Source organism: Mesobacillus persicus (genome assembly GCF_900109925.1).
Taxonomy (GTDB): domain Bacteria; phylum Bacillota; class Bacilli; order Bacillales; family Cytobacillaceae; genus Mesobacillus_B; species Mesobacillus_B persicus.
This window is the reverse complement of the sequence record NZ_FOBW01000006.1, coordinates 173,015-230,685: the sequence shown is the minus strand read 5'-3', so window position 1 is coordinate 230,685 and position 57,671 is coordinate 173,015. Positions and strand designations below refer to the sequence as shown.

General features: G+C 41.3%; 56 protein-coding genes (2 of these 56 running past the window's edge). 47 read left to right on the top strand and 9 right to left on the bottom strand.

The window, feature by feature from the left end; all coding sequences use genetic code 11:
* From folD to BMX30_RS10685, 11 genes are all read left to right on the top strand, one after another.
* Positions 1-524 carry the 3' portion of a bifunctional methylenetetrahydrofolate dehydrogenase/methenyltetrahydrofolate cyclohydrolase FolD gene (gene folD, locus BMX30_RS10735; protein WP_090744890.1) on the top strand. 349 nt of this gene lie to the left of the window's left edge, so the window shows 524 of its 873 coding nt (coding positions 350-873); the start codon falls outside the window, past its left edge; the stop codon is at positions 522-524.
* 249 nt (positions 525-773) lie between these two features.
* Positions 774-2,132, top strand: a complete 1,359-nt coding sequence (gene xseA / locus BMX30_RS10730) for an exodeoxyribonuclease VII large subunit (RefSeq protein WP_090744887.1) — start codon at positions 774-776, stop codon at positions 2,130-2,132.
* Complete coding sequence (locus tag BMX30_RS10725) at positions 2,122-2,355, top strand: exodeoxyribonuclease VII small subunit (protein WP_090744884.1); 234 nt, start codon at positions 2,122-2,124, stop codon at positions 2,353-2,355. Before xseA ends, BMX30_RS10725 begins: the two co-directional genes overlap by 11 nt.
* A gap of 8 nt (positions 2,356-2,363) precedes the next feature.
* Positions 2,364-3,251: a polyprenyl synthetase family protein gene (locus tag BMX30_RS10720; RefSeq protein ID WP_090744880.1), complete on the top strand. Its 888-nt coding sequence runs from the start codon at positions 2,364-2,366 to the stop codon at positions 3,249-3,251.
* Between the two features lie 103 nt (positions 3,252-3,354).
* Entirely contained in the window at positions 3,355-5,247 is a 1,893-nt protein-coding gene (gene dxs / locus BMX30_RS10715) for a 1-deoxy-D-xylulose-5-phosphate synthase (protein WP_090744877.1), read from the top strand.
* A 3-nt stretch (positions 5,248-5,250) separates the two neighbouring features.
* Entirely contained in the window at positions 5,251-6,090 is an 840-nt protein-coding gene (locus BMX30_RS10710) for a TlyA family RNA methyltransferase (RefSeq protein ID WP_090744873.1), read from the top strand.
* A gap of 156 nt (positions 6,091-6,246) precedes the next feature.
* On the top strand, positions 6,247-6,696 hold the full coding sequence (gene ahrC / locus BMX30_RS10705; RefSeq protein WP_090744870.1) for a transcriptional regulator AhrC/ArgR: 450 nt from the start codon (positions 6,247-6,249) through the stop codon (positions 6,694-6,696).
* A gap of 16 nt (positions 6,697-6,712) precedes the next feature.
* On the top strand, positions 6,713-8,404 hold the full coding sequence (gene recN / locus BMX30_RS10700; protein WP_090744867.1) for a DNA repair protein RecN: 1,692 nt from the start codon (positions 6,713-6,715) through the stop codon (positions 8,402-8,404).
* A gap of 115 nt (positions 8,405-8,519) precedes the next feature.
* Complete coding sequence (gene spoIVB, locus BMX30_RS10695) at positions 8,520-9,818, top strand: SpoIVB peptidase (protein ID WP_425283752.1); 1,299 nt, start codon at positions 8,520-8,522, stop codon at positions 9,816-9,818.
* A 316-nt stretch (positions 9,819-10,134) separates the two neighbouring features.
* Positions 10,135-10,923 carry a sporulation transcription factor Spo0A gene (gene spo0A, locus BMX30_RS10690; RefSeq protein WP_090744862.1) on the top strand — a complete coding sequence of 263 codons (789 nt, stop codon included), beginning with the start codon at positions 10,135-10,137 and terminating at the stop codon, positions 10,921-10,923.
* 117 nt (positions 10,924-11,040) lie between these two features.
* Positions 11,041-11,757, top strand: coding sequence for a glycerophosphodiester phosphodiesterase (locus BMX30_RS10685; protein WP_090744859.1), 717 nt, complete (start codon positions 11,041-11,043; stop codon positions 11,755-11,757).
* Here the strand turns inward: BMX30_RS10685 and BMX30_RS10680 are convergent, their stop codons facing one another.
* Positions 11,758-12,024 carry a DUF2627 domain-containing protein gene (locus tag BMX30_RS10680; protein WP_090744856.1) on the bottom strand — a complete coding sequence of 89 codons (267 nt, stop codon included), beginning with the start codon at positions 12,022-12,024 and terminating at the stop codon, positions 11,758-11,760. It lies immediately after the preceding gene.
* Between the two features lie 151 nt (positions 12,025-12,175).
* Here BMX30_RS10680 and BMX30_RS10675 point away from each other — a divergent pair, with 151 nt between their 5' ends.
* The 14 genes from BMX30_RS10675 to BMX30_RS10610 all read left to right on the top strand — a co-directional run bounded on the left by BMX30_RS10675 (position 12,176) and on the right by BMX30_RS10610 (position 31,036).
* Entirely contained in the window at positions 12,176-14,236 is a 2,061-nt protein-coding gene (locus BMX30_RS10675) for a sigma 54-interacting transcriptional regulator (RefSeq protein WP_090744853.1), read from the top strand.
* A gap of 147 nt (positions 14,237-14,383) precedes the next feature.
* Entirely contained in the window at positions 14,384-15,289 is a 906-nt protein-coding gene (gene yqiS, locus BMX30_RS10670; protein ID WP_090744851.1) for a phosphate butyryltransferase, read from the top strand.
* A 326-nt stretch (positions 15,290-15,615) separates the two neighbouring features.
* The gene (gene bcd, locus BMX30_RS10665) at positions 15,616-16,710 is read left to right on the top strand and encodes a branched-chain amino acid dehydrogenase (RefSeq protein ID WP_090744848.1); all 1,095 of its coding nucleotides are present in this window, start codon (positions 15,616-15,618) and stop codon (positions 16,708-16,710) included.
* Between the two features lie 181 nt (positions 16,711-16,891).
* A complete protein-coding gene (gene buk, locus BMX30_RS10660; protein WP_090744979.1) occupies positions 16,892-17,965 on the top strand; it encodes a butyrate kinase in 1,074 nt (357 codons plus the stop codon).
* A 196-nt stretch (positions 17,966-18,161) separates the two neighbouring features.
* Positions 18,162-19,583 carry a dihydrolipoyl dehydrogenase gene (gene lpdA, locus BMX30_RS10655; RefSeq protein ID WP_090744845.1) on the top strand — a complete coding sequence of 474 codons (1,422 nt, stop codon included), beginning with the start codon at positions 18,162-18,164 and terminating at the stop codon, positions 19,581-19,583.
* Between the two features lie 88 nt (positions 19,584-19,671).
* On the top strand, positions 19,672-20,667 hold the full coding sequence (locus BMX30_RS10650; RefSeq protein ID WP_090744842.1) for a thiamine pyrophosphate-dependent dehydrogenase E1 component subunit alpha: 996 nt from the start codon (positions 19,672-19,674) through the stop codon (positions 20,665-20,667).
* A 12-nt stretch (positions 20,668-20,679) separates the two neighbouring features.
* Positions 20,680-21,663, top strand: a complete 984-nt coding sequence (locus tag BMX30_RS10645; protein WP_090744839.1) for an alpha-ketoacid dehydrogenase subunit beta — start codon at positions 20,680-20,682, stop codon at positions 21,661-21,663.
* A 20-nt stretch (positions 21,664-21,683) separates the two neighbouring features.
* Positions 21,684-22,997, top strand: a complete 1,314-nt coding sequence (locus tag BMX30_RS10640; protein ID WP_090744836.1) for a dihydrolipoamide acetyltransferase family protein — start codon at positions 21,684-21,686, stop codon at positions 22,995-22,997.
* Positions 22,998-23,609: 612 nt separating this feature from the next.
* The gene (locus BMX30_RS10635) at positions 23,610-25,478 is read left to right on the top strand and encodes a methylmalonyl-CoA mutase family protein (RefSeq protein WP_244532555.1); all 1,869 of its coding nucleotides are present in this window, start codon (positions 23,610-23,612) and stop codon (positions 25,476-25,478) included.
* On the top strand, positions 25,475-27,670 hold the full coding sequence (gene scpA, locus BMX30_RS10630) for a methylmalonyl-CoA mutase (protein WP_090744833.1): 2,196 nt from the start codon (positions 25,475-25,477) through the stop codon (positions 27,668-27,670). The genes BMX30_RS10635 and scpA overlap by 4 nt, the downstream gene beginning before the upstream one ends.
* Positions 27,671-28,681: a methylmalonyl Co-A mutase-associated GTPase MeaB gene (meaB, locus tag BMX30_RS10625; RefSeq protein ID WP_090744830.1), complete on the top strand. Its 1,011-nt coding sequence runs from the start codon at positions 27,671-27,673 to the stop codon at positions 28,679-28,681. It begins immediately after the preceding gene.
* A gap of 303 nt (positions 28,682-28,984) precedes the next feature.
* Positions 28,985-29,422, top strand: a complete 438-nt coding sequence (locus tag BMX30_RS10620) for a BrxA/BrxB family bacilliredoxin (protein WP_090744973.1) — start codon at positions 28,985-28,987, stop codon at positions 29,420-29,422.
* Positions 29,423-29,509: 87 nt separating this feature from the next.
* Positions 29,510-30,502, top strand: coding sequence for an aromatic acid exporter family protein (locus BMX30_RS10615; RefSeq protein WP_090744828.1), 993 nt, complete (start codon positions 29,510-29,512; stop codon positions 30,500-30,502).
* Positions 30,503-30,541: 39 nt separating this feature from the next.
* On the top strand, positions 30,542-31,036 hold the full coding sequence (locus BMX30_RS10610; protein ID WP_090744971.1) for a L,D-transpeptidase: 495 nt from the start codon (positions 30,542-30,544) through the stop codon (positions 31,034-31,036).
* 48 nt (positions 31,037-31,084) lie between these two features.
* On the opposite strand, the gene prli42 is transcribed toward BMX30_RS10610, so the two are convergent.
* On the bottom strand, positions 31,085-31,180 hold the full coding sequence (prli42, locus tag BMX30_RS23520; protein WP_170843842.1) for a stressosome-associated protein Prli42: 96 nt from the start codon (positions 31,178-31,180) through the stop codon (positions 31,085-31,087).
* Positions 31,181-31,336: 156 nt separating this feature from the next.
* On the opposite strand from prli42, the gene mce reads away from it, so the two are divergent.
* The 6 genes from mce (at position 31,337) to gndA (ending at position 38,401) form a co-directional block, all read left to right on the top strand.
* On the top strand, positions 31,337-31,750 hold the full coding sequence (gene mce / locus BMX30_RS10605) for a methylmalonyl-CoA epimerase (RefSeq protein WP_090744825.1): 414 nt from the start codon (positions 31,337-31,339) through the stop codon (positions 31,748-31,750).
* Positions 31,750-33,300 carry an acyl-CoA carboxylase subunit beta gene (locus tag BMX30_RS10600; protein ID WP_090744823.1) on the top strand — a complete coding sequence of 517 codons (1,551 nt, stop codon included), beginning with the start codon at positions 31,750-31,752 and terminating at the stop codon, positions 33,298-33,300. The genes mce and BMX30_RS10600 overlap by 1 nt, the downstream gene beginning before the upstream one ends.
* A gap of 142 nt (positions 33,301-33,442) precedes the next feature.
* On the top strand, positions 33,443-34,564 hold the full coding sequence (locus BMX30_RS10595) for a tripeptidase T (protein WP_090744820.1): 1,122 nt from the start codon (positions 33,443-33,445) through the stop codon (positions 34,562-34,564).
* A 257-nt stretch (positions 34,565-34,821) separates the two neighbouring features.
* Positions 34,822-35,487, top strand: a complete 666-nt coding sequence (locus BMX30_RS10590) for an FMN-dependent NADH-azoreductase (RefSeq protein WP_090744818.1) — start codon at positions 34,822-34,824, stop codon at positions 35,485-35,487.
* Between the two features lie 82 nt (positions 35,488-35,569).
* Positions 35,570-36,859: a DNA polymerase IV gene (locus tag BMX30_RS10585; protein ID WP_090744815.1), complete on the top strand. Its 1,290-nt coding sequence runs from the start codon at positions 35,570-35,572 to the stop codon at positions 36,857-36,859.
* Positions 36,860-36,991: 132 nt separating this feature from the next.
* Entirely contained in the window at positions 36,992-38,401 is a 1,410-nt protein-coding gene (gndA, locus tag BMX30_RS10580) for an NADP-dependent phosphogluconate dehydrogenase (RefSeq protein ID WP_090744812.1), read from the top strand.
* 48 nt (positions 38,402-38,449) lie between these two features.
* On the opposite strand, the gene zwf is transcribed toward gndA, so the two are convergent.
* On the bottom strand, positions 38,450-39,916 hold the full coding sequence (gene zwf, locus BMX30_RS10575; RefSeq protein WP_425283753.1) for a glucose-6-phosphate dehydrogenase: 1,467 nt from the start codon (positions 39,914-39,916) through the stop codon (positions 38,450-38,452).
* Between the two features lie 235 nt (positions 39,917-40,151).
* On the opposite strand from zwf, the gene rnz reads away from it, so the two are divergent.
* Positions 40,152-41,087, top strand: a complete 936-nt coding sequence (rnz, locus tag BMX30_RS10570; RefSeq protein ID WP_090744806.1) for a ribonuclease Z — start codon at positions 40,152-40,154, stop codon at positions 41,085-41,087.
* A gap of 649 nt (positions 41,088-41,736) precedes the next feature.
* On the opposite strand, the gene namA is transcribed toward rnz, so the two are convergent.
* Positions 41,737-42,759 carry an NADPH dehydrogenase NamA gene (gene namA / locus BMX30_RS10565; RefSeq protein WP_090744803.1) on the bottom strand — a complete coding sequence of 341 codons (1,023 nt, stop codon included), beginning with the start codon at positions 42,757-42,759 and terminating at the stop codon, positions 41,737-41,739.
* Between the two features lie 265 nt (positions 42,760-43,024).
* Between namA and BMX30_RS10560 the strand changes: the two genes are divergently transcribed.
* The 4 genes from BMX30_RS10560 to BMX30_RS10545 all read left to right on the top strand — a co-directional run bounded on the left by BMX30_RS10560 (position 43,025) and on the right by BMX30_RS10545 (position 46,595).
* Complete coding sequence (locus BMX30_RS10560) at positions 43,025-43,996, top strand: MBL fold metallo-hydrolase (RefSeq protein WP_090744799.1); 972 nt, start codon at positions 43,025-43,027, stop codon at positions 43,994-43,996.
* Positions 43,997-44,000: 4 nt separating this feature from the next.
* A complete protein-coding gene (locus BMX30_RS10555) occupies positions 44,001-44,798 on the top strand; it encodes an SDR family NAD(P)-dependent oxidoreductase (protein ID WP_090744796.1) in 798 nt (265 codons plus the stop codon).
* 150 nt (positions 44,799-44,948) lie between these two features.
* Positions 44,949-46,208, top strand: coding sequence for a Y-family DNA polymerase (locus BMX30_RS10550; RefSeq protein ID WP_090744793.1), 1,260 nt, complete (start codon positions 44,949-44,951; stop codon positions 46,206-46,208).
* A 48-nt stretch (positions 46,209-46,256) separates the two neighbouring features.
* The gene (locus tag BMX30_RS10545; protein WP_090744790.1) at positions 46,257-46,595 is read left to right on the top strand and encodes a YolD-like family protein; all 339 of its coding nucleotides are present in this window, start codon (positions 46,257-46,259) and stop codon (positions 46,593-46,595) included.
* A 100-nt stretch (positions 46,596-46,695) separates the two neighbouring features.
* Here the strand turns inward: BMX30_RS10545 and BMX30_RS10540 are convergent, their stop codons facing one another.
* Entirely contained in the window at positions 46,696-46,896 is a 201-nt protein-coding gene (locus tag BMX30_RS10540; protein ID WP_090744787.1) for a CDGSH iron-sulfur domain-containing protein, read from the bottom strand.
* Positions 46,897-47,029: 133 nt separating this feature from the next.
* On the opposite strand from BMX30_RS10540, the gene BMX30_RS10535 reads away from it, so the two are divergent.
* Positions 47,030-47,359 carry an iron-sulfur cluster biosynthesis family protein gene (locus BMX30_RS10535; RefSeq protein WP_090744785.1) on the top strand — a complete coding sequence of 110 codons (330 nt, stop codon included), beginning with the start codon at positions 47,030-47,032 and terminating at the stop codon, positions 47,357-47,359.
* A gap of 75 nt (positions 47,360-47,434) precedes the next feature.
* On the opposite strand, the gene BMX30_RS10530 is transcribed toward BMX30_RS10535, so the two are convergent.
* Both BMX30_RS10530 and BMX30_RS24085 read right to left on the bottom strand, forming a co-directional pair.
* The gene (locus tag BMX30_RS10530) at positions 47,435-48,343 is read right to left on the bottom strand and encodes an alpha/beta hydrolase (protein ID WP_090744782.1); all 909 of its coding nucleotides are present in this window, start codon (positions 48,341-48,343) and stop codon (positions 47,435-47,437) included.
* 109 nt (positions 48,344-48,452) lie between these two features.
* Positions 48,453-48,587, bottom strand: a complete 135-nt coding sequence (locus BMX30_RS24085; RefSeq protein WP_280139955.1) for a hypothetical protein — start codon at positions 48,585-48,587, stop codon at positions 48,453-48,455.
* Between the two features lie 220 nt (positions 48,588-48,807).
* Between BMX30_RS24085 and BMX30_RS10525 the strand changes: the two genes are divergently transcribed.
* From BMX30_RS10525 to BMX30_RS10515, 3 genes are all read left to right on the top strand, one after another.
* Positions 48,808-49,995 carry an acetyl-CoA C-acetyltransferase gene (locus BMX30_RS10525; protein WP_090744780.1) on the top strand — a complete coding sequence of 396 codons (1,188 nt, stop codon included), beginning with the start codon at positions 48,808-48,810 and terminating at the stop codon, positions 49,993-49,995.
* Between the two features lie 97 nt (positions 49,996-50,092).
* On the top strand, positions 50,093-50,353 hold the full coding sequence (locus BMX30_RS10520; RefSeq protein ID WP_090744777.1) for a YqkE family protein: 261 nt from the start codon (positions 50,093-50,095) through the stop codon (positions 50,351-50,353).
* A complete protein-coding gene (locus BMX30_RS10515; protein ID WP_090744774.1) occupies positions 50,350-50,877 on the top strand; it encodes a GrpB family protein in 528 nt (175 codons plus the stop codon). The genes BMX30_RS10520 and BMX30_RS10515 overlap by 4 nt, the downstream gene beginning before the upstream one ends.
* 35 nt (positions 50,878-50,912) lie before the next feature.
* Here the strand turns inward: BMX30_RS10515 and BMX30_RS10510 are convergent, their stop codons facing one another.
* Together BMX30_RS10510 and mciZ are read right to left on the bottom strand one after the other, a co-directional pair.
* Positions 50,913-51,824, bottom strand: coding sequence for an aldo/keto reductase (locus BMX30_RS10510; RefSeq protein ID WP_090744769.1), 912 nt, complete (start codon positions 51,822-51,824; stop codon positions 50,913-50,915).
* A 60-nt stretch (positions 51,825-51,884) separates the two neighbouring features.
* Entirely contained in the window at positions 51,885-52,031 is a 147-nt protein-coding gene (mciZ, locus tag BMX30_RS10505; protein ID WP_090744766.1) for a Z-ring formation inhibitor MciZ, read from the bottom strand.
* A gap of 74 nt (positions 52,032-52,105) precedes the next feature.
* Between mciZ and BMX30_RS10500 the strand changes: the two genes are divergently transcribed.
* The 7 genes from BMX30_RS10500 to deoB form a co-directional block, all read left to right on the top strand.
* Entirely contained in the window at positions 52,106-52,660 is a 555-nt protein-coding gene (locus tag BMX30_RS10500; RefSeq protein ID WP_090744764.1) for an NUDIX hydrolase, read from the top strand.
* Positions 52,657-53,820, top strand: coding sequence for a TIGR00375 family protein (locus BMX30_RS10495; RefSeq protein ID WP_090744761.1), 1,164 nt, complete (start codon positions 52,657-52,659; stop codon positions 53,818-53,820). Before BMX30_RS10500 ends, BMX30_RS10495 begins: the two co-directional genes overlap by 4 nt.
* Before the next feature lie 136 nt (positions 53,821-53,956).
* Complete coding sequence (gene spoIIM / locus BMX30_RS10490) at positions 53,957-54,598, top strand: stage II sporulation protein M (RefSeq protein ID WP_090744759.1); 642 nt, start codon at positions 53,957-53,959, stop codon at positions 54,596-54,598.
* Between the two features lie 119 nt (positions 54,599-54,717).
* Positions 54,718-55,203, top strand: coding sequence for a ferric iron uptake transcriptional regulator (gene fur, locus BMX30_RS10485; RefSeq protein WP_090744757.1), 486 nt, complete (start codon positions 54,718-54,720; stop codon positions 55,201-55,203).
* Positions 55,204-55,601: 398 nt separating this feature from the next.
* Positions 55,602-55,826 carry a YqzK family protein gene (locus BMX30_RS10480; protein WP_090744754.1) on the top strand — a complete coding sequence of 75 codons (225 nt, stop codon included), beginning with the start codon at positions 55,602-55,604 and terminating at the stop codon, positions 55,824-55,826.
* A gap of 4 nt (positions 55,827-55,830) precedes the next feature.
* Positions 55,831-56,724, top strand: coding sequence for a site-specific tyrosine recombinase XerD (gene xerD, locus BMX30_RS10475; RefSeq protein ID WP_090744968.1), 894 nt, complete (start codon positions 55,831-55,833; stop codon positions 56,722-56,724).
* Between the two features lie 234 nt (positions 56,725-56,958).
* Positions 56,959-57,671, top strand: partial view of a phosphopentomutase gene (gene deoB / locus BMX30_RS10470; protein WP_090744751.1) — the 5' portion only. The gene runs 469 nt beyond the window's last position; the window shows 713 of its 1,182 coding nt (coding positions 1-713); its start codon is at positions 56,959-56,961; the stop codon falls past the right edge of the window.

Sequence of the window (57,671 nt, the reverse complement as noted above, 5' to 3'; positions counted from 1 at the left end):
AGGATGTTGATGGCTTTCATCCAGTGAATATCGGCAGGATGATGATTGGACAAGAAGCTTTTCTATCTTGTACCCCCTTTGGAATTCTCGTTATGCTGAAGGAGTCTGGAGTAGCTTTAGAAGGTAAGCATGTGGTGGTCGTTGGTCGGAGCAATATTGTCGGAAAACCGGTTGGCCAGCTTTTACTTAATGAGAATGCTACTGTTACATATTGTCATTCGAAAACGAAAGAGCTTGTGAAACATACTCAGTCAGCCGATATCATCATTGCAGCTGTCGGTCGGACAGGGTTTATTACTAAAGAACACGTGAAACCAGGAGCAGTTGTAATAGATGTCGGAATCAACCGAAATGAAGAAGGTAAATTATGTGGGGATGTTTCCTATGAAGAGGTAAAGGATGTGGCAGGGCATATTACTCCTGTACCAGGTGGCGTTGGCCCCATGACCATTACCATGTTAATGTATAACACTTTAAAATCAGCGCGGAATGCCCTAAACAAGCTCCAACGAACAAATAATTAATAAGGCTGCCTATATCTGGCAAGTTTGATTGCTCCTTCTTCTGGATAGTGACGAATGGAGCTTCAAAACTTATAATAGATATAGGCAGTTTTTTACTGCGGATAAGCTTGTTTATAGTAAGGATATGGTAAAGTACAATGTTGGTTTTACATTAGTTGATTGGAGCGGTAATCAACGGCAACGTTTTACACAACCTATAGGAGAATAGTGCAGCACCAGCCAGTACTTAGCGATAGGCAGGGGTTATTAATGAAAGAACAACAACATTTAACAGTTTTTGCATTAACGAAATACATAAGAAGAAAATTTGATGCCGACCCGCATCTACAAGATGTATATGTAAAAGGTGAAATTTCTAATTTTAAGCAACATTCAAGTGGTCATCTGTACTTTACTCTAAAGGATGAAAAAGCTCGAATCCTTGCTGTCATGTTTTCTAGCTATAATCGTTCCATGAAATTCCGTCCAGAAAATGGCATGAAGATATTGATCAAGGGAGACATCACTGTCTACGAGTCAAGTGGGCAATACCAGATTTACGTTAAAGAGATGCAGCCTGACGGGATTGGGGATTTGTTCTTAGCCTATGAGCAATTAAAAGAACGGCTTGATCAGGAGGGCCTCTTTTCACAACGCTATAAAAAGGAACTTCCGAAACATCCACAAACCGTTGGTGTAATTACGTCTCCAACTGGTGCAGCAATCCGGGATATCCTTACGACGATTAAACGGAGATATCCGATTGCCAACATCCTTATTTTTCCTGCTTTAGTGCAGGGGGAACAAGGGGCTGCCTCGGTAGTGAAGGCGATTGAAACCGCCAATAATGTGAAGGAAATTGACGTCTTAATCGTTGGCCGCGGGGGTGGGTCGATTGAAGAGCTATGGACATTCAATGAAGAAGCTGTTGCAAGGGCAATATTTACTTCTACGATTCCAATCATATCTGCAGTGGGCCATGAGACCGATTTTACGATTGCTGATTTTGTCGCAGATATGCGTGCTCCAACTCCAACAGCTGCAGCAGAACTAGCTGTCCCTCATATCGAAGATTTAATAGAAAAGGTATTAACCCGACAGGCAAGGTTAATAAGGGCGATGAAGGAAAAGGTGAGCTTTCAACAAGAACGATATGTTCGGCTAAAAAAATCTTACGCCTTTAGATACCCTAGAAGACTTTATGAACAAAAGCTCGAACAGGTGGATAAGGTTACGGAAGCATTAGTTCGCAATGCAAAAAAACTTTCCGTTATGAAATCAGATGAATACCTACAAGTAACCAAAAGATTAAATCGGCAACATCCACAGGAACTTTTGAAAGGGTCACAGGAACAACATAGCCGCCTTACAAAAGCATTAAATCGGTCGATGGCAGAGATCCATTCAAAAAAACAAAAGGAATTTTCAGGCGTACTTTCGACTCTTGAAGCGCTAAGTCCTTTGAAAATAATGGAGCGCGGATACAGCCTATCTTATACAGAAGATGGCCACCTAATAAAAAAGACATCACAGGTAAAAAAAGGTGATGAAATAAGGGTTCAACTTCCCGATGGACAAGTTAATTGTACAGTAAGAAATGTGGAGGAGAGTGAAGGTAATGGCAGATGAGAAAATGTTAACCTTTGAAGAAGCAATGGAAAAATTAGAAGCAATTGTAGAGAAGTTAGAAGAAGGGGATGTCCCTCTTGAAAAGGCCATTTCTTTTTATAAAGAGGGGATGGAGCTTTCAAAGCTTTGTCATAATAAGTTAAAACATGTCGAGGGGCAGCTCACGCAAATCTTAACCGATGATGGGCAGGTTGTTGACTTCTCCATTAATGAGGAGGAGTAAGATCGCCAATGAAATCACTGGATCAGTTTATAAATCAATACAAGCCTCTTGTTGAGAGTCGGCTAAAAAGTGCAATAGCTGAATTGGAAGCACCAAAGGCTCTAAAGGACTCCATGTTATATTCACTTGAAGCTGGTGGAAAACGGATCAGGCCGCTATTATTATTTGCTACATTAGAGGCTTTTAAATGTAAACCTGAAATTGGGTTGGACGCGGCAGCAGCAATTGAAATGGTTCATACCTATTCACTCATCCATGATGATCTTCCAAGTATGGACGATGACGATTTACGAAGAGGGAAGCCGACGAACCATAAAATATACGGAGAGGCAACAGCGATTCTAGCTGGAGACGCTCTTTTAACGCATAGTTTTAAAATGATTGGAAATATAAGTCCTGAAACGGCAAGTGCCGATACAAAGCTGGTCCTTATCAACAAACTTTCCGAAGCTTCTGGTGCAGAAGGCATGGTTGGTGGACAAGTTGCAGATATGGAAGGTGAAGGGAAACAGCTTTCGTTGAAAGAGTTGGAGTATATTCACATCAACAAGACAGGTCGTTTGTTGACTTACAGTGTCCTTGCAGGCGCAGAGCTCGCCGAAGCAAGTGAGCAGGTAAAAGATAAATTACAGGTTTTCGCATACCATATCGGCCTAGCCTTTCAAATAAGAGACGATATTCTCGACCTTGAGGGCACGGTTGAACAAATTGGAAAGCCAGTTGGTAGTGATACAGATAACGACAAAAGCACCTACCCATCCCTCCTTACTCTTGAGGGCGCAAAAAAGGCTCTACAAAACCATATTGACCATGCGAAGCAGGAGTTAGTGACTACCAACCTCAATACAAGCATTCTTGAACAAATTACAGATCTCATTGGTCTAAGAACTTCCTGATGTGATGACCGTTGAGCGATTAGGTTGTTTTATGCTATAATCCATCCTGATTACCTAAATTGAACGTGATAATAAAGTCAGAAATGAAAGTGAGTGATCCGTGATGGATCTTTTATCGATAAAAGACCCCTCGTTCCTTAAAAACCTTTCCATTAAAGAGTTGGAATCACTAAGTAAGGATGTTCGAAGTTTTCTAATTGACAAGCTATCCCAGACAGGGGGACATATCGGCCCAAATCTAGGTGTTGTCGAACTCACGATTGCCTTGCATAAGTGTTTTGACAGCCCGAAGGATAAAATTATTTGGGATGTTGGGCATCAGTCGTATGTACACAAAATTTTAACAGGTCGAGCCTGTCAATTTGACACGCTTAGAAAACATAAAGGTCTTTGTGGTTTTCCGAAAATGGTTGAGAGTGAGCATGATGTTTGGGAAACAGGTCATAGCTCTACTTCCTTATCGGCTGCGATGGGAATGGCAGTCGCTAGAAACCTAAAAGGAGAAAAATCACATATAATCCCTGTGATTGGTGACGGTGCACTTACAGGTGGGATGGCTTTAGAAGCCTTAAACCATATTGGGCATGAAAAGGAAAAAATGATTGTCATCCTTAATGATAATGAAATGTCCATCGCGCCGAATGTTGGGGCAATCCATAATGTATTAGGACGGATGAGAACAGCTGGTAAATACAATCGTGCTAAGGATGAACTAGAAGTTCTATTGAAAAAAATCCCTGCAGTTGGGAACCAACTGGCAGGAACCGCTGAAAGAATTAAGGATAGCCTAAAATATATGTTTGTTCCGGGAATGTTTTTTGAGGAACTTGGGTTCACTTATCTCGGCCCAGTAGATGGCCATAATTATGAGGACTTGTTTGAAAACTTAGCGTACGCTAAAAAATATGATGGTCCTGTTCTTCTCCACGTTCTGACTAAAAAAGGGAAAGGGTATCGCCCTGCTGAAAATGATAAAATTGGAACTTGGCATGGCACGGGTCCCTATAAAACAGAAACAGGTGATTTTGTTAAATCATCAAATACTGCTCCTGCATGGAGCTCGCTCGTAAGTGAAACAGTTAGAAGAATTGCTAGAGATGACAAGCGAGTTGTTGCAATCACACCTGCGATGCCTGTAGGTTCCAAACTCGAAGGATTTGCGAAAGAATTTCCAGACCGGATGTTTGATGTCGGCATAGCCGAGCAGCACGCAGCTACTTTTGCTGCTGGATTGGCAACCCAAAAGATGAAGCCCTTCTTTGCGATTTATTCAACTTTTCTTCAGCGCGCTTATGATCAAGTTGTCCATGATATTTGTCGACAAAACTTAAATGTTTTTATGGGGATTGACCGAGCTGGACTTGTTGGAGCAGATGGGGAGACCCATCAAGGAGTTTTCGATATTGCTTTCTTAAGAAGTTTACCAAATCTTGTTCTTATGATGCCAAAGGATGAAAATGAAGGACAGCATCTAGTGTATACAGCTTTGAATTATGATGATGGTCCTATTGCTCTTCGGTTCCCTCGGGGAAATGGCCTTGGTGTACCAATGGATAAAGAGCTCCGCACCATTCCAATTGGATCATGGGAAGAGTTAACAGATGGGGAAGATGCTGCGATTCTAACCTTTGGAACGACAATCCCTATGGCATTAGATGCTGCTGCCGCTTTAGCAAAACAAGGCATTTCTGTAAAAGTTATTAATTGTAGGTTTATTAAGCCTCTTGATCAGAAGATGCTTACCGATATTCTGAAGAGTGAAATGCCAATACTTACAATCGAAGAGGCCGTGTTACAGGGTGGTTTTGGTAGCTTCATACTAGAAACGGCCAACGATCTTGGGTTTCATGGAGCTAGGATTGAGCGTATAGGAATTCCTGATCAATTTATTGAACATGGAAATGTAGAAGAGTTGTTAGAGGAAATCGAGATGACAACGGATAGTGTCATTAGTACGATAAAAACCTTAGCTAGACAAAAGGAAAAAAGGGCGTAACGCATGAAGAGCAAAAAAGAACGTGTAGATGTGCTACTTGTCGAGAGAGGGCTTGTAGAGACTCGAGAGAAGGCTAAGAGAGCAATTATGGCGGGCCTTGTTTATACGAATGAGGAGCGACTAGACAAAGCCGGTGAAAAAGTAAATGCAGACATTCCACTCGTCGTCAAAGGCAATGTCCTTCCCTATGTAAGTAGAGGTGGGTTAAAGCTTGAAAAGGCTCTAAAAACCTTTGAACTTGAGGTTGCGGGTAAAATCATGTTGGATATCGGATCTTCTACTGGTGGTTTTACGGATTGTGCTTTGCAAAATGGGGCTAAAATGTCCTATGCACTAGACGTAGGTTACAATCAACTGGCATGGAAGCTGAGACAGGATGAGCGGGTTGAGGTCATGGAAAGGACTAATTTCCGGTATGTGACTCCTGCAGATTTAACGAGAGGAATGCCTGAATTTGCAACAATAGATGTTAGTTTTATATCCTTGAAATTGATTTTACCGGTATTAAAGACACTGCTCGTTCCAGGGAGTGATGTAGTTGCCCTGGTTAAGCCTCAATTTGAAGCTGGTCGTGAACAGGTTGGAAAAAAAGGAATTGTCCGAGACCCTAAAGTCCATCTCGCGGTGTTAGAAACCATGCTAGAATTGTCATTGAAAATTGGTTTTGATGTCAAAGACTTGTCTTTCTCACCGATAACCGGTGGTGATGGCAATATTGAATTCTTGCTCCACCTTCAATTGAACTCACTTGATAAACAAGGTACTTCATATTTAAGTAAGCAACCCTTAGAGGTTATTACGGAGGCACATAAAGAATTAAAGTCTAAGCGAACAGAAGAATAGGCCATGCCTGTTCTTTTTTTCTGCTGTGATTAAATATCCATATTGTAGTATAAATATTTTTGGCGAAAACTAACGAAATATTGTACATTCAGAAGAAATCGGATAACATAAGAAGTAGTTTGTGTAAATGCTTTTTGTATTCCTAGAGGTGATAAAGTGAATAAAGGACAGCGTCATATTAAAATTCGAGAGCTAATTGCAAATGATGAGATTGAAACTCAGGACGAGCTTGTCGATCGGCTTAAGCAGGGTGGATTTAATGTAACTCAAGCAACTGTTTCACGAGACATAAAAGAATTGCATTTAGTGAAAGTACCGTTAATTGATGGAAGATACAAATATAGTCTTCCTGCTGATCAGCGTTTTAACCCATTACAAAAATTAAAACGTTCTTTGATGGATGCATTTGTCCGGATTGATCATGCGGGACATCTGTTAGTGATGAAAACCATGCCGGGGAATGCAAACGCAATTGGAGCGTTAATAGATAATCTAGACTGGGATGAAATTCTTGGGACGATTTGTGGAGACGATACGATCTTAATCATTTGTCGAACCCCTGAAGACACCGATATAATCAAAAATAGGTTCCTTGAAATGCTTTAAGATGGGGTGATCACTTTTGCTAAGTGAATTGTCGATTAGAAATTTTGCTATTATTGAGTCTCTCTCTATTTCTTTCCAAAAAGGGTTAACGGTACTTACGGGAGAAACGGGAGCCGGAAAGTCCATTATCATAGACGCCGTTCACCTTTTGGTTGGGGGACGGGGCTCAGCTGAATTTGTTCGTCATGGAGAGGGAAAGGCTGAAATTGAAGGGCTGTTTTTCCTAGAAAAGGAAAACCACCCTTGTTATGCAAAGGTAAAGGACTTCGGTATCGAAGTTGAGGATGGCATGGTTGTCCTTCGGAGAGACATAGCTAGTTCCGGTAAAAGTGTTTGCAGAGTGAATGGGAAATTAGTGACGATTGGAATACTGCGAGAAATTGGCTCTGCCTTAATTGATATTCATGGACAACATGAACATCAGGAATTGATGGATGAAACGAAACATATCAACTTGTTGGATCAGTTTGGTTCAGAGGATATTTATCCAGCGATGTCAGAATATCAAAGTATTTTTAAGTCCTATGAGCAAACATTAAAGAAATTAAAAAACCTTAGTGAGAACGAGCAGCAAAACGCTCATCGTTTGGATCTCATACAATTCCAACTTGAGGAAATCCATTCTGCCCAATTAAAATTGAATGAAGATGAGGAGCTTTTTGAAGAAAGAAAAAGGTTAAATAATTTTGAAAAAATATATGAAGGTATTCAAGCGAGTTACAATGCTTTAAAGGGCGATCAGAGAGGGCTAGATTGGATTGGGATGGTCATGGATCATCTAGAATCAGCTGTGGAGATTAATCCAGAATATAAGGCACTGTATGAATCAGTAGCAAATAGTTTTTACTTGCTCGAAGACGCAGCAGGAGTATTAAGAAGTGAGTTGGATATACTAGAATTTGACCCTCAGCGACTTAACGAAATTGAGGACAGGCTTACTGAGATTAATCAGCTGAAGCGAAAATATGGCAAGAGCATAACTGAAGTTCTTGAATATGCCGCAAAAATTGAAGAAGAGATTGAAACCCTTCAAAATAAGGAACTTCACATAGGTCAGATGGAAAAAGAACTCGCTTCACTGAAAAAAGATTTACAACTTGAGGCCACAAATCTTACTAGAGCCAGAAGCAATTGGGCGAGAGAATTAACGGATCTGATTCATCAGGAACTTAAAGGACTTTATATGGAAAAAACCGTTTTTGAAGTCAAAGTAGAAGATGAAGAAAACAACTTCCTGAAAAATGGAACAAATAAAGTTGAGTTTTACATTTCTACTAATCCAGGTGAACCGTTAAAGCCTTTATCTAAAGTGGCATCAGGCGGTGAATTGTCGAGGGTTATGCTTGCGCTGAAAAGCATTTTTTCTAAGCATCAAGGTGTAACATCGATTATTTTTGATGAAGTTGATACAGGTGTTAGCGGCAGAGTGGCACAAGCTATTGCTGAAAAAATTTATCGGGTCGCAAAAAATTCTCAGGTTTTATGTATTTCGCATCTACCACAAGTGGCTGCGATGGCTGATACTCATCTGTATATCACAAAGAACATACAGAAAGGTCGTACGAAAACCTCTGTCTCTCCTCTTTCTGATTCTGAGAAAATCCATGAAATAGGGAGAATGATCTCTGGAGTGGAAGTTACCGATTTAACGAGGCAACATGCAGAGGAACTCCTTTACATGGCACGGGTTATGAAGACTGCCACATGAAAGCTATCAATTATTGGATAGCTTTTTTAAATTCTTCCGGTTATAAATGAGAGGTCACAAGGCAAAATTAAAACTGTAGCCATATAAAGATGTGTGTGAACTAGAAGCGAGGAGAGTGAAAAGATTGAAAAAAGAATTTCTCAGACGAGTTATTGGTGGAATTCTCCTTGTTTCATTACTTTTATTGGGTTTTACAGGGCCTATCCAAGATTATGTTTCAATTCCAAAAGAAGTTACTTTATTTGAAGGACAGGAATATGATGTATCCTCCCTCCCTGTTTTAGCTAGCGTAGAGCAGAACAACAAAAAAATTGCGACAAAGCAGAGTGATGGGGCGGTTTCAATTGAGGCTGTTACCCAAGGGAAAGATGAATTGGTACTTGAGCTTGCAGGTTTACCGATAAAAAAGGTTGATGTCAACGTATTAAAGGATTTCAGAGTAATGCCAGGTGGACAATCCATAGGCGTTAAGTTAAACACTGTTGGTGTTCTTGTAGTAGGACATCACCAGGTTCAGACTGCTGAGGGCAAGGTATCACCAGGTGAGTTAGCTGGCATAAAGGTAGGAGACATTATTACTGAAATCAATGGAAAAAGAATAGAAAAAATGGCGGATGTGGGCCCTTTTGTTCAGAAGGCAGGGGAATCGGGCAAACCGATGGACATTGTCATTAAACGAGAAAACGAAAAAATTGCAACAAAGTTAGAACCACAAAAAGATAAACATGAAAATACCTTTAAACTTGGGTTATATATCCGGGATTCAGCTGCAGGTATTGGCACGATGACGTTTTACCATCCTGAGTCAAAAAAATATGGCGCTCTTGGCCATGTCATTTCTGATATGGACACGAAAAAGCCGATAGTAGTCGAGGATGGACAAATTGTCCGTTCAACGGTTACTTCCATTGAGAAAGGCTCCAATGGCGATCCAGGTGAAAAGCTAGCTAGATTTTCATCTGATCGAAAAGTAATTGGTAATATAAAACGAAATAGTCCCTACGGAATTTTCGGGGAACTAAATAATAATGATATGAAAAACGGCATTCTTGATAAACCGATGCCTATCGCTCTTTCACATCAAGTGAAAGAGGGCCCTGCAAAGATTTTAACTGTGGTAGATAACGACGAGGTTAATCTTTTTGATATTGAAATCGTTAGTACCATCCCACAAAAGTTTCCTGCTACAAAAGGGATGGTGATTAAGATAACGGACCCTAAACTCTTAGCAAAGACTGGTGGCATTGTGCAGGGGATGAGTGGTAGTCCAATCATTCAAGACGGGAAGATGATCGGTGCTGTTACTCATGTATTTGTTAATGATCCTACTAGTGGGTATGGGGTTCATATTGAATGGATGTTAAACGAAGCAGGAATTGACATTTATGAAAAACCCCGACAGAATGCGAGTTAATTGTAGATTTGGAAGAAAATCGGTCTATCCGATTATAAATAAATAACATCTTGTCTAAGCGCCTTGTCCAATTGGACAAGGCGCTAGTTACGGACACAAATAAAGATTTTTCGACAAAGTTCAACTGAAACATTTGTCAACTTGCGAAATAAGTCGAAACGCAGAGGAAATAAAAGGATAAAATAGAAATCCTTCAGTTTTTAAGAAAAAATAAAAAATAAAAGGATTTCCTGTTGCATTGTCGAATTAGTCATTTAGAATAGGTTATAGAGATGACCGACTAGAGAACATATGGGACAGAGGAGGAACCGAAAAGGTGAATAAAATTAAAGTATGCGTCGTGGACGATAATCGGGAACTAGTAGGATTATTGGAAGAGTATATCTCTTCACAAGAGGATATGGAAGTAGTGGGTGTGGCTCATAATGGTCAGGATTGCCTAGAGATGCTTAGTGAGACTGAACCGGATGTCCTATTACTGGACATCATTATGCCTCACTTAGATGGCTTAGCTGTACTTGAGAAGTTACGTGATTCAGGGAAGTATAATCCACATGTTATCATGTTGACAGCATTTGGCCAGGAGGATGTTACGAAAAATGCTGTAGAATTAGGTGCTTCTTATTTTATCCTTAAACCATTCGATATGGAGAACTTGGGCAACCATATCCGCCAAGTAAGTGGCAAGGCAAAGGGGTTAGCGCGTAAACCTTTAGGCACAAGTTACAAAGCCTCCTCAGAACAAAAGCCTAAGAATCTTGACGCTAGTATTACTAGCATCATTCACGAGATAGGTGTTCCAGCTCATATTAAAGGTTATTTATACTTACGTGAGGCAATTTCAATGGTGTTCAATGATATTGAACTTCTCGGTTCGATTACAAAGGTCTTGTATCCTGATATTGCCAAGAAATTCAATACTACTGCAAGTCGAGTGGAATGTGCAATCCGTCATGCAATTGAAGTAGCCTGGAGCAGAGGGAATATTGAATCGATTTCTTCGTTGTTCGGTTACACTGTAAGTATGTCGAAAGCAAAACCTACCAACTCAGAATTTATTGCAATGGTGGCTGATAAGCTTCGTTTAGAGCATAAGGCTTCTTGAGACGGTAAGGTATAAAAGCCCCATTTAGGCGTAATATTGAATAAACAGCATCCTTCTCTTATTGGAGTTCAATAAATGGAAGGGTGTTTTTATTTTTAAATGTGAGGATGTGGTCAATTGACAATTATTTTGGCTCACCGTGGTTATTCATCGAAGTTCCCCGAAAACACCATGAAGGCATTTGTCAAGACGGCAGAAGCGGGGGCGGAGGGATTAGAGCTTGATGTACAAATGACAAAAGATGGGGAATTAGTTGTAATACATGATGAAAAAATAGACCGAACCACAAATGGGAAGGGCTATGTTAAAGATTACACCGCTAAAGAAATTAGAAAGTTTGATGCAGGGCAAAAAGAGCCAATCCCTTTCTTGAAAGATGTTTTTACATGGTTATCTGGAAACTCAATGATCTGTAATATTGAGTTTAAGAACGGGTTGTTTCCATATAAAGGGATGGAAGATAAGGTCATTTCACTTGTAAGGGAATATCAACTTGAGAAGAGAATTATTCTATCTTCCTTTAATCATTATAGCGTTGTCTATGCTAATCAATTCGCCCCTGAAATAGAAACCGCTCCTATTCTGGCGGAAGGACTTTATATGCCATGGATTTATGCCCAATCGATACGTTCAAAAGGGTTTCATCCAAACTTTAAAGCGGCGCCTAATGAGATCATAAAACAGTCACTAGAACATAATATTGCTATCCGGCCGTATACAGTCAATAATGAATCGGAAATGGAAAGGTTAATGAAGGCCGGTTGCTCGGCAATAATTACAGATGATCCCATAAAGGCATTCAAGGTAAGAGAGGGCATAAAAAAAAGGTCGTGACTATTCGTCACGGCCTTTTTGGTCCTTAACAGCCGGTACACGAAAACGTGCCTGCACTTTATTTCTCTTCCTGTCTCGACGAAGAACAAAACCAGCAATAAACGCCAAGCCAGCTAGAAACAGTAGTAGTCCAATTAAAAATTGAATCCATGCAAATGGAAAGGGTGGCTGCAAAATGCCAAAGACCATGTCTCGCATCAGTTTCACACCATAAGCTGCGAGTGCGCCGGGGATAATTAAAATAATAAGAGCGATAATCCTTGTCATGTTCATTCCCTTTCACTCAGAATGTATCTTTCAAAAAGTATCATAAATGATTGATGAGATTTGTCAAGGGTGAAAATAAACTTGTGCAAGATATTGCATACTATGTAAAATGAAAGAGTGCAATTTATTTCTAGTTAAAGGTGGATCATGGATGCAGAAAATATTAATAGTAGGAGCAGGGAAGGGTGGTAACGCCGTAATCGGGATGCTGAGGCAAACGGCAGACATTGTGGCTGTGGTGGACGTTGATTCTGATGCCCCTGGGTTAAAGCGGGCAAGAGAAGCTGGAATTCGGACAGGAACGGATTGGCGAGAATTTTTAACAGAAAAGATTGATCTAGTCATTGAAGTGACAGGCGATATTGAAGTGTTTAAAAGTATAAATGAGGCTAGAGGGAAAGATACAGTTGTTGTACCTGGTAGTGTTACATACATGATTTCATCTTTAATGGAAGAAAGGGAAGAATTAATTCATCGACTTAAAAATGAGACCTATAAACACGATCTTATCTTTAATTCGAGTGGAGATGGAATGATTGTTGTAAATGCGGCCGAAGAAGTCACTCTCTTTAATCGAAGTGCGTCAAAAATAATTGGTATTTCTCCTCAAGAAGTGATTGGAAAACATATTCATGAAGTCATCCCAGGGAGTCGTCTCCCTTTCATAATGAAATCAAGAATTATTGAAAATAATCAAGAGCTAACATTGGAAAATGGAGTCAAAATTATTGCAACACGTATTCCGATGATAGATGAAAAGAATCAGGTTATCGGTGCATTTAGTGTGTTTAAAGAAATCACAGAGGTAGTCAGACTCGCTGGGGAAATTACCAACTTAAAAGAGATTCAGACCATGTTAGAGGCGATTATTCAATCAAGTGAAGAAGCGATATCCGTTGTAGACGAAAATGGAAGGGGAATTCTTATTAATCGTGCCTATAGCAGAATCACTGGATTAACAGAGGAGGAGGTCATTGGCAAACCTGCGACAGCTGATATCTCTGAAGGTGAAAGCATGCACATGAAGGTTCTAGAGACGAGAAGGGCGGTACGTGGGGTAGCGATGAGGGTTGGACCTTTTAAAAAAGAAGTAATCGTAAATGTAGCTCCTATTATTGTTGATGGAAAATTAAAAGGGAGTGTAGGGGTCATACATGATATGTCTGAGATTCAGAGTCTAAACCGAGAATTAGTGAGAGCTAGACAGATTATTAGGACCCTTGAAGCGAAATATTCGTTTGTTGATATCATTGGCCAATCAGAGGAAATGAAGATTGCCATAGAGCAAGCACGTCTTGGGGCTAAAACTCCTGCAACGGTTTTGTTACGGGGAGAGTCAGGGACAGGTAAAGAGCTATTTGCTCATGCAATACATAATGAAAGTGATCGTAAATACAATAAATTTCTGCGAGTGAATTGTGCAGCGATTAGTGAATCTCTTCTGGAAAGTGAATTATTTGGCTATGAAGAAGGAGCCTTTTCTGGGGCGAAAAGAGGAGGGAAGAGGGGGTTTTTTGAGGATGCAAACAACGGGAGTATCTTTTTAGATGAGATTGGGGAGCTCCCGGCTAATACTCAGGCAAAGCTATTACGCGTGCTCCAAGAAAAAGAGATTGTTCGTGTAGGGGGGACGAAGGCGATTCCAATTAACGTCCGTGTGATTGCCGCCACAAACCTTAATTTAGAAAAGGCGATTGCCAATGGAAGCTTTAGAGAGGATTTGTACTATCGTTTAAATCGGATGCCGATTCATATACCGCCGTTAAGAATGAGGAAAGAAGATATTCCGCTTTTGTGTGAAAGGCTTATTCATAAAATTAACCAAGATTATGGTAGAAATGTGGACGGGGTATCAACGACGGCAATCAAGAAATTAATGGAGTATAATTGGCCAGGAAATGTTCGGGAACTTGAAAACGTCTTGGGGAGAGCAATTATATTTATGAATTACCACGAACTAGAGATACAAGCTCGGCATCTTCCTGAATTTGTGGGGGCCCAATCGTTACCTTCCCAAACAGAATTGCCTGGTGCCGAGAGTGTGGAAACTCTTGCTAGTCAGATAAGTAAGCATGAACTTTCTATTATTAAGGATACACTGATAAAGATGAATGGAAATAAAACATTAACAGCCAAGTCCTTGGGAATTTCGGTAAGAAGTCTCTATTACAAACTTGAAAAACTAGGAATTGAAAATAGTGGCACGCAATAAGTTGCATAGTATGCAATTTATTGCAGGTGGTTTGTAAGCGTTTGTTAAGTTTTAGCGTATTTATTAAGTTGGCATACAACTTGCATATATAACTTTGACTGAAACGAAACATACGGCGCATAGACAGAAAGGGTTGAGACACCTTAAATGAACTTTGAACATCTAATTGCAAAAGCAACCCAGTTGAGCAAACAAAAAATTGCCATAGCGTCTGCAGAGGATATAGAAGTCCTAGGTGCCGTCGCTGCTGCGTTAAAAATTGGTTTAGCTGAGTTTCTATTGTTTGGAAACAAAATTGAAATAGAGGGTATTTTAAAGGAAAAGCATCCAGATTTACTGGGGCAACCAGGTATTAGCATATTTGATACAGGAACAAAGGAAGAGGCTGCTGCCGCCGCTGTAAAAGCTGTCCGAGATCAAGAAGCCGGTGTATTAATGAAGGGTAATCTCTCAACCAGCATTCTTCTTAAAGCTGTCTTAAATAAGGATTTGGGTTTGCGATCTGGGAAGATTCTTTCCCACGTTGCTGTATTTGAAGTTCCCGGATATGAGAATCTTCTATTGTTGACAGATGCTGCAATGAATATTGCACCTCAGTTGGAACAAAAAGCAGAAATTATTAGGAACGCTGTTAAGATAGCTGAATCGATTGGGATAAAGATGCCTAAGGTTGCCCCGCTTGCTGCAGTAGAAACAATTAATAATACAATGAGTGCTACCTTGGATGCAGCTTCCTTAACAGAGATGAACAGGCGTGGCCAAATTACAAATTGTATTGTGGATGGTCCACTCGCATTGGATATTGCTGTTTCCAAAGCGGCTGCTGAACATAAAGGGATAAAGAGTGAAGTTGCAGGAAATGCAGATATTTTATTAGTTCCGGCAATTGAAGTAGGGAATGTCTTATATAAATCACTTATCTACTTTGCAAATGCAAAGGTTGGTGCGGTAATCGCTGGTGCAACTGCTCCAATCGTTTTAACATCTAGGGCTGACACAGCTGAAAGTAAGTTGTATTCCCTTGCGCTTGCCGTTTGTACTGCGCCTAAATAAAAAGCTCTGTTCCTAGGATTGTTGCTTTTCAATATAGATTTTCATAGCAGTAGTGGAATGGAGCGGAAGACACTTGACTCCTCGAAAATGAACTGCACATTTTCTCGTGCGTGGGCCTATTCAAGGAAGTTATTCAATGTCCTGCGGGATGAAGAGGAAAGGTCGAGACCCCACAGGCGAAGCCGAGGAGGCTCGACTTCCTCCCCGCGGAAAGCAAGTGTCTGGAGCGAAATGGAACGGACTTGACTTATTAATGTTTTAAACTCTATAAAAACGAAAACAGCCAAATAAACACATCAATTGTAAAACCTGGGGAGGAAATGGAAATGGAAATTTTTACTTACCTTGAAAAATATGACTATGAACAACTTGTTTTTTGTCAGGATAAACAATCTGGACTTAAGGCGATTATCGCTATTCACGATACAACACTAGGGCCTGCTCTTGGAGGAACACGGATGTGGACTTATTCTTCAGAGGAAGCGGCAATTGAAGATGCCCTCCGACTGGCTAAAGGAATGACCTATAAAAATGCCGCTGCTGGTTTGAATCTTGGGGGAGGAAAAACGGTCATTATTGGTGATCCACGGAAGGATAAGAATGAGGAAATGTTCAGAGCCTTTGGCCGGTATATTCAGGGGCTAAATGGTCGTTATATTACTGCAGAAGATGTGGGTACGACCGTTGCGGATATGGATCTAATTCATGAGGAAACGGACTATGTTACAGGGATTTCACCTGCTTTTGGTTCATCAGGGAATCCCTCTCCCGTAACAGCATACGGAGTATATCGAGGAATGAAAGCTGCTGCAAAGCAAGCATTTGGCACGGATGAACTAGAAGGAAAAGTAATTGCCGTACAAGGAGTTGGCAATGTGGCCTATAACCTTTGCCGCTATTTACATGAGGAGGGTGCGCAACTTATTGTAACTGATATCAACAAAGAAGCCGTCCAAAGAGCGGTTGAAGAGTTTGGTGCTAAGGCTGTGGATCCAGATGAGATTTACGGGGTTGAATGTGATATCTATGCACCATGTGCACTTGGTGCGGTAGTGAATGATGAAACAATCCCTCAACTAAAGGCAAAGGTTATTGCAGGTGCAGCAAATAATCAGCTTAAAGATACGAAACATGGCGATATTATTCATGAACTAGGAATCGCCTATGCTCCAGATTATGTTATCAACGCAGGTGGAGTAATTAATGTAGCCGATGAACTTTATGGATATAATCAAGAACGTGCCCTTAAAAAGGTAGACCAGATTTATGCAAATATTGAAAAGGTGTTTGATATTGCTAAACGTGATCGAATTCCAACATATTTAGCTGCAGATCGAATGGCTGAGGAACGTATTGAGAGAATGCGAAATTCTCGTAGTCAATTCCTGCAGAACGGCCATCATATTTTAAGCCGTCGCTAACATATTATGAAGGTGTTTGAATGTGGTCATTCAGCACCTTTCCTTTATAAAGAAGGCTGTTTTAATGGTCATAGTTGATTGAAGTGGAAACAAACAGCACTTTAACCACCGAACTAAAGAAAGAAGGGGAAGCTGACGTACTACCCCTGCAGATCAACTGGAGGTTTAGAAATTGCATCATATGGACTATCGAATTCTTACGATTAATCCGGGATCTACATCAACGAAAATAGGGGTTTTTTCAAATGAAATCCCGCTATTCGAGAAGACCATCCGGCATGATACAGAGATGATAAATACGTTTGACAACATTATTGAACAATATGAATTTCGAAAGAATACTATCCTTGAAACTTTAGATACGGAAGGTATTAATGTCTCAAAATTAAATGCGGTTTGTGGACGTGGCGGCCTGCTGCGCCCAATCGAAGGTGGAACCTACCTGGTCAATGAAAAGATGTTAGAGGATCTCAAAGTAGGTTATTCTGGACAGCATGCCTCCAACCTTGGTGGAATTTTAGCTTTTGAAATCGCAAGTGGTCTAAACATCCCCTCTTATATTGTCGATCCTGTCGTAGTGAATGAGCTTGATGAGATCGCGCGCATATCGGGATTTAGTCTAATAGAAAGAAAAAGTATTTTTCATGCCCTAAATCAAAAAGCAGTTGCCCGACGAGTTGCCAAGGACTTGGGAGCAAAATATAAAGACTTAAACCTGATTATCGCCCATCTAGGCGGTGGAATTACGGTTGGTGTTCATAAAAATGGAAAAGTCGTGGACGTAAACAATGGACTCAATGGGGATGGGCCCTTCAGTCCAGAAAGAGCAGGGACTGTCCCTGCTGGGGACCTTGTGGCCCTATGTTATTCAGGTGAGTTTTTCCGGGATGAGGTGATGAAGAAGCTAGTTGGCCAAGGAGGTCTGGTCGGTTATCTCGGAACAAACGATGCGGTAAAGGTAGAAGAAATGATTGAGCAAGGAAATAAAGAGGCAAAACTCATTTATTCAGCAATGGCCTATCAGGTAGCAAAAGAAATTGGATCCGCTAGTGCGGTTCTTTACGGAAAAGTGGATGCCATTATTCTTACTGGCGGTCTTGCTTATGGCAAGGGCTTCGTTAATGAAATATCAGAACGGGTCAATTGGATTGCCGATGTTATTATCCATCCAGGAGAAAATGAATTACAGGCACTTGCCGAAGGAGCCTTACGTGTGCTACGAGGTGAAGAGGTCGGAAAGAACTATCCTGCCTAGTTCTTTTAGGGGTTTTCTAACGGGGTTGATGTTAAAATCTCAAAGCCGATATTGACGTAAGATAAGCAACTTTGTACGGTTTAGTATGTTTGCAGGCTCTTTTAGCATATTTTTGCACTGTAAATAAAAGCGAATCATCCTATTTTATATCCCAGTTTGAGAAAAGAACCTTTATAAGCAATGAGGAGGACGCATTATGGCTGAAGAATATGATTTAGTGATCCTAGGAGGCGGCACTGGAGGCTATGTAGCGGCAATTAGGGCTGCACAGCTTGGATTTAAAACAGCGGTCGTGGAGAAAGGAAAGCTCGGGGGGACGTGTCTTCATAAAGGTTGTATACCAAGCAAGGCTCTGTTACGAAGCGCGGAAGTATTTGCAACAGCCAAACGGAGTGAAGAGTTTGGGGTTGTTACCGGAGAAGTGACAGTGAACTTTGAAAAGGTCCAAGAAAGAAAAGAACGGATTGTAGACCAGTTACATAAAGGCGTTCAGCACCTGATGAAGCAAGGGAAAATTGATGTCTTCGAAGGAACTGGTCGAATTCTTGGTCCGTCTATTTTTTCTCCAATGCCAGGTACAATCTCAGTGGAAATGAACAATGGAAGCGATAATGAAATGCTTATCCCTAAAAACGTAATCATTGCCACTGGATCAAGACCACGAACATTGCCTGGTCTCGAAGCAGATGGAACCCAAGTTCTTACCTCTGATGAAGCTCTAGTGCTTGAACAATTACCAGCCTCTATTATCATCGTCGGGGGTGGTGTTATTGGAATAGAATGGGCTTCGATGATGGCTGATTTTGGAGTAATGGTCACTGTGATTGAATACGCGGACCGAATTCTCCCAACTGAAGATAAGGAAATTTCAAGGGAAATGCAACGGTTAATGAAAAAAAGAGGCATTAAACTGGTCACTGGTGCCAAAGTTTTACCGGAAACGCTAGAAAAAGAGAATGAAGTCGTCATTCAGGCAGAAGTTAATGGAAGTAATAAGGAATTCCGTGCGGAAAAACTTCTCGTCTCTGTTGGGAGACAGGCAAATACTGAGGGAATTGGTTTAGAGAATACAGAAATACAAATTGAAAACGGTTTTATCAAGACAAATGAGTTTTACCAAACGAAAGAGTCCCATATTTATGCAATTGGAGATTGCATTGGAGGACTACAATTAGCCCATGTTGCTTCGCACGAAGGTCTCTGTGCAGTTGAACATATTGTAGGGGGAAATCCGTCTCCCATCAACGATGCTCTTGTCCCGAAATGTGTATACAGTTCTCCCGAAGTAGCAAGTATAGGGCTTACTGAAGACGAAGCAATCGCCGCAGGGTTTAATGTGAAGGTCGGTAAGTTTTCGTTTAGAGCAATTGGGAAAGCACTTGTATTTGGGGAATCGGATGGTTTTGTGAAGATGATTGCTGATAAAGATTCCAACGATCTTCTTGGAGTGCATATGATCGGACCTCATGTAACGGACTTGATTTCCGAGGCGGGCCTTGCGAAAGTTTTGGATGCTACCCCTTGGGAAATTGGGCAAACAATACATCCTCACCCGACCCTTTCAGAAGCCATTGGTGAGGCAGCTCTAGCTGTAGATGGGAAAGCCATTCATTCGTAATGAGAAATGTAGCTAGGGGATTTGGGTGAAATTTTTAAATATTTAATAGGTAACCAGATACCAGAGGTTTAACAGGGAGGTAAAAATTATGGTTGAAAACCGTCACCATGCACTTGGTCTGAGTGATGATCAGGTAGTGGAAATGTATGAAACGATGCTTCTAGCCCGTCGGATTGATGAACGGATGTGGCTTTTGAACCGTGCTGGAAAAATCCCGTTTGTCATATCCTGTCAGGGTCAAGAAGCTGCCCAGATTGGAGCAGCTTTTGCCCTTAATCGTGAGCAAGATTATGTCCTACCTTATTATCGTGATTTAGGGGTCGTCCTAACGTTCGGGATGACGCCTCGAGATATTATGTTATCAGCATTTGCTAAAGCGGAAGACCCAAACTCAGGCGGTCGACAAATGCCTGGGCATTTTGGTCAAAAAAAGAACCGGATTGTCACAGGTTCTTCCCCAGTAACCACTCAAGTACCACATGCAGTAGGTATCGCGCTTGCAGGAAAAATGGAGGGGAAAGACATTGTGGCCTACACCAGTTTTGGTGAGGGTTCCTCTAACCAAGGAGATTTCCATGAGGGTGCTAACTTTGCTGGTGTCCATAAATTGCCTGTTGTTTTTATGTGTGAAAATAACAAATATGCGATATCGGTTCCTCTCGAAAAGCAATTAGCATGTGAAAATGTTTCTGACCGGGCGATAGGTTATGGAATGCCAGGGTTTACCGTTGATGGAAATGACCCTCTCGAAGTTTATCAGGCAGTGAAAGCGGCTGCCGAGCGTGGACGTAGAGGTGAAGGTCCTACGCTTATAGAAACGATTTCCTACCGACTTACGCCCCATTCTTCTGATGATGATGACCGAAGTTACCGCGCACCAGCTGAAGTTGCACAGGCTAAGACCAAAGACCCTATTATAACCTTTGCAGCTTATTTAAAAGAGACAGGTGTTCTCAATGATGAATTGGAGAAAGCGGTTAATGATCGTGTAATGAAATTGGTCAATGAAGCAACGGATTATGCAGAAACTGCACCATATGCTGATCCGGAACAGGCATTAAAATATGTTTATGCTGAAGAGTAAGGGGGAACAAACATGGCGGTAATTTCTTATATAGATGCAGTTACACAGGCGATGAGGGAAGAAATGGAACGAGACCCCAAAGTTTTTGTTTTAGGCGAAGACGTTGGGAAAAAGGGCGGAGTTTTTAAAGCGACGCAAGGACTTTATGATAAATTCGGAGAACAACGTGTTATCGATACCCCACTAGCAGAATCAGCAATTGCGGGTGTTGGTATTGGTGCAGCGATGTATGGAATGAGACCGATAGCTGAAATCCAGTTTGCTGATTTCATTATGCCTGCGGTCAATCAAATTATCTCCGAAGCAGCAAGAATCCGTTATCGCTCGAATAATGATTGGCATTGTCCCATCGTCATACGTGCTCCTTATGGGGGAGGCATTCATGGCGCATTGTACCATTCGCAATCAGTAGAGGCTGTATTCGCGAATCAGCCAGGGCTAAAGATTGTTATGCCATCTACTCCTTATGATGTTAAAGGATTATTAAAAGCGGCTATTAGAGACGATGATCCTGTCTTGTTTTTTGAACACAAACGGGCGTACCGCTTAATCAAAGGCGAAGTCCCAGATGATGACTATACTCTGCCAATAGGTAAGGCTGACGTCAAGCGACAGGGCGAGGACATTACGGTCATTACTTATGGATTATGTGTGCATTTTGCCCTTCAGGCTGCTGAACGTTTAGCTAAGGACGGGATTTCTGCTCATATTTTGGACCTCAGAACGGTCTATCCTTTAGATAAAGAAGCGATTATTGAGGCTGCTTCGAAGACGGGCAAAGTTCTCCTTTTAACAGAGGATAATAAAGAAGGCAGTATTATGAGTGAAGTTTCTGCTATCATTGCTGAACACTGCTTGTTTGAATTAGATGCTCCAATTAAAAGATTGGCTGGTCCTGATGTTCCAGCTATGCCGTATGCACCAACAATGGAAAAATTCTTTATGGTTAATCCAGATAAAGTTGAAAAAGCGATGAGAGAGCTTGCTGAATTTTAATAAGAGAGGAGGAGTATCCATTGGCAGTTGAAAAAATAACCATGCCTCAATTGGGGGAGAGTGTAACAGAAGGGACGATTAGCAAATGGCTGGTTGCACCTGGTGACTCAGTAAATAAATACGACCCTCTCGCAGAGGTGATGACCGATAAAGTAAATGCGGAGATTCCTTCTTCCTTTTCCGGAACAATTAAGGAATTAATTGCAAGTGAAGGTGATACCCTGTCTGTTGGAGAAACCATTTTATTGATTGAGGTAGAAGGAGGAGGCAAACCTGAAGCTGAAGAAAAGCCTAGCGAGGGTAGAGAGCCCAATAAGGTAGAGAAAACCCGCCCAGCCTCTACTACTACTTTGAATAATACAAGGAATGTTGGAAGTAAGGTAAGGTATTCACCCGCTGTATTAAAGCTGTCTCAAGAGCATGGAATTGACCTTTCTCTTGTTCAAGGTACAGGAGCAGAAGGCCGAATCACAAGGAAAGATTTAATGAAAATCATTGAATCCGGCAGTATTCCGGAAGCTCCTGTTACGGTGGAACATAAACCCGTGCCTGAACCTGAAAAAGTATCTCAGGAAAATAGCGTAAAGGACACGAGTTCAGTATCCTCTATTCCTTCAATCCCATTAAGTACTGGAGACATTGAAATCCCAGTAGTGGGTGTAAGAAAAGCCATTGCGGCTAATATGCAACGTAGTAAACAAGAGGTCCCGCATGCCTGGATGATGGTAGAGGTGGATGTAACGAATCTTGTTGAATATCGTAACAGTATAAAAGACCAATTTAAACAGAAAGAAGGCTTTAACCTAACGTTCTTCGCTTTCTTTGTAAAAGCTGTCGCACAGGCCCTTAAGGAATTTCCGGAAATAAACTCCATGTGGGCAGGAGACAAAATCATTCAAAAGCGGGATATTAATCTCTCTATTGCTGTTGCTACAGATGATGCACTATTTGTCCCTGTCATTAAAAATGCGGATGAAAAGACGATTAAAGGGATTGCACGTGAAATTACAGAACTTGCTGTTAAAGTGCGAACAGGTAAGCTCCGTTCAGAGGATATGCAGGGTGGTACTTTTACTGTTAATAACACGGGATCATTCGGTTCTGTTCAATCAATGGGAATTATCAATTACCCTCAAGCAGCCATCCTTCAGGTTGAATCAATTGTGAAGCGACCAGTTGTCGTGAACAATGGAATGATCGCCGTAAAGGATATGGTCAATCTATGTATGTCACTAGACCATCGAATTCTAGACGGTTTAGTATGTGGACGTTTCTTAAACCGTGTGAAAGAAATTTTAGAAAATACCTCTAAAGACACCACAAGCATTTATTAGTTTGTAGGAGAAAGCATTGCATTACACGTTAGCAAACAAAAGTGATTGCTAGATGTGTAAAGCAGTGCTTTTATTTTTGATCTGATAAATAGAGGGAGAAATTCCCCTTAATTAATAAATGGCACTTAAAATAGCTATAATAGAGGGAGAATTTCCGCTTATTTACTCGGAAAACGTGAAAATAGTCAATTTTGCTTTGTATAAGCGTAAAATCTCCCCTTATTTTCCTAAAAACGAGCTCTAATCTGCATTTAACGGGAAATTCTCCGCTTATTTTTCTTTTGGTGGTTACTCACCTGTGGGACAGCCGCTGCGGGACAGTTGGTACCATCAACCACCGCCGAGAAGCCAGAAAAGGGGAAGCTTCTCGGCGGGCTAAGCGGCTCCCCGCCCGCTCCTCTGTTTCGCTAACCGCCTGGAATGGAATTCAACCATTCCTTGTTCAGTAGCAAAAAAGCTTGTGATGCCACAGCCTTGAACAAGATAGTGATTTTTGTGCTTTCGTTGCCAGTTTAGCATTTGTATATTAATATTAATGGAGAATAGTTCGAATTTTATATTTATTCATTATGAGGGAGGAGGCGAATACTGTCCACACAAGGACAGTAGTCTATGAAACTTGAAAATATGCGGGAAACGTCCTTTCCTTTGAGTACATTGACTGATTGGGCTGATAAAGCAACAGAGTCTCTCAAAGGAAAAAGTATTGAAAGCCTTTCTAACAGTACATATGAAGGTATCCAACTAAAACCACTCTATACAAAGGAAGATATCGACACCTTCAGCTTATCTCAATATCCTGGTGGGACTAATTTTAGCCGAGGAATTGATGCAAGGGGGTATACAGGGAAGAGTTGGCATGTTGCGAATAAAAAACCTTATCGCAATCTTGAACAGTTAGCAGAAAAATTAAACATCGCTCTAACAACTGGCCAAACAGCTCTAGCCTTTGATGTAAAAGCAGAACTTTTCTCTGATAATGATAAACTAGCCAAATGGCTAGGAGATGTTACCTCACAGGGTCCGTTTAGTGTTGATGCAAAAGAATATTTAAAACCTTTCCTAGCAGAAGTAATTGGAGCAACCAAAGAAAATAAAAGTGAGGTAACTGGGTTTATTGCAGCTGATTTCATAGCAACTGCAGCCGGAAAAGGGAACTTTCACGAAGAAGACATGAATGACTGGCTAGAAGCGATAAAATTGGCTGATCAAGAGTTGCCGAACGTCAAAACCATTTTAATTGACTCATCGGTTTACCATAATAGCGGTGCAAGTGCTGTTCAGGAATTAGGAATTAGCATAGCAACAGGGGTCTTCTATGTTCAAAAGCTTCTAGATCATGGTTTGAGCTTGGATGAAATATTGAAAAAAACAATCTTTCATTATTCAATTGGATCCAATTTCTTTATGGAGACAGCTAAGCTCAGAGCGGCCCGAATCCTATGGGACAAGGCCATGGAAGCATATGAGGCAAACGAGGAATCACGAAAAATGGTGATTTCCGCTGAAACCTCGCAATTTACTAAAACCGTTTTTGACCCATATGTTAACTTACTTCGTGCCGGCAATGAAGCCTTCGCGGCAGTTCTAGGTGGAGTACAGTACTTAAGTGTGACGGCTCTTGATGAAGTAGCTGGGAAAACCTCCTCTTTTTCAGAAAGAATTGCTCGAAACACGCAATTGATTCTCAAATCAGAGGCTCATCTTGAAAAAGTCACTGACCCTGCTGGAGGTTCTTGGTATGTGGAAACATTGACACACGAACTTGCCGAGAAGGCATGGAGCTTCTTTCTTGAAATTGATGAGCAAGGAGGGATCCTTGAAGTTTTAAAATCAAATTGGCTTCAAAACGACCTAGCTAAAACAAGGGCTAAAAGAGAAGAAGATCTCTATTTGCGTAAACAAAGTATGATTGGCACAAATGTTTATGCGAATGTTACTGAGCAAATGGATTCGATAGATGTGAAGAGTTATAGTCCGTCATCTTCTTCTACTATGTTCCTTCCATTGGAGAATAAAAGATTGGCGGAGCCTTACGAGTTCCTACGTTACAGAGCACTTGAAATTGAAAGAAACACAGGAGAAAAACCAGCTATTGGGTTGATTGGTCTAGGAGACTTAAAGAAACGGAAACCAAGGGTAGACTTCATGACTAGTTTTTTAGCCTCTGGAGGTATTGAAGCTAAAAAAAGCGAGGATATTCACGATTCTCAGGCTGCAATCCAATTTATAAAAGAAACAGGATTGAAACATTATTGTCTGTGTGGCGACAATTATCAGTATGAAGAACAGGGTTTGAACTTAGTCAAGGAGCTTGCGGTGAAGTTACCAGAATTACAGCTTAGTCTTGCAGGATTACCAGATGAAGTGACGCGAACAGCTCTCTCTCAGGCGGGAATAAAGCAGTATTATCATGTGAAGAGCAATAACTATGAAGCTTTGTCTAATCTATTGAACGAAATGGGGGTGCCTGCTCGATGAAAAAGAAGCCTGATTTTAAACAAGTTTCCCTATTTGGGGAGCAAAAATCACTTTCTGCTGAAGAATGGAAGGAAAAAGTGGAGGTAGAGATTGGTGAGACGATTGATGACCTCCTTTTTGAAACAAATGAAGGCATTAATATAAAGCCTATATATACCAAAGAGGATATTGAAGGATTGAGCCACCTCGATGATCGCCCTGGCCTCCCTCCTTATACACGCGGGCCTTATCCGACTATGTACGTGAATCGTCCGTGGACAGTTAGGCAGTACGCAGGGTTTTCAACGGCGGAGGAGAGCAACGCTTTTTATCGTAGAAATCTTGCCATGGGACAAAAAGGTTTGTCGGTTGCCTTTGACCTTGCCACACACCGTGGGTATGATTCTGACCACCCTAGGGTTGTTGGGGATGTAGGTAAGGCCGGTGTAGCCATCGATTCTATCCTCGATATGAAAATATTGTTTGATGGCATTCCGCTAGATCAAATGTCTGTTTCGATGACGATGAATGGAGCCGTTTTACCAATTATGGCTTTCTTCATTGTGACAGCTGAAGAACAGGGGGTTCCACAAGAAAAACTATCAGGAACCATCCAAAACGATATTTTAAAAGAATATATGGTAAGGAACACCTATATTTATCCGCCGGAAATGTCGATGAAAATCATTGCCGATATTTTTGAGTACACATCAAAGTATATGCCGAAGTTTAACAGCATCAGTATATCTGGCTATCACATGCAGGAAGCAGGGGCTCCTGCCGATATTGAGCTGGCTTATACGCTTGCTGATGGGCTTGAATATGTCCGAACGGGACTTAAGGCTGGGATAGATATTGATTCCTTTGCTCCAAGATTGTCATTTTTCTGGGCAATTGGGATGAACTATTTCATGGAAGTGGCGAAAATGAGGGCGGCGCGCCAAATTTGGGCGAAAATGATGAAGTCCTTTGAACCGAAAAATCCGAAATCGATGGCGCTTAGGACGCACTCGCAAACATCAGGGTGGAGCCTGACAGAACAAGATCCCTATAATAATGTCATTCGTACATTAATCGAAGCGCATGCTGCAGCCATGGGACACACCCAATCCCTTCATACAAATGCTCTTGATGAAGCGATTGCTTTACCTACTGATTTTTCGGCACGAATCGCGAGGAATACGCAGCTATTTTTACAAGAGGAAACCGGGATTACAAGTGTTATTGATCCATGGGGCGGTAGTTATTATGTTGAAACCTTAACAAAAGAGCTTGTTGACCGTGCATGGAGTCATATTGAGGAAATAGAAAATCTTGGTGGAATGGCTAAAGCAATCGAAACGGGACTTCCAAAAATGAAAATTGAAGAAGCTGCTGCCCGTCGCCAAGCCCAAATAGACTCGGGGAAAGAAACAATCATCGGTGTTAACCGTTTTCGGACTGATGAAGAGGAGCCTTTGGAGATTCTAGATATTGACAATACTGCTGTAAGAGGGAAGCAAATAGAAAGATTAGAGCAATTAAAGGCTTCCCGTGATGAGGCTAAGGTAAACGATGCTTTGGAAGCACTCACTACGGCTGCGGAAACTGGAAGTGGGAATCTACTGGAACTTGCCGTACAGGCTGCACGGGTCAGAGCAACGCTAGGCGAAATTTCTGATGCGATTGAGGAGGCTGCAGGGAGACATAAGGCCGTCATCCGCTCGATTTCAGGGGTGTATAGCACTTCCTACTCCAATGACGATGAAATCGAAGTTGTGAAGCAAATGACAGATGAATTCCTTGAAAATGAAGGTAGACGCCCAAGAATTTTAATTGCAAAGATGGGGCAGGATGGTCATGACCGTGGGGCAAAGGTGATTTCAACGGCATTTGCCGACTTAGGTTTTGATGTTGATATTGGTCCACTATTCCAGACCCCTGAAGAAACAGCGATGCAAGCGGTGGAAAACGATGTTCACGTGATTGGCATTAGTTCACTAGCGGCGGGACATAAAACACTTCTCCCACATCTTGTTAAAGAGTTAAAAAAGCTAGGCCGTGAAGATATTGTCATTGTAGTAGGAGGGGTCATTCCTGCTAAGGATTATCAATATCTTTACGATGAGGGAGCAAGTGCCATTTTTGGACCGGGAACCGTGATCCCAGTTGCTGCTCAAAAGGTGATTCACACCATATACGAGCGCCTTGGGTATGAGGAAGTGGCACAATAAATGGGTAGGTTTGTAAAAAAAAATTATCGAGAAATTGATGCCATGGCTATTGCCGAGGATATTCTTGAAGGAAATAGAATTTCCCTTGCCCGTGGAATTACTCTCGTTGAAAGCAATGCAGAAACACATTTTCATCAGGCCCAAAAGATGATTGAAAGACTTCTTCCTCATACAGGAAAAAGTGTCCGAATTGGCATTACAGGTGTTCCGGGGGCTGGGAAAAGTACCTTCATTGAAGCATTTGGATCTCATTTATGTAGCATTGGTTACAAAGTAGCGGTACTAGCAGTTGACCCAACTTCTAGTTTAACCGGTGGCAGCATTTTAGGGGATAAAACGAGGATGGAACAGCTTGCGAGAAACCCGAAAGCCTTTATCCGCCCTTCTCCCTCAGGGGGGAAGTTGGGCGGTGTCCACCGGAAGACGCGTGAAACAATGCTCTTATGTGAAGCATCCGGATTTGATGTTATCTTGGTCGAAACCGTTGGAGTTGGCCAAAGTGAGGTTATTGTTCGCGATATGGTTGATTTCTTTATGCTTCTAGTCCTTACGGGAGCAGGAGATGAACTTCAAGGGATGAAAAAGGGAATCATGGAATTGGCTGATGCGGTAATTATTAATAAAGCGGACGGGTCTAATGAAGCTCCTGCTAATAAAACTCGCGTCGAGTATAATCGGATTCTACATTTTCTCCAACCTGCAACAAAAGGGTGGGAAACAAAGGCGCTTACTTGCTCTTCCCTTTACGAAACGGGAATCTCAAATATCTGGGAAATGATTCAAACCTTTGAGCAGGAAACAAAGGAATCTGGTGTGTTCTTACATAGAAGGCAGCATCAGGTGAAAGAGTGGATCCATTCAATGATTACTGATCAGTTGCATATGAGTTTTTACCATCATTCAAAAGTAAAGGGCCTTTTGCCTAAAGTGGAGAATGAAGTTGCATCCGGAACGAAGCCAGTGGCTGCCGCAGTCGACGAGCTTTTTAAAGTGTATCTTTCAGGGGAATAAAAAGTAAGGCAAGTTACAAAAAGGCAATGTTACAGTACACCGTTGCTTTTCCATACTGTTGATTGGAGCGGAAATCAACACCCATGTTTAACACGACCAACAATAAAAAAAGGACAGCGCATGTTTGGCGCTGTCTTTCATCTAGGGAGTTTAGGGGTATGGATCTAGCTGTAATGTTACTATTCCCGATTTACCGGAAGATAAACTCTTTTTTTGAAAAGAATTTTAAGTTTGTAAACAATCAACTAATATTGGTATCATATAGGTATGCATTTGAGACTAACTGACTAGGAGTGATGAATGGTGAATATGGATTTTAATTTTTTTATGAATGATGTTGTTCGTCAGGCACGTCAAGAAATTAGTGCTTCTGGATATAAAGAGTTAACGACGCCTGAAGAAGTTGATGAGGCTTTAGCGAAAAAAGGGACAACTCTTGTTATGGTGAATTCTGTTTGTGGTTGTGCGGGTGGAATTGCTCGTCCAGCGGCTGCTCATTCGCTACATTATGATAAGCGCCCTGATCAACTTGTTACTGTGTTCGCGGGACAAGATAAGGAAGCAACGGAAAAGGCTCGTAGCTATTTCACTGGTTATCCACCTTCCTCTCCATCTTTTGCACTGTTAAAAGACGGAGAAATTGTAAAAATGATTGAACGTCATGATATTGAAGGACATGACCCAATGGCTGTTGTTCAGAAACTCCAGGATTCGTTCGAACAATATTGTGAAGAGTTATAAGAAATCTATCAGCCAATAAAGGAATCTGATAAAATAAAAAGATGATCTTGACGGTCATCTTTTTATTTTGTTTCAGGGAGAAAAGTCATGAAATTTAAAATCGGATACCGCACCTTAAAAACAGCGCTAGGGACAGCCGTTTCAATTATATTAGCTCAATATATAGGACTTCAAAACTTCACATCTGCTGGAATCTTAACGATCCTTTGCATTAAAGTGACGAAGAAAAGGTCGCTTAGAGCGTCTTGGGATCGAATACTGGCATGTGTCATCGCAATGACGTTTTCCGCTGTTTTCTTTGAACTAATCGGTTATCATCCGCTAGTCATTGGTCTCCTACTTCTGTTTTTTATCCCGGTGGCAGTAATGGCTAGGGCGGCGGATGGGATTGTTTCAAGCAGTGTCATTATGTTACATATTTATTCGGCAGGACAAGTCACTCCTGCTCTGATAGTAAATGAGTTAGGCATCGTTTTGATTGGTGTGGGGGTGGCACTTATTATGAACCTCTATATGCCAAGTTCTGACGATAAGCTGGAAGAATACCAAATACAAATTGAAGAAAATTTTAAGAGGATTTTTATAGAAATTGGGAGGTTTTTGCGAACAGGTGACTCGAACTGGGGTGGAGTGGAACTGACAGAAACGGCGAAGTTGTTAGAGAAAGCAAAAGCCCTTGCTTTTCAGGATGTTGAAAATCATTTGTTACGGAGTGAAAACCTTTACTATCAATACTTTAAAATCCGGGAAAAACAATTCGATATTATTGAAAGAGTGCTCCCTTCTGTCACTTCGATGCCCTATCAGGTCAAACAAGGAGAAATGGTTGCGGAGTTTGTGGAAGAACTATTGAAGGGTATCAAACCGGGGAACACCGTCCTTTTTTACCTAGAAAAATTGTACCGATTGAGGACAGAGTTTGTAGATATGGAACTTCCAAATACACGAGAAGAGTTTGAAGCAAGAGCTGCGCTTCTTCACTTTGTGAATGAGATGGAACAATATCTCTTGCTAAAACGTTCGTTCAAGGGATTGAATACGGAGGAAACGAATCGAAAAGTAACCAAAGAAGCACACTAGGGGGAAAAGGTGGGTAGGTGAATCGATTTGAAAGGACTAATGATGGCCATTCTCTTGGTTGTTTCACCAATCTGGCCATTGGGTCAGAATCCCCTTCCTGGAGACCCGTTTTTAATTATTAATAAAAAAACGAATGAGGTTGCTTTCATTCATGACAATCGTGTTCAGACCATTGTTAATGCAGCAACGGGGAAAACAGAGGAGTTAACCCCTGAAGGTTTGTTCACTGTTACCGTAAAAGCGGTAGATCCTTACTTTAGAAAAAGTGACATTCCAGGTGGCGACCCTCGAAATCCGTTAGGGAGACGCTGGATTGGTTTTGATGCAAGGGATACTGACGGGAGAACCTATGGGATCCATGGAACGAATAATCCTGACTCTATCGGAAAATATATTTCGCAGGGCTGTATAAGGCTGCACAATGAAGAGGTGGAGTCATTATTTGATTCAATTCCGCTTGGAACGAAGGTACTAGTCATTACCTCGGAAAAAGACTTTGAACAATTAGCGATAGAACATCGGGCTATAGAATAAGTAAAAAGGACTGTCCAAAAAATGGACAGTCCTTTTTACTTTAGTAACTTATAGGAAAGCCGCAATCCCTGTAAAGAGGGTTGAAGCAAGCATCGCAAATAACATGACGTAAATAATAATTTTTCGGGTTTTTCTTTTCCCCATCTGTCATTTCTCCTTTCGAAATTCCCTCATGGTACTACCTATTATACTACAACTGAATAGTCTTTTCTTCAACTACCATTTTGCAGGAATTATGACGATTTATAGCGAATATAAGGAGTATTAACTATTTTCTAAAATTTAGCTAGGAGGGTTAAGATGATAAAAAAAATTGACCATATTGGCGTGGCTGTCAAATCGCTTGACGAGGCCTTACCTTTTTATACGGATGTTTTGAACTTACCTTTATTAGCAATCGAAGAGGTTGAAAGTGAAAAGCTGCGGGTAGCGTTTCTAAAGGTGGGTGAATCAAAAATTGAATTGCTTGAACCGACATCAGCCGAAAGCACCGTTGCTAAGTTTATTGAAAAGCGTGGCGAAGGAATTCATCATGTCGCACTAGGTGTGGATTCTATTCAAGCAAGAATAAATGAAATGAAAGAAAAAGGCGTTCGAATGATACAGGATGAGCCTAAAACGGGGGCTGGTAATGCCTTGGTCGCGTTCATGCATCCTAAATCTGCTGGTGGCGTCCTTGTTGAATTATGTGAAAAGAAGGGAATGGAAAAGTAATGTCTGACATCTATGAGAAAATAAATGAACTCTATGACCGTAGGCGCGAAATAGAACTTGGCGGTGGAGATGAGAGAATTGAGAAACAGCATGAAAAGGGAAAGCTAACGGCAAGAGAGAGAATCAATTTATTAGTTGATCCCGGTAGTTTTGTTGAACTAAATCCATTTATTGAGCATCGGTCCACTGATTTTGGTTTAGAGAATCAAAAAGGGCCAGGTGACGGTGTTGTTACTGGATACGGGAAAGTGAATGGTCGACCTATTTATTTATTCTCTCAAGATTTCACTGTTTTTGGGGGAGCTTTAGGAGAAATGCACGCCCACAAAATCGCTAGTGTTATGGACCTTGCAGCTAAAAATGGAGCTCCATTTGTCGGCTTGAATGATTCGGGTGGTGCAAGAATTCAAGAGGGGGTTGTCTCTCTTGACGGGTATGGTCAAATCTTCTATCGAAATTCGATTTATTCAGGAGTGATACCTCAAATCTCAGTGATTATGGGACCTTGTGCTGGTGGAGCCGTCTATTCCCCTGCGATTACTGACTTTGTCTTCATGGTTGAAAAAACAAGTCAGATGTTTATTACTGGTCCTAAGGTAATTGAAACAGTCACGGGTGAAAGTATCTCAGCCGAGGACCTTGGTGGGGCGAAGGTACATAATACCGTTAGTGGGAACGCTCATTTTCGCGCGGAAACGGAAGCTGAAACATTAGAAATGGTCCGAGCTTTGTTAAGCTATTTACCGCAAAGTTATGAGGAGAAGCCTCCTCGACTAGAAGCAGACGAATTAGATGATTATCGACCAGACTTAACAGATTTGATCCCATTTGATGCGATTAGGCCTTATGATGTTCGCATTGTCGTGGAGCAGGTGGTTGATAAGGATTCGTTCATGGAGATTCAAAAAGACTTTGCTAGAAATATTGTCATCGGGCTGGCAAGAGTAAAAGGGGAAGTAGTGGGACTTGTTTGTAACCAGCCTAAGTTTATGGCAGGGGGTCTTGATATTGACTCCTCGGACAAGGCTTCGAGGTTTATTCGCTTCTGTGATTCTTTCAATATCCCAATCATTACTTTTGAAGATGTAACAGGCTTTTTCCCTGGAATTAAACAGGAGCATGGAGGGATTATCCGTCATGGGGCGAAGATTCTCTACGCTTACTCAGAAGCTACTGTTCCTAAATTAACAGTCATTTTGAGAAAAGCCTACGGCGGTGCCTATGTGGCTCTCAACAGTAAATCTATTGGAGCAGACCTAGTATTTGCATGGCCTAATGCCGAAATTGCCGTAATGGGGCCTCAAGGAGCAGCAAACATTATTTTTGCTAGAGAAATTCAAAACAGTTCAGATCCAGAGGCAACTAGAGAACAGAAAATCAATGAGTACCGAGAGAAGTTTGCGAATCCTTATGTCGCTGCAAGTAGAGGAATGGTTGATGATGTCATTGACCCAAGAGAAACAAGAATAAAAATTATTCAATCGCTTGAGATGTTACGGTCGAAGAAAGAAAGTCGTCCAAAGAAAAAACATGGAAATATCCCGCTATAACGGGCTTCAAATCATTCCTTCTTTTCTCGATTAGAGAAATGAAGGAATGATAAATAGCTGATAATTGCCTATATGTTTGCTGGGTGAATGTCGTGAATGTATACTGAGATAGTATATACATAAATTTGGAGGTTCGTTTTAGATGATAAACAATGAACGTATGTTAAATGAGTTTCTGGAATTAGTTCAGGTCGATTCAGAAACAAAATATGAAACAGAGATCGCAAAGGTCTTGAAGCAGAAGTTTACTGATCTTGGAGTTGAAGTTTTTGAGGATGATACGACAGAACAGACTGGCCACGGGGCAGGTAATCTTGTTTGTACCTTAAAGGGCACGAAAGATGGCGTCGATCCGATTTATTTCACCTCTCATATGGATACAGTCGTTCCGGCACGAGGAGTAAAGCCTTCTATTAAAGACGGGTATGTAGTTACAGATGGAACGACGATTCTTGGTGCGGATGATAAGGCTGGTCTTGCTGTTATGCTTGAAACCGTTCGGGTTTTAAAGGAACAGCAAATCCCACACGGAACCATCCAATTCATTATCACGGTTGGGGAGGAATCAGGATTAGTTGGGGCTAAAGTACTTGATCCTTCCCTTCTTATTGCTAAGTATGGCTATGCCTTGGACAGTGATGGCAAGGTAGGGAATATTGTTGTCGCAGCTCCTACACAAGCGAAAGTCTCAACAGTCATTCATGGGAAGACGGCGCATGCAGGAGTAGCTCCAGAGAAAGGGGTATCCGCGATTACGATTGCTGCGAAAGCTGTAGCCAAAATGCCCTTAGGCCGTATCGATGAAGAAACAACTGCTAATATTGGTCGTTTCCAAGGTGGGACACAAACAAATATTGTCTGCGACTATGTTGAGATTCTCGCTGAGGCCCGCTCGCTCGTTCCTGAAAAAATGGAAGCGCAAGTTGCCAAAATGAAGGAAGCCTTTGAATCGGTTGCGGAACAAATGGGCGGTAAGGCTGAAGTAGATGTTGATGTTATGTATCCAGGCTTTAAATATGGCGAAGGAGATCTTGTCGTTGAGTTAGCTCGCAAAGCCGCTGCTAAAATTGGTCGCAGCTGTGAGCTTCGTCAAAGTGGGGGCGGAAGTGACGCAAACGTGATTGCCGGTTTTGGCATTCCGACTGTCAATCTCGCTGTTGGTTACGAAGATATCCATACCACAAATGAAAAAATGCCAATCGAAGAGCTTGAAAAGCTTGGAGAAATGGTTATTGCGATCATTGAAGAGGTTGCAGCACAATAATGAGCACAAGCGGAGCATCCTATTTGGATGCTCCGTTTTTTATGGGAGACCTGGTATAGATTGACCTTTATAGAGCCCACATTTGCCTCCACTGCCTCTTTTTGCGCTCCATGAACTTTTGTACGTCATGAATGGCACGGTGTAGTCATGTCACAAAATGTTCATGACTTTCACAGTTTGTTCAACCCTACACAAGAATGTTTTAAGTAAGATTAGAGTAGGTAATTTTTAATTTTATTGCGGAAAGGGATGCTACCATGCCAAAGTTATTATATATCACCGCCAATCCGAAAAAGGATCCTCGTCTTTCCAAAGGAGCACAAATTGGCGAAGTATTTCTTGAAACGTTTCAAAAAGAACAGCCGGACATAGAAATTGAGAGAATGCATTTATATGATATGGATATCCCTCGAATCGATATGGACCTTTTGTATGCTCGCGCCAAGCTCTCCTTCATGGGGCAGACATTCGATCAGCTTTCTGGCGCTGAAAAAGAGAAATTTACAGCGATGCATGCATTAGCAGACCGCTTTATCGCAGCTGATTATTATGTTTTTGTTACTCCGATATGGAATCTAGGTGCACCTGGAATTTTAAAAGAATTTATGGATAATATGTTCTTAATTAACAAAACATTTATCTCCACGGAAGAAGGGCCTAAAGGTTTGCTTACTGGCAGAAGAGCGATTCATATTCAAACACGTGGAGGCATTTATTCATCGGGCCCAATGGTAGGGTTTGAAATGGGAGACCAGTACGTGCGCAAAGCGCTAACTTTTTTAGGTATGGATGTAATGGATACAATTGTAGCGGAGGGAATGGATCACTTCCCTAAACAAATTCCGGAAATTATGGCTAAAGCAAAGGAAGAAGCAGTGGTCGCAGCAAAGTTAATGGCAACAGGATCGGTTACAACTCCATAAGATGAACGATAAATGACTCGCAGCGATGCGGGTCTTTTTCGAATTTAAATGGTAATATAACTGTATATATTTTGGGGACGTGGTGATAAAGATGTATCCTAAAAACGGACGAGTGATTCTTCATGTAGATATGAACAGCTTCTATGCTTCGGTTGAAATGGCCTATGACTCTTCGTTAAAAGGCAAGCCCTTAGCCATTGCTGGGAATCCAGAGGAGAGAAGAGGAATTATTGTTACTTGTAGCTATGAAGCTCGAAATCTTGGGGTGAAAACTACGATGCCACTTTGGGAAGCTAAAAAGCTTTGTCCCGATTTAATTGTGAAAACTCCGAATTTCGATCGATACCGAGCCGCTTCAGTAGCTATGTTTGATTTACTTAGACAATTCTCAAACCTAGTTGAACCCGTGTCCATTGACGAGGGATATGTCGACCTTACTGATAGTCAGGAATTAGGGTCACCACCTGCTATTGCCGAAATGATTCAAAAGCAGATATATGACCAGCTTGATTTACCTTGCAGTATTGGAATTGCTCCAAATAAATTCCTTGCTAAAACCGCGTCTGACATGAAAAAGCCGATGGGGATAACGATTCTTAGGAAGCGTGATGTTCCGAGCGTTCTATGGCCGCTCGATGTGGAACAGATGCATGGCGTAGGAAAAAAAACGGCTGAAAAGTTAAAAGGAATCGGTATCAACACCATTGGAGACTTGTCCACTTCCAATGAAATTCAATTAAAAGCCTTGCTTGGTATTAATGGAGTTAGACTGAAGGAAAGGGCAAATGGGATTGACCCAAGGCCTGTTGACCCTGACTCTGTTTACGATTTCAAAAGCATTGGTAATTCGACAACTTTGCCAAGAGATACTTCGAATCAGCAGGAGCTTTTAAAGGTTCTAGAAAAACTGGCAGAGCAGGTAGTTGTAAGGATGAAACGGAAGCAAGTTGTTACGACGATTATTGGAATCACGATTCGGTATAAAAATAGAAAAACAATTACGAGAAGTCAGAAGCTAGAAAACCCTATAGCGAGGCAAAAAGAAATTTATGAAGCAGCAAAGCGGTTGTTTCACCGAAACTGGGACGGAGAACCCATCAGACTATTAGGTATTACTGCAACGGGTTTACAGGAACTTGATTCTGCTGTTCGACAGCTTGACTTGTTTTCTTATGAAAAGGAAGCAGAGAAAGAGCCGCTTTTAAATACAATGTCTAAGCTACAAGATAAATACGGGAAAAAGATAATCGGAAGTGCAAGCAGTCAGATAAATCAGGTTCCCAATTCAAAGTCTACTAAGCATGATACTAGTTTTAATAAGGATTTTCTTCAAGACAAAAAATCCATCGTATCGCGTAAAAAAGACTATTAAAAGGGTATTTTTTTAACAAAGAGTCAAAATATAAGGAAGGGATAGCAGATATTTGCAAACTCCACTTATTATTGCTAAATTAAAGTGTCTAATCAAGACTACCAATAGATTTGAGAGAAGGGACGTAGTGGAATGACAAAACAGCAAATTGGTGTCGTAGGTCTTGCAGTAATGGGGAAGAACCTTGCTTGGAATATGGAAAGCAAGGGTTACTCTGTTTCTGTATATAACCGTTCCCGACAAAAAACAGACGAAATGCTAAAAGAATCAGAAGGAAAGAAGATTTTTGGTACATTTTCCGTGGAGGAATTTGTTAACTCACTAGAAAAGCCTCGTAAAATCATGCTTATGGTTAAAGCAGGAGGTCCGACTGATGCGACAATAGAAGAGCTAAAGCCATTTCTAGATAAAGGCGATATTTTAATTGATGGTGGGAATACCCTCTTTACTGATACTCAGAGAAGGAACAAAGAGTTGAGCGAATCAGGCTTACACTTCATCGGTACTGGTGTTTCTGGTGGAGAAGAAGGGGCTCTTAAAGGGCCGTCTATTATGCCTGGTGGCCAAAAGGAAGCTTATGATTTGGTCGCACCAATCTTTAAAGATATCTCGGCAAAGGTAGATAACGAACCATGTACAACATACATCGGACCGGATGGAGCAGGTCACTTCGTAAAGATGGTACATAATGGAATTGAGTATGGTGATATGCAGTTGATTTCTGAAGCCTATTTCCTTCTCAAAAATGTTCTTGGTCTTTCTGCCCAGGAACTTCATGAAGTGTTCGCTGAGTGGAATAAGGGCGAACTCGATAGTTACTTAATTGAAATCACAGCGGATATTTTTACAAAAACGGATGAAGAAACAGGTAAGCCACTTGTGGATTTAATCCTTGATACTGCAGGTCAAAAAGGCACAGGTAAGTGGACAAGCCAAAATGCTTTAGACCTTGGTGTGCCGCTTCCGCTTATTACCGAATCAGTATTTGCAAGGTTCATTTCTGCGTTAAAGGATGAGCGTGTTGTCGCAAGTAAAGCGTTACGAGGTCCTGAGGCTCAACCATTTACAGGCGATCGCGAAGCATTTATTGAATCGATTCGCAAGGCATTGTACATGAGCAAAATCTGTTCATATGCTCAAGGGTTTGCTCAAATGAGAGCGGCATCTGATGAATTCGGCTGGGATCTGCGCTATGGTGACATTGCGATGATCTTCCGTGGTGGATGTATCATTAGAGCTCAATTCCTTCAAAAAATCAAAGATGCATATGACCGTGAACCGGGGCTTAAAAACCTGCTTCTCGACCCTTATTTCAAAGAAATCGTTGAGAGCTATCAAGGAGCCCTTAGAGAAATCGTATCTATTGCAGCACAACAAGGGATTCCTGTTCCTTGTACGGCATCTGCGCTTGCCTATTACGATAGCTACCGAACAGAAACACTTCCTGCAAACCTACTGCAGGCACAGCGTGATTACTTTGGTGCTCATACTTATCAACGTGTTGATAAAGAAGGAGTTTTCCACACAGAGTGGTTAAAGTAATATAGGTAAATAGAAAACAGCGGACATTAAATTGTCCGCTGTTTTTATTTAGCATTTTTCAACATCTAAATTTGTCACTGGCCACCAGAAATGACCGTCCTTATCTAGTAGGGCATCTGCTGCTTTTGGTCCCATTGATCCAGCTTCGTAATTAGGGAAGTTTTGTTCTTTTTCTTTTTCCCATACAGCTGAAATATTGTCAACAAAACTCCAGGATAGAGCGACTTCATCCCAATGGGTGAAATTAGTAGCATCTCCTCTTAAGCAATCATATAACAGTTTTTCATACGCTTCTGGGGTGTTAAGCCCATCAATCCCTTTATTTGCATAGCTAAGCTTCACAGGAGTTGAATTCATAAATTGACCTGCTTTCTTAGCATTTAAATAAAGGGTAATTCCTTCCTCAGGCTGAATGTGGATAACAAGGAGATTCGGTCTTACTGACCCCTCTTGCCGATTGTATAAGTCCATTGGCATATCCTTGAATTCAACTACGATTTTCGTTGTTTTTGCTTCCATTCGTTTGCCCGTCCGAATGTAGAATGGCACACCCGCCCAACGGAAATTGTCGATCATCAGTTTACCAGCAACGAATGTCTCCGTGTTCGACTCAGGGTCAACCATATCTTCTTCATTATAAGCAGGGACTTTTTTTTCTTCTAGAAGCCCCTTCCCATACTGGCCTCTGACGAAATATTCATTAACCTCGTTGCCTTTTATCGGTCTTAGGGCTCGGAATACCCTCACTTTTTCAGAACGAATTTCATCTGTTGTCAGGCTGATTGGTGGCTCCATAGCTAATAGTGATACCATTTGGAGCATATGGTTCTGTACCATGTCCCTAAGAGCCCCGCTTTTCTCATAATAACGGCCCCGCTCCTCAACACCGAGTGTTTCACTTGAAGTCACCTGAATATTTGAGATGAACCGATTGTTCCAAAGTGGTTCGAAAATTGAATTAGCAAAGCGGATAACTTCGATATTTTGGACCATTTCTTTCCCTAAATAGTGATCAATTCTGTATATTTCATCTTCCGTAAAGGCGGTACGAATTTGATTGTTCAGCTTTTTAGCAGATTCAAGGTCATGACCAAACGGTTTTTCAATTACTAGTCTTTTAAACCCATGAGCATCGGTCAATCCATCCGTCTTTAAATGCTCAGCGATTGTTCCAAAGAACTCAGGTGCCATTGCCAAATAAAAAATTCTATTCCCACTTAAATTGTATTGGTTGTCTAGTTCGTGAGCAACAGTGTTCAAACTCGCATAGGAATCAGAATCCGTTACATCGTGAGAGTGATAATAAAACTTGGAGACAAATTCTTTAAGTTTGTCATTTTCTACTCCCTCAGGATTTACAGATTGATTTACACTCGTTTGAAACTCGTCGTTAGTTAGCGATCTTCTAGCTACACCTATGACAGCAAAATCACCCAGTCTATCCTTTTCAAATAAGCGGTATAACGAAGGAAATAGTTTGCGCTTTGCTAAGTCTCCGGTTGCCCCAAAAATCATGATTAACGCGGTCGGTTTTTCATTTTGTGCCAAAGTCAAGAACCTCTCTTTATTATGAATTGATAGTATGTAACAAGCACTACAAGTATAAAATTTTAGCTTTAACAGCTTGATTTAGCAACTAAAAGGTTAGGAATAGTTTTCATCTAGTGACTCCAATTTATCCTAGCAATTGTGTTATAGTAATAGCATAATTGCTAGGATAAGCTATTTAGCTTTTGAAGGAGATATGAAGATGGATGTGTTTTTTCTAGGAACTGGGGCAGGAGTTCCTGCGAAGCTAAGGAATGTGACTTCCATTGCCTTAAAGCTTCTTGAGGAACGTGGAGCAGTTTGGTTGTTTGATTGTGGTGAGGCTACCCAACATCAAATTTTACATACGAACATCAGGCCGCGAAGAATTGAAAAAGTTTTTATTACCCATTTGCATGGAGACCATATTTATGGGCTTCCTGGGTTACTATCAAGTCGCTCCTTTCAGGGAGGAGATTCAGATGTTACCGTTTATGGACCTAAGGGTTTGAAAGATTATCTTGAAATTAGTCTAAAGGTAAGTAAAACCTACCTAAAGTACAACCTCGAAGTGGTGGAAATTGAAGAAGGAGTCGTTTTTGAAGACAATCAATTTGTTGTCGAAGCAAAGCTCTTGGATCATGGTCTTCCTTCTTTTGGGTACAGGGTTGTCGAAAAGGACCGTCCAGGCACATTAAAGGTTGATAAATTACAAGCTCTAGGTGTTAAACCAGGCCCCATCTATAAACAAATTAAAGAAGGGGAATCTGTTCATTTCAATGGGCAACTACTTGACCCTATAGATTTTCAAGGGACACCTCAAAAAGGAAGAATTGTCACCATTTTAGGTGACACACGGCCATGTGATGCAGTTATCACTCTTGCGGAAGAGGCGGACTTACTTATTCATGAAGCTACTTTTTCAGAGGAAGATTCAGAGCTTGCTCACGAGTATTATCACTCAACAACGGTTCAGGCAGGTGACGCCGCCAGGACAGCAAAGGTCAAAAAGCTTTGTCTAACCCATATTAGCTCTCGTTATGACCGCGAGGGGGGAGAACGTCTTGTTCAAGAGGCTAGAACAGTCTTCCCGGAGACAATCATCGCTGAGGATCTTATGGAAGTCTCGATTACTATAGAAAAGATAAACCAGACTTGAGCTCTAAAGGGTTCCGTTAACTAAAGATGTAATCTAAAATAACCTTCAAATTGTATGGGAATTTGAAGGTCTATTTTTGCTGGTATATAGGGATTTCTATAATTACTTTGGAGAGTTGGCAGTGCCGATATTTTACTTTTACTAGAAGTTCATATACAAATTAAGATTAAAAATTTGTTTATAAACTGAATGTTGATTTCACTACGTATGAAAAATAAAGGGAGAAATTCCCGTTAAATTGGGAAATACCGATATTTCCTTTAAAATAAGGGGAGTTTTTCCCGTTATATTATCAAAATCTTTGAATTTCCCCTGATTTTGAGCAGTTAACGGGAATATCTCCCCTTATCTACGCTTCTTAAGCTTCCCGAGTAAACATTAGCGGGAATATTTCCCCTTATTCTCATACCTGCACACAAATTGGTATGAACAGGCGAAATGAATTGCAAACTTCGTCATTCGCAATCCAAAGAATTAGCAATAAAAGCAAAATAGCAAGGATAAAACCCCTTGCTATTTTTAAATATTTTTTAATCTCTAGCCTTATAGTGCGAAAAAGGATTACATTTTAGTTTCCCGTTTTCCTATGCAAATTGACGTTTGCGATAGGAAAAGGAACCCGTCAATGAGCTTTGGTCTGTTTTTTTAACTAGACATTCCATCCCCGCTGATACTGTTTGGGCGATTCTATCTCGACGCCTAGTTCTCTTGCGGCTGTTCTTGGCCAGTAAGGGTCTCGGAGAAGTTCACGAGCAATGAAAATGAGATTTGCTCGTTCATTTTGGAGAATTTCCTCTGCCTGTATCCCCGTGGTAATTAAGCCAACTGCTCCTGTCGGTATATTGGCCTCCTGTTTAATCCTTTCGGCAAACTTCACTTGATATCCGGGATACACAGGTATTCTTGCGGGGACAACCGCTCCTGAGCTAACGTCAATCAAGTCAACTCCTTGTTCCTTCATCCAGCTGGCAATTTCTATGTAATTGTCTATCGTTAAGCCTTCTTCCGCATAATCGCTAGCAGAAATCCTCACTAATAACGGGCCGTTCCATATGGTTTTTATTTCATCGATTACTTCTCGGAGGAAGTTGTATCTGTTTTCCATTGATCCGCCGTATTCGTCTTCGCGCTTGTTTGTAAGTGGAGATAAAAATTGGTTTATTAAATACCCATGTGCAGCATGGATTTCAATTACATCGAAGCCTGCTCGTTTTGCTCTAGCTGCACCGGCTTTAAACGCTTCAATGGTCTGCTTGATATCTTCTTTTGTCATCTCTTTCGGTTGTTTGTACCGCTCGTTAAAAGCCAATGCTGAAGGAGAGATGATTTCTTCAGTAAGTTCAGCTTTTCTTCCGGCATGGGCGATTTGAATCCCCGCTGTAGCTCCATGCCTTTTGATGCGTTTTACAAGTTCCTGCAGTCCTTCAATGTGGTCATCGCTCCAAATTCCGAGGTCTTGGGGAGAAATACGCCCTTGAGGAGTTACTGCGGTTGCCTCAAGAATAACAAGGCCAACCTGTCCAACCGCTCTACTTTCATAATGGGTGTAGTGCCAGTCAGTGACAATCCCATCCTCTTTTTCCACAGAGTACATGCACATCGGGGCCATGACAATCCGGTTTTTTATTGTTAAATCCTTGATTTTAAAGGGAGAAAATAATTTTCGATCCATCAGAAAACCTCCTGTATTCGTTGTTTCTTTTACAGTATAACAGGAGATTTCCTCCTTGTTTAATTTGTAACCTTCGTTCTAATAATAGGCTATGTAAAGTTCATACTGATAAAAGTTTACTGACGAATTGTTTGTTTTTTCTGAAAATATTCTGTTAAAATAATGACATTGGAGCTTGATTTCGTTAAACTTATTTTAACGTCAAGATTTAGGTGTTCTATTAATCGAAAAACTTTATGGAAATATACTATTGAGGAGTAGAAAAATGGGAAATTGGCAAAATGGAATTGCGAAACTAACATTACCTACACCGTTTCCGGTCGGTGATGTTCATAGTTATTTGATAAAGGGTGATAGGCTGACTCTCGTCGATGCTGGAGTCAAAACAGAGGAAGCGTGGGAACTATTCAAAGCCCAATTAGCAGAACTTAACTTAACACCTGATGATATTGAACAGGTGGTGTTAACTCATCATCATCCGGATCATGTGGGACTACTTGATTATCTATCCACCACTATTGAAGTACACGCTCATCCACTAAATGAGCGGTGGCTGACTAAAGATAATCATTTTGCCTCGGAACATGATGAGTTCTACATGGGTTTATATCGGCAATTTGGAATTCCAGAGGAGTTGTGCGGTCCTTCTGTTAACAATATGAAAAAAAACATGCGTTTTTCCTCTGAGTGTTCATTATCTGGTTATCTATATGAACACGATGTTCCATCGGGTCTTGAAGGATGGCGGGTGCTTGAGACCCATGGGCACGCACAGGGCCATATTGCTCTTTGGCGAGAAAAAGATGGAGTACTGATTGGCGGAGATGTCCTTCTTGCTCATATTTCTCCGAATCCTTTGCTAGAGCCTCCTCACCCTGGGGAACGGGAGCGTCCTAAACCACAGCTTCAGTACAATCAGACATTGAGGAAATTACAAGAATATCCAATCTCTATCGTCCATGCGGGACACGGAGAAGACTTTGGCAATATTCATCCTTTAATTGAAAAAAGGCTGTCACGACAGCATGATCGAGCGATGAAGGTCAAGAGGATGCTTGAAGACGAACCGAAAACAGCTTTTGAAGTGTGTCAGCTACTCTTTCCTACTGTCTATCAAAAGGAGCTGAACTTAACGATTTCAGAAACGGCCGCGCAACTAGATTATTTATTGTCACTCGAAGAAATTGCTGTTCGCGAGGAAGAATCGTCCCTTCTCTACGCTGCGATTGGGAGGTAAGAGTTTGGTACATAATCGTTTAGTAGGCAAAAACATAATCATCACTGGAGCATCAGGCGGAATCGGAGCAGAAATGGCTCGGCTCTCAGCAAACTACGGAGCCAATCTTGTTCTTCTCGCCCGTAATGTTGAAAAGCTTGAAAGGTTAAAAGAAGAGCTTGAACAGGGAACAGGTGTGCAAGTCATCGTTAAAAGTTTAGATGTTGCTGACACCGTTGCGGTGCGTGATGTCTTTAATGAGGTCCTTTCTGAAATCGGTCACGTCGATATTCTGGTCAACAACGCTGGTTTTGGTATTTTCCGTCATGCACATGAAACGAATATGGAAGAGATTAAGTTCATGTTCGAGGTGAATGTGTTTGGATTAATGGCTTGTACGTCCATGGTTCTTCCGAGTATGAGGGAGAGAGGTAGCGGACATATCATCAACATTGCTTCTCAGGCTGGTAAAATTGCTACGCCAAAATCAAGCGTATATTCTGCCACAAAACATGCTGTCCTTGGCTATACGAACAGCCTTCGATTGGAACTAAAGGATGCGGGCATTTTTGTCACTGCAGTCAACCCTGGCCCAATTGCTACCAACTTTTTTCAAATTGCAGATGAACAGGGGACGTATGTCAAAAATGTTAAGAGGTTTATGCTACAACCAGAATATGTCGCTAAACAAGTTGTTGAGCGGATGATGACGAGGACAAGAGAAATCAATTTGCCTCGCTGGATGAATGCAGGCAGTATGATTTACGCGCTTTTTCCACGGGTTTTTGAACGACTCGGCAGGCGCGCATTTAATCAAAAATAATGGGGAGAACCAGTTGTGTATACTACAGCTGGTTTTTTTGGTTGAAATTTTCCATTGAAACCGAACGCATATTCGCTTAAGATAATGAATATACTAAATTAGGAACAAATGTTCTTTCGCTAGAAGAAGTATCGGGGAGGAGGTAGAGGAATGTTCGATTATAGCAACATGACGCAAAATCAAATTCTATGCGTGGATATGAAGAGCTTCTATGCAAGTTGCTCCGCGGTTATGCTCGGACTGGACCCTCAGGACTGTTATCTTGCTGTCGTTGGAAATACGGACCGTTCTGGAAGTGTCGTCCTCGCCGCATCTCCCCGCTTAAAAAAAGAATTTGGCATTAAAACGGGATCAAGATTGTTTGAAATTCCAAAGGACCCTCGAATTACGATTGTGGATCCTCAAATGTCTACGTATTTACGAATCTCTACTGAAATTTCAAGAGTGTTTAACCGTTATGCCCCAAAGGAAGCGATCCATACATACAGTGTGGATGAGAGTTTTATAAAGGTAGATGGAACAACAAAGCTGTTCGGTAGTGCCTGGGCGATTGCTGAAAAAATTAGGGATGACATTGAACGGGAGTTTCAGCTTCCGTGCGCTGTTGGCATTGGACCTAATATGCTGATGGCCAAACTTTGTCTTGATTTGGAAGCAAAGAAAAAGGGCGTTGCTGAGTGGACGTATAAAGATGTTCAGCAAAAACTTTGGAAAGTGTCGCCACTACGTGAAATGTGGGGGATTGGTCGGAGGGTGGAAAAGACGCTAAACAGTATGGGAATCTTCACTGTTGGCCAGCTTGCGCGGTATGATCTTGAAAAGCTAGAGAAAAAGTTTGGCATTATGGGAAATCAGTTGTACCACCATGCTTGGGGGATTGATTTCTCTGAGATTGGAGCTCCGATTATCGAGGGACAGATTAGCTTTGGCAAAAGCCAGATTCTCCTCCGGGATTACAAGGAGAAAGAGGAAATTAAAAATGTCATTCTCGAAATATGTGAAGAGGTGGCACGCAGGGCAAGAAGTCATGGGAAGGCTGGTCGCACAATCAGCTTTGGCATCGGCTATAGTCAGGATGAATTTGGTGGAGGCTTTCACCGCTCAAGAACAGTCGATGAACCCACCAATATTACAATGGAGCTTTATGCTGTTTGCCTGGAGTTATTTTCAGAAAACTACAGTGGAAAGACGGTGCGCAGCATTTCAGTTTCACTGGGAAACCTGACCCAGGATACCCAATTTCAACTCGATCTTTTTGATCCAGATGGTTGGAGGCGTCATCAGTTAGGTTATGCAATGGATCAAATTCGGGCCCGTCATGGTTCGACGGCACTGCTTCGGGCCGTTTCCTATACACCGGCAGGAACTGCTCTCCATAGAGCAAAGCTGGTTGGTGGTCATAAGGGTTAAAGGACGGATAAGCCGCACTAAATAAACTTGTTAGCTAGGAGGACAACAATGATTCGTGATCGCGGAAAGATCAAATGGACGTCAATGATGCTTCCTGAACATGTAAGGATGCTCAGGGACTGGGTGAAAGAAGATGAAGATGAAAAGGAGAAGGAACTGGATGAGCAGCAGCTTGAAAGGATGAATGAAACCATCCTTGAGGCAATGGAATTAAATCATTCAGTAGCGATTACACATTATCGGTGGCAGAAATATGAGCTTTTAATTGGTAAAATTCATTATTGGGATTCAATGGCAAGTAAGCTTCACATCGTTGATAATTTTGAAGAACTCCACCGTATTGGACTTTCGAAAATTGTTGATGTTAGTGTCATCGATGAATCTTAGAAAAAGGCTCTTTTCTCAAACTAAGAGCCTAGAAAACAGAAGCAAAGGCATGGCCCTTGCTTGGTGGGTACAACTTCTGAATAGGAAAAGCCCATCTCTTTTAGGTGTCGGCACGAACGGCCGACTCAAACTTCCCTTTGTGGCTTCCATCACAAAAGGGCTTTTTATTGCTTAGGCCACAGCGACAAAGCGAAAAAGTAGGTTTTGTCTCATAGGCATTTCCCTCGCCGTCAATTAATTCAACATCTCCTGTTATACGCAATGAGCCATTGTCATTAACTTTAATCTGTACTTTTGACATAAAAAGCATCTCCTTCTTTTTGCACTAATTTTTACCAATAGTAAAATCTAATAAGCAAAAAAGCAAGTATAACCACTCATATGCCCACTCATGTTAAAATAGACGAGGAACAGCAAAGAAGGTGGGGAAGAAGATGCAGCTTACAATTACAGAAGCAGCAGAAAAGAAATTAACTGAGAGAACAGCTGGAAAACAAGGTGTTTTTAGAATTGAATACGATACAAAGAATTGCTGTTCTGTCAGTGGAACGGCAATGCTTTGGTTTATATCAAGGCCATATGAAACGGATCGGGAAATGGAAACAAACGGGCTACCTGTTTTCATGGAAAAATCGAAGGAAGTGTTCTTCGATGAGAAAATGATCATTGATTTTGCCGAGCATAAGGGCTGTTTTGTGTTGAAGAGTCCAAATCAATATTTTAATCCTTGTATGAGCTTGATTGATAAAACAAAAGAGGAATAATAATGGACGAAAGAAGTGGGGCCTCGTAATGAGACCCCACTTTTCTCTTCACCTAGGAGGGTTGAAAGGAAAAATCTATAGTACATACTTTATAAAAAACTCGTCTAACACCTGTTCATACTCCTTTTGGTTTTCCATCAAGGACCGAGCATGTACTCCGTTCTCAGCAAGAAATAGCTGTTTTGGGCCTTTTTTTCGAGCAAAAAGCTTTTCTGTCATATGAGGAAGGATATAGTCATCGCTTTTGCTGTGAATAAACAAAACGGGCTTCTCGATGTTCTCGACAGCAGAAATAGGCGAAACATCTTTAAGTGGATATCGGTCTCGGATTTTCAAGAATAAGCTGGCGATGGGAAGCATCATTCTTGGTGGGAGTTTAACATCTTCTTTTACTCTGTGAGATAATTGTTCCCCAAAATCAGAGTAGGGACAATCTGCAATGTAAAAGGCAGCCGTGTCCTCAAGCATCCCTGCATACTGCAGCATCGTTGCCGCCCCCATAGATTCTCCATGAATTCCAAAGGAGAGATTTGTCTCCTTCCGATCTTCTTTAAGCCAATCAACAACGGCCTTCAAGTCAAACTTTTCATAAAAGCCATAGCTAGTTGTTTTGCCCCCAGAACCACCGTGCCTGCGTTGGTCATAGATGACAGCGTTATACCCTCGATTTATAAACAGATTCATATACTTGACCGAGGACATTTTGCTCTCTGTTACTCCATGGCAAAAAATCATGTAGCGATCGGTTTCCCAAGGCTCAACGACAGTCGCGTTCAAGGAATAGCCAAAAGGAGACAAGATGGAAACTTCTCTTTTCGGAAGGGCATTAAACTCAGACAGCCTCAGAAACCCTGCTTCCTCATCTCTGTTTAAAATTTCTTCCTCCTTTTTATTTTTTATGAACATGATTCGATTCGTCGTATAAATTCCTAACGTGGTGAAAAGAGCTAGAAAAGTAATAGTAAAACGCAACAACCTTTTCATCTTGGAAACCTCCGGAATACCTTTTCCTTTTATTTTACCATCTGAGGTGTGGCAAACAGAAAAAAAAGCCGCTCCTATTAGGGCGACTTTTAATATCTGCTTGCTTCTCTTAACCTTCACTTTTACTTTGACGATTCGTTGGGTGGATTGCTCGATCTAGTTCTTCGGCAGCAATCTTTTGTTTTACATTGTCAGCGTTTGGTTTGCCATTTTGGCTGTAGCCCTTATCGCGCTTTCTGCTCATTTGGATAACTCCCTTCTAAAAGTACATTCACTAATAAGATGGCTTCAAGTTCATTGCCTATGCATATAAATTGTAACGAGTACGAGTAGAGGTGGTTAATAACAGATATCGCCCTTGCTTTAGCGGAAGAAGGTCACAAAACTTTATGAATTTAAAAGGGAAAACGAACGGTACACTCGAATTAGTTAAGAAAGTAAAAGATTAGAAAGGGATGGAATAGATGTCAAATAATGACGTAGTGATTGTAAGTGCAGCAAGAACAGCGATTGGAAGTTTTAATGGTAGTTTAAAGAGTGTTTCAGCTCCAGAATTAGGGGCTACAGTGATAAAAGGTGCTTTAGAAAAAGTTGGTCTCGAAGCATCTCAGGTAGATGAGGTCATTCTTGGGAATGTGCTTCAAGCAGGGTTAGGTCAAAACCCAGCAAGACAAGCGGCGATTAAAGCGGGTTTTCCAGAGACTGTCCCAGCAATGACCATTAACAAAGTCTGTGGGTCAGGGTTAAAGGCCGTTCACCTTGCGATGCAGGCAATTGTCGCAGGAGATGCCGATGTAATTGTAGCGGGTGGGATGGAGAATATGAGCCAAGCACCTTATCTATTAAATAATGCCCGAGAAGGTTTTAAAATGGGTGATCAAAAGCTCGTAGATAGCATGATAACGGATGGGTTGTGGTGCGCGTTTAATGATTACCATATGGGGATAACGGCAGAGAACCTTTGTACAAAATATGAGATAAGCCGTGAAGAACAAGACGAGTTCTCAGCACGAAGCCAAGCAAATGCAGTCAAAGCGATTGAAGGCGGAAAATTTAAGGATGAAATCATTCCAGTAAATATCCCTCAGCGCAAAGGAGACCCGATTGTATTTGATACAGATGAGTATCCCAAAAAAGGATCGACTGCAGAAAAGTTAGCCGGTCTACGTCCAGCTTTTAAGAAAGATGGAAGTGTAACCGCAGGCAATGCATCGGGGATTAATGATGGGGCAGCAGCACTAATTGTAATGAGCCGCAAGAAAGCAGAAGAGTTAGGAATCAAGCCACTCGTTGTGATTAAAGCAAATGCCAATGCTGGTGTTGATCCAAGCATCATGGGAATTGGTCCTGTAACTGCCGTCAAAAAGGCTCTTACAAAGGCCGGAGTGACCATGGAGGAAATTGAACTGATCGAGGCAAACGAAGCGTTTGCGGCACAATCTTTAGCGGTTGACCGGGAGCTGAATTTTAATAAAGAAATATTAAATGTCAACGGGGGAGCGATTGCGCTTGGACACCCAATTGGAGCAAGTGGGGCAAGAATCCTTGTCACGTTGATTCATGAAATGCAACGCCGACAAGCCAAAACAGGTTTGGCGACATTATGCATAGGTGGCGGCCAGGGCGTTGCAACCGTAGTCGAGCTAGCTTAGGTACCAATAGTAAAGAAACGTCCTATGCAGGGACGTTTCTATTTTTTTGAGGTCTTGGTATAATTTCGATATCAAAAAGAAAAAGAGGGAATACAGCATGAAAAAGAAAAAGCAAACTAGACCACAAGCGAAAAAGGAAGAAAAGTCTGTTACCTTAGGGGACCGGTTAAATACAGACCTGATGTCCCAGTTAAAGGCAAAGCAGCAAGAACTAAAAGAGGTAGAGGAAAAGCAAAAACAAGCGCAGAAGGAAGCCGAAGCCAAAAGAAAGCGAGAAGAGCAACGTCAAAGGGAAAAAAATATGTCATTTGAAGAACTCCTCCAGCAAAACGATATGGATTGGAAGAAATTTAAATGAGTAAACGAAAGGTTGAGGTAATACCATATTCGCCTCAATGGAAGGAACGCTTTAACGAGGAGCAGTCCCTGTTCAGAGAATTGTTTGGCAACGGGAAGGTGGCCATTTATCATATTGGCAGTACATCCGTCCCAGGTCTAAGTGCCAAACCAATTATCGATATCCTGATTGAAGCAGAAAGAATGGACCTGGTTGATTCGGTAACAGCGGAAATCGAAAAAGCGGGTTATGAGCCTAAAGGGGAGAACGGGATACCAGGGCGTCGATTTTTTCAGAAAAGTGATGAAAACGGAGTTCGAACCTTTCATGTTCATGCGTTTGAAAAAGGAAATCCTGAAATTTATCGGCATTTAGTTTTCCGTGATTATTTGCGGGCTCATCCAGAGCAGGCCAAGAGATATGGAGAAATAAAGCAGTGGGCAGCTGTAGAGCACACTTACGATATCGAAGGTTATATGGATGAGAAGGAATCAATCATTAAAGAGTTGGAACACCTGGCTTTCAAATGGAAACCATCAAATTAAAAAAGCAGCTGCGGCTGCTTTTTTAATTTATAGTATTACCGATGGTCACTGTAAAGATTGGCTTTGGTTAGCTTTTTGATTAAGTCCACTTCCTCGTCGGTAAGGGGAGGAGAGAGGACTGCCTGTGCATTTGCTCGCACCTGCTCAACAGAGCTTGCACCTGTTACGACAGAGGCAACGGCTGGATTTGCTAAATTGTACTGAAGCCCCACTTCCTCAAGCGATCTTGAAGAGGCTAATCTTTCTTTTAAAAGCGGAAGTAGTTTTTGAAGTTCCTCCTGGCTGTAATCTAGAAACCCTTTTTCAGAAAGTTTCTCAGAAAAACGGTCACTTATTAGTCCTTTTGCAACAGATCCTCTTGAAACAACACTTTTTCCATTTTGATGTAGTACTGGTAGGGCTTCTTCCTCGGGACGTCTGTCAAGAATACTGTATTGCATCATGACAGAAGCAATGCTAGATTTTTTGATATATTCTCGGATGACATTTGGTCGAATGGAGGAAATGCCATAGTATCGGATAAGCCCTTCCTTTTTTAGCTCCTCAAATGCTTCAATCGTTTCTTCGATTGCGTCATTAATCGTTCCACCATGGAGCTGATAAAGGTCGATATAGTCTGTCTGTAGACGATGGAGGCTAGATTTGACCGCGTCTTTAATATATTGTTTCGATGGGTCCCAGCTCCAGCTGTCTTTAGTATCGTTCCAACGGTTGCCTACTTTCGTTGCGATGATGACATTTTCGCGAACATTTTTTAATGCCTGACCAACAAGTCGTTCATTTTCACCGAAATCATAAAGGTCGGCCGTGTCAAAGTAATTGATCCCAGTATCAAGGGCGGCCTCAATGATTTCCTGAGCTTTTTTTTCATCCGTCCCTAGCGACATACATCCAAGCCCTAACTCGCTTACATATAAGTCTGAATTGCCTAATTGTCGCTTTTTCATGTGAAGTCACCCCCGGCTATATTTTCTTCTATTCTAACGAAGAAAAGTAGGGGACTACAACTATTGTGAACGGGGAACGCTCTTAGAGACAGCTTCTACCCAATCTTTTACATAAACATATTCTTTTTTATATTCGTTTAATTTCTGTTTGATTTCCCAGGCCTTGCCAGACATCATGAACCCATTCTCATAAACGTACACTTTCATCTCCATCCCACCTTATATGCGAGTATGATAAAATGTATGAGCATTTGATAACGGATTAGAACAGGAGTGGAAAAATGAGCTCGCTTGAAGAAAAAACATTAAGTACGGAACAAATTTTCACAGGCAAAATTATTAGCCTTCAGGTTGACGAGGTAGAGCTTCCAAATGGCAAAACCTCAAAACGAGAAATCATTAAGCACCCAGGTGCTGTAGCGATTATTGCCTTAACTGACGATAAGAAGGTGGTTATGGTCGAGCAATATCGTAAAGCCTTAGAGCGCACGCTTGTAGAGATTCCTGCGGGGAAGCTTGAAAAAGGAGAAAAGCCTGAGGTGTGTGCCGTTCGTGAACTAGAGGAAGAAACAGGGTATGAATGCGAAAAAATAGATTGGTTAACTTCATTTTATACATCACCTGGGTTTGCAGATGAATTGGTACATTTATATGTAGCAACGGGGCTTAATAAGAAAGTAAACGCAGCGGAACTTGATGAGGATGAGTTTGTGAACTTAATTGAAGTAACGCTTGAGGAGGCATTAGAACTAATGAAGAATCAAAAAATCTACGACGCAAAAACGGCCTTTGCTGTCCAATATTTGCAGTTAAAGGAAGCGCTTAAGACAAAATGAACGAATACTATGCAGACTTGCATATCCATATTGGAAGAACAAAGTCAGGCAAAGCGGTGAAAATTACAGGATCAAAAACATTGACGCTGTCGAACATCATTGCTCATGCAAGGGATGTTAAAGGATTGGATATCGTAGGGATTATTGACTGTCATTCTCCTGAAGTACTAAATGAATTGGAAGAATTAGTAGCTGTCGGTGAGATAACGGAGCACCCGGATGGGGGACTCAAGTATGGTACATTAGGTATCTTGCTCGGAACAGAATTAGAGATCAATAGTGAAGAAACATCGGGTCTAATTCATGTCCTATGCTTTTTCCCTACTCTTAAGAAAATGCGTCTCTTTTCTGAATGGCTGAAGCTTCACTTGAAAAATATTCATCTAAGTTCACAGCGTGTATATGTCACCGGAAAAGAACTTCAAAAAAAGACAAAGGACTTAGATGGCTTGTTTATACCAGCCCATGTCTTCACTCCGTTTAAGAGTTTATATGGAAAGGGAGTAAAGCGTTCGCTTACGGAAGTATTTGATCCACTGCTTATTGATGCGATTGAGCTAGGGTTAAGTTCAGACACTTCGATGGCAGAACAACTAGCTGAACTTAATAGGTACACGTTCCTAACAAATTCTGATGCCCATTCTCTGGCGAAAATTGCGAGAGAGTATCAAAAAATCGCGATGCAAGAAATTTCTTTTAAGGAGTTTAGCAAAGCTCTAAAAAAGGAAGATGAACGAATGGTGAAAGCAAATTACGGACTAGACCCTTTACTTGGGAAGTACCACCGAACGGTCTGTGCAAACTGTACGGCTCCTTTTTCGGGTGGAGGTCTATGTGAAGAGTGCGGTCATTCGCGTTTCATAAAAGGTGTTGCAGATCGAATATCAGAATTAAAATCAACAGATCACCTCCTGGCATCGCGTCCGCCTTATATTCACCAGGTTCCTCTTGAATTCATTCCTGGCTTAGGGCCGAAATTGCTAGAAAGACTGATGGACCACTTTGGAACGGAAATGGCGGTCCTACACGAGGTTCCATTGTCAGCTTTAATAGAGACGGTACCAACGAAAATAGCAGAATTAATAGTAAAAGCCCGTAGTGGCGAACTTAAAGTCCATGCCGGTGGCGGCGGCAAGTACGGAAAAATCATTCATTTATAATTCGGCAACCGGGGCTAAGAGCCCCTCTTTGCGGAGTTCTATCAAAACTTCCTAGTAAAATAATCTATAAAATGCTAGTCATAGAACCCTATCTTCTGCATAAAATCTAATATCCAATCATGCAGGGGGAAAAGCTATGAAGAAAAGAAAATACCAGAACGTCGCAGCCAATCATCTCCGTGAATATTCCTCTATATATTTGTTTGTTGTCGTGTTATTTTTGATGGGAGTCATCTTTGGAGCTGTTATTGTAAATAGTCTTAGCTTTACACAAAAAGAGGATTTGTTTTATTATCTGTCTCAATTTTTTGGACAAGCAGCTGATGGGGAAGTCAACGCAGCAAAAGATCTGTTTTTTCAAAGCTTCTTCCATAACAGTAAATTTATAGGACTCATCTGGATTTTAGGGATTTCAATCATCGGACTTCCGGTTATTCTGATTATGTTATTTATAAAAGGGGTGACGGTCGGCTTTACCGTCGGCTTTCTGGTTAATCAAATGGGGTGGAATGGATTTTTACTATCCTTTGTGTCGATTTTGCCACAAAATCTGGTCATTATCCCGGTTTTTATTATTATGGCAGCTCTGAGTGTGATGTTCTCTTTAAAAATGATTCGCAATCAATTTATGAAGAAAATTAATCAACCCGTATTGCCGTTGTTTTTTAGATATTTAACTTCTTTTGCAGGTGCCCTTATATTGGTTGCTGTTGCAGCAGGAATCGAAGCACTGATTTCCCCGGCATTACTGAAGGCTGTGATTCTGTCAGTAGGTTGAGAATGATTCTAAAAAAAGAATCATTCCGTTTTCTAATTTGTAATAATTTTATTATGAATCTCCTTTTCATTCTGCTATAATGAAAATTGACAGTGGGCGGGGGAGTGAAGACTATCTAAATGGAAAACAGAATTGAAAGAATTAAAAAACAGCTGCATTCGTCCAGCTATAAATTAACACCTCAACGTGAGGCAACTGTTCGTGTCCTGTTGGAAAATGAAGAAGACCATTTAAGTGCAGAGGACGTCTATCTTCTTGTTAAAGAAAAATCTCCTGAAATCGGTCTTGCTACGGTGTATCGGACCCTTGAACTTTTAACTGAACTAAAAATTGTTGATAAAATTAACTTTGGGGATGGCGTTTCCCGATATGATCTTCGCCAAGAAGGTGCGGCCCATTTCCACCATCATCTTGTCTGCATAGAATGCGGAGCAGTGGATGAAATCCAAGAAGACTTGTTAGATGATGTCGAGGAAATTGTAGAGCGGGACTGGAATTTTAAAATTAAGGACCACCGTTTGACTTTTCATGGAATCTGTTACCGGTGCCAGGACAAAGGCACTGATAAGTCCGAAGAATTGAATGAAACAGCTGAACAAGCATAAAAGAAAACTCTTTCTCATGGTGAGGAAGGGTTTTTTTATTTGTGCCTATTTTGCTCCAGTACCAGGCACTTAGAAAATATCTTCACAAATCAACCCTCTTGGTGCCCTTTCTTCCTTGGACTCTACCCACTTAGGGCACCAATGGGCCTTGTTGGTGCCCTTTCTTTCCTTGGACTCTACCCACTTAGGGCACCAATAGACCCTCTTTGTGCCCTTTCTCCTCTGGCTCTTCCTACTTAGGTCACCAATGATCCTTGTTGGTGCCCTGACTTTCCTACATTGTAAGCACCTAGGAGACCAATGAAATTAAAAGATTCCTGTTTTCATAAGCTTTCATGTATATAATTTGTCCACCTTGGCATATCTTGTACTATTAAGCCAATTTCGGGGGCATTTATATGAAAATCGTATCATTGATTCTACATGCGTTTAAAGTGTTTATCTTTTTCACAGGATGCACGATTCTCTTTTATTATGGTATTATGTGGGTAAATGAAGAGTATCAAAATTATCATCGTTACGATGAACCTCAAGGGGCAGCGGTAAAAGTTTCAGGTCGGAATTCTGATTCTGAACCCGGAATGATTGATCGGCTGATCTTGTTTTATTTGAATGGAGAGTAATATGATGAACGAGCATCTCAAAGACTTTATCCACTTTTTAGTTGTAGAAAAGGGACTTTCAAGAAATACGGTTATCTCTTATGAACGTGACTTAAAAGGGTATCTGGCCTTTTTACAGTCGAATGAAAAGATGACGGATTTAGCATATGCCCAAAGGGCGCAAATTGTTCACTTCCTGGCCTATTTAAAGGATAGTGGCAAGTCTTCGAAGACAATTGCTAGGCATGTTGCTTCAGTGCGAGCCTTTCATCAGTTTTTACTACGTGAAAAGATTGTTGGACACGACCCAACGGTCCACATTGAGAGTCCACAGCTAGAACGAAGCTTGCCAAAAGTGTTAAGTCTCCCAGAGGTTGAGACCCTTCTAGATTCTCCCAAGTTAGTTGACCATTTTGGCTATCGAGACAAGGCCATGCTCGAACTTCTTTATGCCACGGGCATCAGGGTTAGTGAATTAATTGGCCTTAACATGTCCGATGTTCATTTGACGATGGGTTTTGTCCGATGTATTGGAAAAGGGAATAAGGAAAGAATCATCCCAATTGGAAGAACAGCTACTACGGCATTGGAGCAATATCTTGAAAAAGGCAGACCTAAATTTATTGCAAAAGGGCATAAAGATGAAGCGTTGTTTTTGAATTTTCATGGAAAAAGACTGACCAGGCAAGGATTTTGGAAAATCCTAAAGCGGCTCACACAAGAAGCGAATATAAGTAAAGAATTGACCCCACATACTTTAAGGCACTCATTTGCAACGCATCTCCTTGAAAATGGAGCAGACTTAAGAGCTGTCCAGGAAATGTTAGGACATGCGGATATTTCAACGACGCAGATTTACACACATGTGACAAAAACGCGATTAAAAGATGTCTATAGCAAATTCCATCCACGAGCTTAGGAGTTTGATAGATAGATCTACCCAACAGCATTCATTCATGGGGGAAGATGCCATAAAAAGAAGTTCAAAAAGCTGCCAAAAAAAATGGCAGCTTTCTTCTTGTTTTTCAGAAGGAAGATTAGTAAGATTGAGATGTCAGACTTCTGACTTCAATCAAAGGTCGTCAGGTTAATAAACAGCAATTGGGGTAAAAATAGTATGAGGTTTTTATTTTATTTTTAAGGAGGAGATACAATGCCATATACATATAAACGGGTCTTTCTAGTTGTAATGGACTCAGTTGGAATTGGTGAAGCACCGGATGCAGCTGAATTTGGTGACATAGGTTCAGATACTCTAGGCCATATTGCAGAGCGGATGAACGGACTGAATATGCCGAACATGGGAAAGCTTGGGTTAAGTAATATTAGAGAAATTAAAGGCGTGACAAAGGCAGAAAAGCCGCTAGCCTACTATACGAAAATGGAAGAAGCATCCGTAGGAAAAGATACGATGACTGGCCATTGGGAAATAATGGGTCTTAATATCGATACACCGTTTCGGGTATTCCCAGATGGATTCCCAGCAGAATTGATTTCAGAACTTGAATTAAAAACGGGTAGAAAGATCATCGGAAATAAACCTGCAAGTGGAACTGAGATCCTTGATGAATTAGGCGAAGAGCATATGAAAACAGGTGCTTTAATTGTTTATACTTCTGCAGACTCTGTTTTGCAAATTGCCGCCCATGAAGAGATTGTTCCGATTGAGGAACTATATAACATTTGTGAAATCGCAAGAGAACTGACCCTTGATGAAAAATACATGGTTGGTCGTGTGATTGCACGTCCATTCCTCGGATCACCTGGAGACTTTAAGCGTACGGCAAACCGCCATGATTATGCACTTAAACCTTTTGGCCGAACAGTCATGAATGAGTTGAAGGATGGCGGTTTAGATGTTATTTC

What these genes read in the sequence shown, in the direction of transcription:
- xseA (WP_090744887.1), top strand. Translation starts at nt 774, where the DNA reads ATGAAAGAACAACAACATTTAACAGTTTTTGCATTAACGAAATACATA.
- BMX30_RS10725 (WP_090744884.1), top strand. Translation starts at nt 2,122, where the DNA reads ATGGCAGATGAGAAAATGTTAACCTTTGAAGAAGCAATGGAAAAATTA.
- BMX30_RS10720 (WP_090744880.1), top strand. Translation starts at nt 2,364, where the DNA reads ATGAAATCACTGGATCAGTTTATAAATCAATACAAGCCTCTTGTTGAG.
- dxs (WP_090744877.1), top strand. Translation starts at nt 3,355, where the DNA reads ATGGATCTTTTATCGATAAAAGACCCCTCGTTCCTTAAAAACCTTTCC.
- BMX30_RS10710 (WP_090744873.1), top strand. Translation starts at nt 5,251, where the DNA reads ATGAAGAGCAAAAAAGAACGTGTAGATGTGCTACTTGTCGAGAGAGGG.
- BMX30_RS10680 (WP_090744856.1), bottom strand. Translation starts at nt 12,024, where the DNA reads ATGACAAGGATTATCGCTCTTATTATTTTAATTATCCCCGGCGCACTC.
- BMX30_RS10675 (WP_090744853.1), top strand. Translation starts at nt 12,176, where the DNA reads ATGCAGAAAATATTAATAGTAGGAGCAGGGAAGGGTGGTAACGCCGTA.
- yqiS (WP_090744851.1), top strand. Translation starts at nt 14,384, where the DNA reads ATGAACTTTGAACATCTAATTGCAAAAGCAACCCAGTTGAGCAAACAA.
- bcd (WP_090744848.1), top strand. Translation starts at nt 15,616, where the DNA reads ATGGAAATTTTTACTTACCTTGAAAAATATGACTATGAACAACTTGTT.
- buk (WP_090744979.1), top strand. Translation starts at nt 16,892, where the DNA reads ATGGACTATCGAATTCTTACGATTAATCCGGGATCTACATCAACGAAA.
- lpdA (WP_090744845.1), top strand. Translation starts at nt 18,162, where the DNA reads ATGGCTGAAGAATATGATTTAGTGATCCTAGGAGGCGGCACTGGAGGC.
- BMX30_RS10650 (WP_090744842.1), top strand. Translation starts at nt 19,672, where the DNA reads ATGGTTGAAAACCGTCACCATGCACTTGGTCTGAGTGATGATCAGGTA.
- BMX30_RS10645 (WP_090744839.1), top strand. Translation starts at nt 20,680, where the DNA reads ATGGCGGTAATTTCTTATATAGATGCAGTTACACAGGCGATGAGGGAA.
- BMX30_RS10635 (WP_244532555.1), top strand. Translation starts at nt 23,610, where the DNA reads ATGAAACTTGAAAATATGCGGGAAACGTCCTTTCCTTTGAGTACATTG.
- scpA (WP_090744833.1), top strand. Translation starts at nt 25,475, where the DNA reads ATGAAAAAGAAGCCTGATTTTAAACAAGTTTCCCTATTTGGGGAGCAA.
- meaB (WP_090744830.1), top strand. Translation starts at nt 27,671, where the DNA reads ATGGGTAGGTTTGTAAAAAAAAATTATCGAGAAATTGATGCCATGGCT.
- BMX30_RS10615 (WP_090744828.1), top strand. Translation starts at nt 29,510, where the DNA reads ATGAAATTTAAAATCGGATACCGCACCTTAAAAACAGCGCTAGGGACA.
- BMX30_RS10610 (WP_090744971.1), top strand. Translation starts at nt 30,542, where the DNA reads ATGATGGCCATTCTCTTGGTTGTTTCACCAATCTGGCCATTGGGTCAG.
- prli42 (WP_170843842.1), bottom strand. Translation starts at nt 31,180, where the DNA reads ATGGGGAAAAGAAAAACCCGAAAAATTATTATTTACGTCATGTTATTT.
- mce (WP_090744825.1), top strand. Translation starts at nt 31,337, where the DNA reads ATGATAAAAAAAATTGACCATATTGGCGTGGCTGTCAAATCGCTTGAC.
- BMX30_RS10600 (WP_090744823.1), top strand. Translation starts at nt 31,750, where the DNA reads ATGTCTGACATCTATGAGAAAATAAATGAACTCTATGACCGTAGGCGC.
- BMX30_RS10595 (WP_090744820.1), top strand. Translation starts at nt 33,443, where the DNA reads ATGATAAACAATGAACGTATGTTAAATGAGTTTCTGGAATTAGTTCAG.
- BMX30_RS10590 (WP_090744818.1), top strand. Translation starts at nt 34,822, where the DNA reads ATGCCAAAGTTATTATATATCACCGCCAATCCGAAAAAGGATCCTCGT.
- gndA (WP_090744812.1), top strand. Translation starts at nt 36,992, where the DNA reads ATGACAAAACAGCAAATTGGTGTCGTAGGTCTTGCAGTAATGGGGAAG.
- zwf (WP_425283753.1), bottom strand. Translation starts at nt 39,916, where the DNA reads ATGATTTTTGGGGCAACCGGAGACTTAGCAAAGCGCAAACTATTTCCT.
- rnz (WP_090744806.1), top strand. Translation starts at nt 40,152, where the DNA reads ATGGATGTGTTTTTTCTAGGAACTGGGGCAGGAGTTCCTGCGAAGCTA.
- namA (WP_090744803.1), bottom strand. Translation starts at nt 42,759, where the DNA reads ATGGATCGAAAATTATTTTCTCCCTTTAAAATCAAGGATTTAACAATA.
- BMX30_RS10560 (WP_090744799.1), top strand. Translation starts at nt 43,025, where the DNA reads ATGGGAAATTGGCAAAATGGAATTGCGAAACTAACATTACCTACACCG.
- BMX30_RS10550 (WP_090744793.1), top strand. Translation starts at nt 44,949, where the DNA reads ATGTTCGATTATAGCAACATGACGCAAAATCAAATTCTATGCGTGGAT.
- BMX30_RS10545 (WP_090744790.1), top strand. Translation starts at nt 46,257, where the DNA reads ATGATTCGTGATCGCGGAAAGATCAAATGGACGTCAATGATGCTTCCT.
- BMX30_RS10540 (WP_090744787.1), bottom strand. Translation starts at nt 46,896, where the DNA reads ATGTCAAAAGTACAGATTAAAGTTAATGACAATGGCTCATTGCGTATA.
- BMX30_RS10535 (WP_090744785.1), top strand. Translation starts at nt 47,030, where the DNA reads ATGCAGCTTACAATTACAGAAGCAGCAGAAAAGAAATTAACTGAGAGA.
- BMX30_RS10530 (WP_090744782.1), bottom strand. Translation starts at nt 48,343, where the DNA reads ATGAAAAGGTTGTTGCGTTTTACTATTACTTTTCTAGCTCTTTTCACC.
- BMX30_RS24085 (WP_280139955.1), bottom strand. Translation starts at nt 48,587, where the DNA reads ATGAGCAGAAAGCGCGATAAGGGCTACAGCCAAAATGGCAAACCAAAC.
- BMX30_RS10525 (WP_090744780.1), top strand. Translation starts at nt 48,808, where the DNA reads ATGTCAAATAATGACGTAGTGATTGTAAGTGCAGCAAGAACAGCGATT.
- BMX30_RS10520 (WP_090744777.1), top strand. Translation starts at nt 50,093, where the DNA reads ATGAAAAAGAAAAAGCAAACTAGACCACAAGCGAAAAAGGAAGAAAAG.
- BMX30_RS10515 (WP_090744774.1), top strand. Translation starts at nt 50,350, where the DNA reads ATGAGTAAACGAAAGGTTGAGGTAATACCATATTCGCCTCAATGGAAG.
- BMX30_RS10510 (WP_090744769.1), bottom strand. Translation starts at nt 51,824, where the DNA reads ATGAAAAAGCGACAATTAGGCAATTCAGACTTATATGTAAGCGAGTTA.
- mciZ (WP_090744766.1), bottom strand. Translation starts at nt 52,031, where the DNA reads ATGAAAGTGTACGTTTATGAGAATGGGTTCATGATGTCTGGCAAGGCC.
- BMX30_RS10500 (WP_090744764.1), top strand. Translation starts at nt 52,106, where the DNA reads ATGAGCTCGCTTGAAGAAAAAACATTAAGTACGGAACAAATTTTCACA.
- BMX30_RS10495 (WP_090744761.1), top strand. Translation starts at nt 52,657, where the DNA reads ATGAACGAATACTATGCAGACTTGCATATCCATATTGGAAGAACAAAG.
- spoIIM (WP_090744759.1), top strand. Translation starts at nt 53,957, where the DNA reads ATGAAGAAAAGAAAATACCAGAACGTCGCAGCCAATCATCTCCGTGAA.
- fur (WP_090744757.1), top strand. Translation starts at nt 54,718, where the DNA reads ATGGAAAACAGAATTGAAAGAATTAAAAAACAGCTGCATTCGTCCAGC.
- BMX30_RS10480 (WP_090744754.1), top strand. Translation starts at nt 55,602, where the DNA reads ATGAAAATCGTATCATTGATTCTACATGCGTTTAAAGTGTTTATCTTT.
- xerD (WP_090744968.1), top strand. Translation starts at nt 55,831, where the DNA reads ATGAACGAGCATCTCAAAGACTTTATCCACTTTTTAGTTGTAGAAAAG.